Consider the following 57671-nt stretch of genomic DNA (forward strand, 5'->3'; position numbering starts at 1 on the left):
CATGGTATCATCAAAAAGAGCTCTTGCTTACTGCAAGGGCTCTTTTTGATATAGTAATTTCAAACAAGAAAATAGTGGGAGGACTTATGAAAAATAAAATAGAAACGCCAAAGATTCCCCTGGAGCTTGAAGACTTATCGTTAGCCATAGAAGCATGGGAGAGTAAAGAAGAAATCAAGCATGGGCGATTCAGTAATATCTCGATTGAGTATCAGAGTGCCAGCAGGGTGTCTTTCGATAAAGTGGTCTTTGAGAACGTGATCTTCAGCCAGTCCTCTCTTCCAGAGATCGAGCTTACTGATGTGATTTTTGATAAATGTGATTTGTCCAATATGGATTTTAACGGTTCTTTTCTTCATCGGACAGAATTTAGAAACTGTAAATTGCTTGGTACTAATTTTGCAAATAGCAGGCTCCAAAATGTAAGCTTTCAAGGTTGTGTAGCGGACCTTTCTTTATTTCGATTCTCCAAGTTCAAACAGGTGAAATACACGGAATGTTCTCTGGTGAGTGGCGATTTCTTTCAAGCTACACCTCAAAAACTGGAGTTTTCAGAATGCAATATAGACCAAGCTCTTATGTCAGGTGTTAAGCTTAAGGGAGTGGACCTTAGTGATTGTAGCTTTGAAAGGTTACAAGTGGATATTGAGGACCTGGATGGATGCATCATCTCAGATGCTCAGGCAGCCTCATTCGTTGGTTTATTAGGCTTAATTGTAAAGTAGCTGTGCCCTGCTTGACTCGTATTGAGAGATGGAGTTCATTATTTCTTCTGCCGCATGTTTGATTATGTGCTTAAACTTTGTTTAAATGAAGAGATCAACGAATGAACAATTTCATGCTTTCAATGATAAAAGGAGGCGTATAATGAAAAGGGCTCTGGTTATTGGAGGAAATGGGACCTTAGGCAAGGCTGTTGTTGCGAAGCTTAAAGAATACTCCGTTGAGGTCATTACAGCCGGCAGGCAATCCGGAGATTATCAGGTGGATATGACTTCGACAGAGAGTATTACAGCCCTCTTTGAAACGGTAACTAATATTGATTACGTTATTGTTGCTGCAGGTCAGACCCATTATGCGAAATTGGAAGAACTGACACCTGAGAACAACATGATTAGCGTACAGGGCAAATTACTCGGTCAGGTGAATATCGTATTGATTGGGCAGCACTACATCAACGATAAGGGGAGTTTTACGCTGGTCAGTGGCATTATACAGGACCATCCCATTCTGAAAGGTGCATCCAGTGCTATGGTTAATGGTGCTATTGATTCGTTTGCCAAAGCAGCAGCCTATGAGTTGCCCCGAGGGATACGTCTGAATTCGGTTAGTCCTAACCTATTTGTTGAATCAGCGGAGAAATATAAAGGTGTGTTTATCGGATTTAATCCGGTCCCTGTGGAGCGGGTCGCCAATACCTTTATTCAGAGTGCGCTTGGGATCGAAACAGCCCAGACCTTCAAAATATACTAACTATAACGAATAGTACAATATAAAGGAGATCAGCAGAATGGTTCTGTTGATCTCCTTTTGTTTTGGTTGAAATGGAATTTAGGCGGCGACTAGTATCTTTCTAAGATGAGCTGAGTTTTCAGGCCATCGGCAGGAATGAGCCAATTTTTGTTCTGGAGCACTTGCATCAGTTGGGTACGCAGACCGGAAACAGCTGTAGCATCTGTTGTTTTGAAAGAGATCTCGACCACATTCTCTACACCGGTGCCTGCTGCGTTACGAATCGGCCATACTTCAAGGGTGAGTTCTTGTCCATTCCATGTGCCTTCAAAACGTTGGAACGTTACCGGGCCGTAGGCACGGGATGCCGTGAGTTGTTGTTTACCCCAGTTGGAGGAGGACCAATTTTTTAATTTGCCAGGCAGCTTGTCCAATAACATGCTCAAAGCTTCCTGCTGTGATGGAAGTTGTACGCCTGCAGCTTGGGTATCCACTTTTTTAGTGTTGGAGAAGCTCAATGTTTGTTTACCATATCCCCAGTCAATTTCAGCCTCATAGTTATCATCTGACGCATCAAATCCCTCTTGGTTAGCCAGAGTCAGCGCCGCATTAACATCACCATTGATGACAGGATAGCGCTTTTTATACGTCAGCTCATAATTGTTCTTGTCATCTTTCTTCCGAAAACGAACATCCCATCCCGCTTGATTCAGATTCAGGGAATTGGTATCGAAATACTCTGCGCTAATGTTTCTTGCTGTGGAGCTCAAGCCAAGTGTCTGAATGACTTCACTGCGTGGTGTCCCATCTGTGTTCAATACTAGCTCCGGCTTAGCCAGGAACTTCACTTCATAAGCAGGAACAGCATTGGCTGCAGCAGAAGCTTGTGGTGCTTCCAGAAACGTCAGTCCACTTCCCAATGTCACGATGCTTAGCATGAATGAGGCGGTTACCTTTTTCCATTTTTTCAAAACCAATCACTCCCTAGGCTGGATTAACGTACAGACTCACTTTATCGCCTGAGTATATGAAAGCGATTAAATGGAAGCGCTCATTGCGTTAACCCTGCATAGATTTGATGAATGCCAAGCGAGAGTTTATATGGGACAGGGGGGATCATGAACTGAAAACAGAGAAGCTGTGACTCATATCCCGCAAAACTTCTTTGAAGCGATCGACTTGAACGGAAGGATGACGATCTTTATTGTGGACGGTGTAAATATGCCGCGGAGCTTGCTCCCCCGGAATAGGGAGGGCCTTGATCAGCCCGTGCTGCTCTTCCCACTTTACTGCCATTCGTGACATGAATGAGATATGACCGCCGAGTAAAACCAACTGCTTAATTGCCTCCAGAGAATCCATCTCAACGGTGCTTCGCAAACGAATATCATGTTGCTCCAGCCATTGGTTGGTTAAACGGCGGGTACTGGATTCATCCCCATGCAGCGCAAAAGGAACCTGTGCCATATGTTCAGGTTTCAGCACATCCCTCTGAGCCAAGGCATGCTGGGGAGAGCAGATTAATACCAGATCATCCTCACATAGTGTTTCTGCTTGAAGTACCGGACCCACAAAAGGCTCTGAGGAGATCACCCCCAGATCAATCTGGTGACGGATCAGCATTTCACGGATAACGGGTGAAGGCTTGACTGATAACATCATTCGAATACCGGGGAATTCCTGAGAAAATGTATTCAAAATAGGCGGCAACAGATACGTTGCAGGTACATAGCTCGCTCCAATGTGCAGGGTGCCCCGATAGAGGCTGTCATATTCCTGTACTACCCGGCGCGCCTCCTGGGTCAGGGCATTGATTTTGACGGAATAATGTAAAAGGGCTTGTCCAGCCTCGGTGAGAAATGTCTTTCCACTGCGAGATTCAAATAATCGCACCCCCATCTCTTCCTCCAAAGACTTCATATGAAAGGTAACAGTAGGCTGCTTGATGCCGAGAAGTTCGGCCACGCTGGTCATATGATGATGCTTATCAATAAGTTCAACAATTTGCAGTTTAATCAGGTTCAACGAATCCAACACTCCTCTCAGGTAACTTTGAATCACCTTATATAGATTTAATCTATGAACATCAACAGAATTCATCTAAAAAGTTAATTCCAATTTTACATTTCTAACATACAACTCGCGAAAGCGGACGTTAGACTGAGAACAGTACAAGAAGACAGGCAGGGATGCTTATGAAAATGGAAATTAGGGGAATTCAAAAATCATTCAATCGCACTCCTGCGCTGCTGCCCACAGATTTAACGCTTCAGCATGGACAGTTTACGACGCTGCTCGGCCCATCCGGCTGCGGTAAAACAACGTTGCTGCGCATGCTGGCAGGGCTGGAGCAGCCGGATGCGGGGGAAATCGTCGCGGATGGCAAGAGTTTCTACTCGGCGACGAAGCGAATAGATGTACCGACACATAAGCGTAATCTGGGCATGGTGTTTCAGGATTTTGCATTATGGCCGCATATGACAGTATACGAAAATGTGGCGTTCGGTCTGAAAGCCGGAAAGCAGAAGTTGGATCTGCGCCAAAAGGTGACCGAAGCACTTGGCATGGTACGCCTGCAAGGCATGGAGAATCGTTATCCTCATCAGCTGTCGGGAGGACAGCAGCAGCGGGTTGCTTTTGCCAGAGCGGTAGCAGTAAGACCGGGGATTATCCTGTTCGATGAGCCACTAAGTGCACTCGATGCTGTGCTGCGGGAAGAGATGCGGATTGAGATGATGTCATTGGTACGGGACATGGGACTGACAGCATTGTACGTCACCCATGATCAGGTTGAGGCGATGTCGATGTCGGATGAGATTGTGGTGATGGAGAAGGGGCGGATATTGCAAAAGGGAACCCCGGAAACGATCTACGCATCACCAAGCGATCCCTTTGTTGCTTCGTTTATCGGAAAGTCTAACTGGCTTACGCCTAATCAGTCCATGGTGAGACCGGAACATGTCTCCTGGAGCAAAACAGGTCATGATGATCTGTGTTATCAAGCGGTGGTGCTCAGCGTCAGTTATGTAGGAGAGCGTTATGAAATTCGGATGCAAATGGAGGGGCTGGGTGTATGGACAGCCTATTTGGATCGAAGAGTACGCGTAGGGGAGAAGGTTCAGCTCTATGTAGCCCCGGAGCGGATCTGCCGAATGAACGGGCATGAGACGCCGAATGTGAAACCGAGAGAATTCATAGCAGCAGCCAACTAACCATATGAGTACATGATCTGGGGAACGGGATATGGCCATGAGTGAAAAATTGAACGGTATCATTAACAGAATCATGAACAGGATTATGGAGTAATGGATCGCCTTGGAGGCAACATTGGTCTGTTCAACCAAGGAAAGGTACACGTTATCGGAAGTAGCGAGAATAGTGACCATAGCGGGATGGCTTAACTGGCAGGAGCGTTTGGGAAAAGCAGTCACAAATATAATCAGAAACCAAGGGAGATGGAATGAGATGTTGGGTATGAAAACACGGAAAAGAAGCGCAATGCTTTTATTGTCAGCGGTAATGAGTATCAGTTTGTTCGGATGTAGTACAGGTAATTCAACAACCGGGAATGCCGGTCAAGCTGCAGGGGAAGGCAGTACGGCGACTGCATCGGCGGAAACGACAAAACCAACCGGCGGTAAGCTGGTATTGTACAGTGCAGGACCTCAGAAGCTGGCGGATAACATCATCAGCGGATTTACAGCCAAGACAGGCATTGAAGTGGAGATGTTCCAGGGCACGACAGGCAAAATTCTCGCACGCATGGAAGCGGAAAAATCCAACCCGGTAGCGGACGTTGTTATCCTGGCCTCCCTGCCTTCGGCACAAGCACTGAAAGCGGATGGACTGACACTCCCGTATCCTGACGCCGAGAATGCAGACAAGCTGAACAAGGATTGGTCGGATGCCGAAGGCAACTATTTTAGCTCCAGTGCTTCGGCACTCGGCATTGTCTACAATACGAAGCTGGTGTCCACGCCACCAACCAGTTGGGCTGAGCTTGCAACACCTGCCTGGAAAGATGTTGTGAACATTCCTGATCCTACACTGTCCGGTTCCGCACTGGACTTCATTACAGGATACCTGAGTGTAAATGGAGATAAGGGTTGGGACTTGCTGGACAGTTACAAAGCGAATGGTGTAGCGATGGCAGGAGCGAATCAGGAAGCACTTGATCCGGTCATTACCGGGGCGAAGAGCATCGTAGCAGCTGGTGTGGACTACATGGCGTATTCCTCCAAAGCCAAAGGTGAACCGCTGGACATCGTATATCCAGAGGAAGGGACTGTAATCAGTCCAAGACCGGCAGCGATTCTGAAATCCAGCCAGAATGTGGAGAATGCCAAGACGTTTATCGACTACCTGTTGTCCGATGAGGCACAGAAGCTCGTTGCAGATGCTTATCTGATTCCGGGACGTGAAGACATCGAGGCGACTAACCGGGCGAATCTGAAGGATATCCCGCAGCTTAAAGTGGATTGGAACTGGATGAGTGAACACGGAGATGAGACAGCGGCACGTTTCTCCGAGACTTTTAAATAAGCCAGTGTTATGACGAGCAAATCGAGCAGCTAGAGTGAAGAGAAGATTGTCTTGTGGAAGTCATGTGAGGTGAAAATCGTAGTGAAACCTGTTGGAGTAGACAACAACCGTATTTTTCGGAGAGTGGGCGTGATTCTGGCCCTCTTTCTGCTGACGATAAGCATTGGTGTACCGCTCTTGCTGATTTTCTGGCAAAGCGTATATCCGGATGGGCAATGGGATTGGATGGCTCCGATTCGGACCATTACCGGCCATCATTTATCCGGGGTGCTGCTGAATTCCGTCTGGCTGGGGATCTGCGTGGTAGCTGTAACAACGCTGCTGGCATTGCCACTGGCCTGGATGATGGCGAAGACCCGCATGGGTCAGCATCGCTGGGTGGACGTGATCCTGATGATTCCGTTCATGACCCCGCCGTATATCGGCTCCATGGGATGGATCCTGTTTATGCAAAAAGGGGGATACCTGCAGCAATGGGTGCCCTCCGCTGCGAGCTGGAGTGAGTTGTTCTTCAGCTTCTGGGGCATGGTGCTCATTATGAGCCTGCATCTGTTCCCCTTCCTGTATCTGTTGCTTCGGGATGCCATCATTCGCATTGGAGGCAATCTGGAAGAAGCGGGAGCGGTGCACGGAGCACGTGCAGGATACCGGTTCAGACGCATTATTTTACCACTGCTGCTATCTTCCTACGGTATGGGGATTATGCTTGTTTTTGTCAAAACGATTGCAGAGTTCGGAACGCCAGCAACCTTCGGACGCAAGATTGGCTATTATGTCATGACCTCTGAGATTCACAAGTATATCTCCAGTTGGCCGATTGACTTTGGCAAGGCAACCTCGCTCGCATCGGTGCTGCTGTCGGTCTGTCTGGTGATGTGGTACATGCAGTCTGCCATGAGTCGAAAGTTCACGTACCGTCTGGTAGGGGGCAAGGGGCAGAGATCCAAACGATACTCCCTACGCGGCGGGGCGGGTTGGTTGTGTGGGCTATATCTCGCGTTGCTGCTGATTCTGTCGGTGGGCATTCCGTATTTCTCCATTATTGCAGCATCGACCATGAAGCTGCGAGGCGCAGGATTGTCCTTCGACAATCTGACGCTGGATCATTACCGGGAATTGCTGTCCTGGGGATCAGTCAGTATGAAAGCAATCGGGAACAGTCTGGGGCTGTCACTGGCAGCTTCGACGGTTGCGGTTATGATCGGTACAGGTTTGGCACTGACGATTGGTAAATCGTCTTCCTTGATGCAGCGTGTCATTGACCTGTTCAGTCTGCTGCCGAATACGGTGCCTGGCATTGTCATGGTGGTGGGTCTCATCCTGTTCTGGAATTCACCATGGATGCCGTTCACCCTGTACAACTCGTACGGAATGGTTGTTCTGACGTATGTGGTGCTCTTCTTGCCGTACACGGTACAGTATGTCAAATCAAGCTTCACCCAGATAGACGGAACGTTGTTCCAGGCGGGTCAGGTCTTTGGCGGAAGACCGCTGTATATTCTGCGGCGCATTCTTCTACCATTGATCATTCCCGGCATGCTGGCAGGGTGGATGATGACATTCACTATTGCCACCCGGGAACTGGTAGGATCACTGTTGATTTTGCCTCCATCGATGCAGACATCGGCTACCTATATTTTTGCTCAATTTGAACAAGGTCAGGTGTCATTGGGAATGGCGATGGCCGTGGTTACTGTCGGTATGACGGTACTGATGCTGCTCGGCATTGAAGTTCTGAATTCGAAGAGAAAGTGGAATGCATCATGATCAAACTGAAGGTATGGGGCGGCGCAGGGGAACACGGGCGCTCTGCCTATCTCCTGAAAGGGAGCCGGGTTCAACTTTTACTGGATTGTGGCGTGAAAAAAGAAGGAGCCGGCGAGTATCCGTTGATTGAACCGGAAATCGTCAAAGAGCTGGATGTGGTGCTGTTGTCTCACGCTCATGAAGATCATTCTGTCGCTATTCCGTTGCTCTATAGGATGGGGTATCAGGGTGAAGTATGGACGACGCGGGAAACCAGGGAGCAATTGGACACCTACTTCAGAGCTTGGCGAAGAAATATGGAGCGGGCAGGACACGCCCTCCCATACGAAGAAGGTGATGAACAACTGATTCGCTACCGATTTTTGGAGGACGAAGCCGAGGGTGGAATCTGGTTTGAAATAGTTCCTGGCGTCTCGGTGGTGTGGGGGCGCAGTGGACACCTTGCAGGTTCAGTATGGTTCGGACTCGAAATGGAGGATAAGCGGATATTTTATTCCGGTGATTATACCTCCGAATCCATGCTTTTGCAGGAGGATTGTCCATCGGATGCGCTCTGGCAGGCAAGGTTACCACGTAACAGGCGGGGGCTCAATGCTCCAGTCAGTCAACGTTGGAAAACGGATATACGAACCGCCGTGAATGGTGGACATGTCGTTGCAGAAGAGCCGTCCGCGTCGCAGACTCTTCCCGTTGCTGCATCCGAAGGGGTGTTACGTTCCCACGTATCAGCAGGGAGAATTGTGGAGCAAGGGGATGCTTATGCTGTATCCAAGGGAGTAGAAGTGAATAAAGCATCTTCATCTGGTCTGCTGGATTTGGCGATTATGGATGCTGCATATGGAACAGATCGCGATACGCAGGCCAACAAACTGGAGCAGCTGGAACAGGCCATTCATAAGACGATTGCTCGGGGTGGAAAGGTGCTGATGCCTATGCCTTCGGTGGGTCGTGGTCAGGAAATCATGCTGTGGGCACAGCAGCAGTTCCCTGACGTTCCGATTGTCGTGGAACAAGGGTTGGTGGACGGACTGAAGCAGCTTTTGCGTGCTCCATATTGGCTAAAGGAAGAGGAAGAACACATACCGGGTTCTGTGAAGGAAGCGATTGGGCTTTTTCTGAGGGGTCATGGATGGGAGATGCCTGTGACAAAGGAAGAGCGAGAGCGGCTACTGCATCAACATGCGGCCTCTTTGTGGTTCATTCCGGACGGGATGATGCAGTCCTCTCTTGCTCGCTGGTACTACAGCCAATTTGCGGACGATGGAAATAATCTGTTACTGCTCACGGGGCATGTCTCTGCTGGCACCTATGCATACAGGCTATTGCAGAGCCCTGCAAAACACGGGGCGTGCGAGGTACGGAAAATTCGATATAAGGTGCATCAGGGTTGGAAGGATGTCGAGAGAATGCTGCATCAGGTTCCTGCGAGGCATACGGTGCTTGTGCATGCGGACCAGACCGAGACCGATAAACTGAGAGAAGGCTTGCTCAGCGGAAAAATGGTCTCGGGGAAAGGAATTTTGCATTCGCTATCTCCTGGAGATGAGCTGTATCTGTAAATTGGATTTTATAAGGGTTGGATCTATGTAGGGCGTCCCTGTGGACGTCTTTTTGAATGTTAGTTTTTATAAAAAAAGCATGATGAGAAGTTAGGCTTCTCATCATGCAGGAGAGATGATTCAAGGAGAGAGTTATCCGGAATTGATCTGATGTCTTTTATAATTAGATTAGGGCTCGCGCTGAATAGGATGCTCCAACTCTGAATGGCCCATCAGGCTATCCAGGGCTTCACCGTCCACCAGTATATCGATACTTTTTACTTCATCGTATTGAAACATCGTCTGGGTCAGTGCATCCAATGCAAGCAGCTCCCCACTGGTTCCCAATTTGGCTTCATCTGGGATATGAACATCCAAAGTGACTTTGCCCTCGCCGTACTGTAGGGAGAGCAATTCGACTTTTTTCCAGAGGGATACGAGCTCTGCATCGGTATTGTTCTGTAAAGCTTCAAATGTTTTTTGGTATTTCTCAGAATCGTCCGTGTATTCAATTTCCTGCTCTTTTTTCTGAAGTTCCAGCACCTGGGCGTCTGCGAAATACACATCAACCGCTTGTATGTTCATTGTGCCCAGGTCCACCTTTGTTTCGGATGGGTTTGGTGACTGTCCCCCCTGAACAGCAGGTTCGGCCGATCCGGATTCACTGACGGGCTTCTGAGCACAACCCATGCCAATAATCATTAAGAAGGATAAGACGAGTGCACATCCCAATTTCGTTTTCAATGGATCACATCCTCCAGCATATTTACTTTATGGTTTATCATTTAATTGATACCGAGATATTCCTTAATCCCATCGGCTATCGCTTGAGCCGCTTTCATCTGAACGACATCGGACGACATCAGTTCTTCATCCATAACATTACTCAGGAATCCCACTTCCAAAAGTACTGCAGCCATGGTCGTATCTCTGATCACTTCCAAGTTTCCGTTTTTTACACCACGGTCTTTGAGCCCCATGGCTTTAACCAATCGCTGATGAATGATATTGGCTAATTCCTTGCTGCTGCTGCGTTGATAGTAGAACGTTTCTGTACCTGTCGCCTGGGGTGAGGACTCCACATTATTGCCATGGATAGATACAAATACATCCGCGTTTAATTGATTGGCGAGCTTAACACGCTCCGGGCGAGTGGGATAAGTATCACCGTCACGAGTCATCACCAATTCAATATCCGGCTCATTGAGAAGCAGTGCTTGTACTTTGAGAGCCAATGCCAGATTATATTCTTTCTCGGGTTTGTTGGTGATGCTGGTTGTGCCTGGATCTTTACCCCCATGGCCTGGGTCGATGACAACAACCTTGCGTCCTGAATCTCCTCCAGGGGTGACAGGAACAGGTAGGACGTTGTCGCCCACAACATTCAGATCAATAATCAGTTTATCGGCAATCACGTTCTGGCTGTATTGCACATTCTTCACATGATTCAATTCAACGACGATTCGGACTTGACCAGGGTCTTGTTTAAATAGAGAATATCTAACTTCCTTTACATTGGGGTATGCGTCCATGTCCAATTTGCCATTCATGTTTTGATTCAAAGGTTGTGATAGATCACCAAACACTGCTCCGGGCAGATCCACAACCAGACGATCGGGATTCTTCAAAGTCGTCATCACTGGTTTGGATTCGCCATCCATAGATACGACGAGCTGATTGTTGGCAAATTGGATATCGGTAACCTTGGCTAACGAAGTTGGGTTGCCGTTCCCTGAATTGTTGTCAGGTTCGCTATTAGGCTCCTTGTTGGTGTTCGTTAAGTATACGACTTTCTCCTTGTTGTCCCATTTCACTGTAAGCCCCATTTGCTCACTGACAAATCGAATGGGCACCACCAGGGTTTTATTCAAAATAAGTGGGGCCGTGTTCAGGGTAACTTGCTTGTCAGCAACCATGGCTTGCTTTTGATCAACGGTTAAAGAAATCGTCTGGTCATCTTGCTGGATTTTTACATTGCGTGCTTGTTGGTTCCAATCCACTTTGAATTTCAAATTCTCGGCAACAACACGAATCGGAATCATGACGTTCTTATTCACGATGGTCACCTGAACGTCACTTGGGAGGATTAATTCCTCGCCGTCCAAGAAGATTTTCGATGTGCTTGCAGCGGCATTCCCCTGATGAGGGAGTAGAACTAGAAAGAACAGACTCAAAAACAGGAGTAAAATCGTTTTCTTCATTATGCACCTCTACTATTTAAATCATTATTGTATGGGGGATTTATCCAGCTTGAACCATTCGGAAAACTCACTACGGCTTATTTTCTGAACAGGCTTCACCTTGTTACTCTCTATGCTATACCTGTAAAGTATCATTTGATCAGACGGATACTCACTGATGTAATCCAGTATTTTTCCGTTTTTTTGCCACAGAATCAGATTGGTACTAATATAATTGGTTGCCCTTGGCAGGTATTTAAAGCTCTCTTTCTGAACATTGTAGATGGCTAGTGAGCTCTTGGAGGGATCGCCGTAAGAGAAGGCTATCTGATCTTCGTTGGGAGCCCAGTTATAGGCGGCAATGGTTTCTATGTTTTTCTTGCCTGCTTTGTTCAATCGGTCATTTAATTCCGTCACTTCACCTGTTTGAAGGTTAAGCAGCATCAGAGTTTTTCCTGCGCTGCGTTCTGCGTGTATAGCAAGCCATGTATTGGAGTTGGATGCAACAACACTTGTGATATCGAGCCAATTGTCCTCCAAATCACCCGTTTCAATCGTATGTTTCTGGCTCCCCTTGGTGACGACAATGGATTGAATTACGTTTTGTTCAAATGAGGGCTTACCTTCCAACTTTACTGTAGTAGCGGTTAAAGTAATTTTTCCTCCTTTCCAGATGATTTTGTTGGTACTGTTGTTCTTTTTAAACGGTTTGACGCTTGAATAGATGGAAGGAGTTACAGAAGTCGCATTAACGGAATGTTGTGAAATTCGTTCTGGTGTAGCTGGTTTGGCACCAACAATAGATGACGATGTAGTCGTCAATCCCCCCAGTAATAGCACAGTTGAAAACCAAATAGCAGCGTTGTTCATCCTTGTATCTCCTTCCGCTTATGACGGTTTATAACCCTCAATATGCACATTCCAAAATATACCTTCATTATATAAACGGCAAAATTGTAAAAATGTTTCTTTTTTGATCGTTATTTATCTATTTATATTCAACTGAAAAATATTTACACTGGTCACTACGCGGTCAGAACAACCTTCCGATCGCTGTTATCCCCGGATTTTTTCGATTCCTTTAATCTAAATATTCATATCACAAAAAACATCTTGTAAGCATTTCAGTTTTGACAAAGATTAGCTATGTTTGGAAGAGTGTAATTAAATTTCATAAAATATTTGACTTGTGAAATTTTATATCATATACTGGGTGAAATTATGGCAGGATGACGTGTTCATCGGGTCTGGCGGGAGGTTGTGAATGGATGGATACAGGCAGCTATCCGATGTGGGAGCAATATCGCTTGAAACGGGAGCATTACATCATTGGACTAATGTCAGGCACGTCCCTCGACGGGACGGATGCGGCATTGGTGCGTATTTTGACAGATGACAGTGGGGCATTGCAAAAGATCGATCTGGTTGACTTTGTCTGCGTACCTTACTCCAATGAATTGAGAGACGTGCTGATTCGACTATGTTCACCGGAGACGGCACGCGTGGATGAGCTGACGACTGCACATTTTGGCGTATCGGAGTGGTATGCTCACAGTGTCAGAGAACTTATTCGATCCTCAGGAATCTCATCCGGGCAGGTGGATGCAATCAGCATGCACGGACAGACCGTATGGCACGCTCCTGTAGCTTCGGCTTTTCCAGGGCCAACAGGAGAGAGTCTTCCAGTGGTGTCCACGTTGCAGATTGGCGAATGCGCCGTTGTACGTGAACGAACAGGCCTGCCCGTGATCGGCAATTTGCGGGCACGGGATATGGCGGCTGGCGGTGAGGGCGCGCCCCTTACCCCTTATGCTGATGCGTTGATGTTTCGCAGTCCGGAGGAAGGACGACTGGTGCAAAATATCGGCGGTATTGGCAACGTTACGGTGCTGCCATCAGCGTCTTCTAATGAAGGCATTTCGGCTTTTGATACGGGTCCTGGCAATATGGTGATGGACGCGATCGTACGCCAGGCGACAGGTGGGCGGCAGCACTATGATCCGGATGGAAGCATCGCCGCACAGGGAAAGTTCAATCCGGATCTGGTGGATCTATATTTGGATGATGATTATTTCAAAAGACTGCCTCCCAAGAGCACCGGACGTGAAGTGTACGGTGCGGCATATGCAGCACGCTTGATGGAGATGGCTGCTGCACGTTCTTTATCTCTGGAGGATACGCTGGCTACCGCCACCTGTCTGACCGCGGAGACAATCGTGCGGGCCGTAAAGGATTTTATCCTGCCCAAGGTACACATATCGGCCATGCTCGCCTGCGGTGGTGGCACTTCCAATGCCACGTTAATGGAGATGATCCGTCAGAGACTCCCGGAAGGCATCCGTCTGGAGCGAACAGCAGACTATGGTATACCGGATGATGCCCGCGAAGCGATTGGGTTTGCACTCCTTGGCCATGAGGCACTCATGGGCAGAACCAACACGCTTCCGGCAGTAACCGGCGCGAAACACGCCGTCATATCGGGCAACCTGACACTGTAGTGCAGCAAGGCTTTTGAATGAGTTGGCTATGCAACGGCGTTTAATCAATTAGACTCTATTGGAATTATAGGATAAAATGCTTGTACATGAAGGCAGTACGGAAAGGAGGAGCGGATGGAAGGCATGAAAGGTGGACTTGTACGTTTACGCGCATTAATGGATGACTTGACTCCGTCGGAACGAAAGATCGGAGCTTACATTCTCGATCATCCCCAAGAGACGGTTCAGTCCTCGGTGGCACAGCTGTCTGAACGGAGCGGTGGCAGCCCAGCTGCCATTATCCGTCTCTGCAAATCACTGGGTGTAACGGGTTTTCAGGAGCTGAAGCTGAAGATTGCCGGAGATTTGCAGACAGGTGAGCAGTACCAATATACGGAGATTCGTCCCCATGACTCCATGGAGAGCATTATTCAGCATGTGTCCGCAAACAATATTCAGTCGGTGAAGGATACCGTTCATATTTTGGACCCGCGTCTGGTGGAACAGGCAGTGGACGTGCTTCATCGGGCGAACCGGATCTTTTTCTATGGGGTGGGGGCCTCCAATCTGATTGCGCTGGATGCACACTACAAGTTCATGCGAATCAATCGCACAAGCCTTTCGTTCGCCGATCCGCATATGCAGATTTCTTCCGCAACGACGCTTCGCGAAGATGATGCGGTGGTATGTATCTCGTATTCAGGGGAGACTTCGAACGTGATCTCCTGTCTGAAGCATGCTCGTGAAGGCGGTGCTGCGACGATTAGCATTACCAAGTGGGGGAGCAATACGCTCAGCAGTCTGGCGGATGTGCCCCTGATGATTACTTCCACCGAAAGCGATATCCGGAGCGGAGCAACTTCGTCACGGATTGCACAGCTGAATGTGATCGACATTTTGTATCTGGCGATTGCCAGCCGAGACTACAACCAGTCGGTGGAATATTTGGAGAAGAGCCGGCAGGCTATTCTGAAGCATAAGTGAAGTAGAACCATATCAATCCCTTTCTGTTTATTCAGGAGGGGATTTTTTGACGGACTATATCCGCTTTTAGTATAAAAAAATAAGAACGAGCCCAGACCTAATGTCGGGCTCGTTCAACTTCAAGGCTTTGCTGTCCTGCATAAACTCAGGAAGGACCCACAATAGCGCTGCGGACAAATCCGTCCGCCAGGTCCAGTCTGCGCTGAGCTTCTACGGCGTCCACACCTGCCATCAGCATGACGATCGCCGTTTTTACATGACCGTCTGCACCGGCAAAAGCCTGCTCAATGTCCGCTTCGTTCGCTCCGGTTGCCAAATGGATCATGCGTTTGGCCCGATGGACAAGCTTTTCGTTCGAAGGGTTCAGATCGACCATGAAATTACGGTAAACCTTGCCCAGACGAATCATGGCGGTCGTGGTGAGCATGTTTAGAATCATTTTCTGGGCGCTGCCTGCCTTCATACGTGTTGAACCCATGACAACCTCCGGGCCAACAACAGCCTCGATGCTCACATCAGCCAAAAGGGTCATCGGCGTACCTGCGTTGTTACTCAGGCTGATCACAGCAGCTCCGATCTCCTTGGCGTGTCTCATCGCACCCAGCACATATGGGGTTCGCCCACTGGCTGCAATGCCAACCACAACATCGTTTTCGTCTAATCCGTGTTCATCCAGGTCCGCGGCTCCCAATTCCTCACTATCTTCAGCACCTTCAACAGGGTCCTTCACTGCCCGGAATCCTCCTGCAATAATACCCTGCACCATGGAGGGAGGGGTTCCGTAGGTAGGCGGACATTCCGAAGCATCAAGTATTCCCAATCGTCCACTGGTGCCTGCACCTACATAGAACAGCCTGCCACCAGACTGAAAGGCCTCCAAGATCCGGTCCGCCGCTTGGGCAATGACCGGAATTAGCGGCTGAATGAGCTTCGCGATCCGTTGATCTTCCTTATTGATCAGTTCCATAATTTCTGCCGAAGGCAGTTCATCTATATGATCCGTTAGTGGATTGGGTTGTTCTGTTAGTAATGAGTTCAGCATGTGATTCATCTGTATGGCCTCCTTCTCTCTTTTAAAATGATTCATTCAGGGAACTGCGTCTTCTCGCCAGTTGTGCTGCACCAACCGCTGGAGCGGGGGCGTCTTCACGATACACAAAATCCAACTCTCCATAATATCCCGACAACTTCTGAATAAATGTATTTCGGAAAAGCGCAGCGTATCGAAACAATGATCCGGACAGGACAACCTGAGTGGCTGCAAATTCGGGATGACGGGCAATCAGCGCCTTGGCGGTATCCGCCAATTGTGCGGCTTCATCGATAATCAGTGCCCGGGCGGCCTCATCCCCGGATTCCGCTGCTTCTATAGCAAGGCGGGCGATGGATGCTGTCTCGGTTTTGCCCCAATCCGTCTGATACACCCGTGCCTTTAGCTCCGATATATCCCGAAGGTTCAGGTTCTTTAGAAGAAGCGAGGTTAAACGGGTTGGAGGCAGAACACCATCATAGCTCTGCATAACCACCTGGAGTGCACGCTGTCCAATACGATAGCCGCTCCCCTCATCTCCGAGCAGATGACCCCAGCCTCCGGCACGGTATCGTTCTCCTTCCAGCGTAAATCCGTACACGATGGACCCAGTCCCAGAGATGCATAGTACACCGTGAATATGTCCGAGAGAGGCCATCAGGGCGATCTCTCCTTCGGATACAACCCAGACTGGACAGCTTTCTGATTCCTGTCGGTTTCGGCTCTTCATATAGTTAGTTACGGCGTCGGCTATAAGCTGCCGTTCTTGGATCGTATCTACACCTGACATTCCGAGGCATATACCCTCACAATTTGTCGAAAAATCACTTCCTAGATTAAATAGCTGTTCCAGCACTCGTTGCAGTTCGGAAAGGGCTTGTTCCGGTGGTACGCTGTGAGGATTCGTGGGACCGCCGCTGACCCGGGCGAGAATCTCGCCAGATTCAGAAATGACTGCTGCATCAGTATTGGAACCGCCTCCATCTACGCCTACATATACTCGCAAAGTGGCTCACCTCGCTTGCTTGAGTTTTCTTTTTACATAGTATAGAGGCATAAAATGAAAAAGTAAAATTAAATTTTATAATAAAAAAAATATTGTTGAATTTTTATTTCATAGCTCATATAATGAACTCAATCTACAATTTTGGAAGGAATTAAGACTATTAATGTTAACTAAGTTGACGTTAATCTTGCATTTAAGAGATTAATCCTGCGTATGTTCAGGTCTAATCCATAGGGGAGGTGCATTTTCCTTACTGCCACGCTCAATAGGCCAGTTATGCCGTTTAAGGATGGATGATTTCAAAAGGGGTAGCATCGTTAGGCAATGCAATAATCGGGAGACGACACGCGAAGGAGATGAAGGGATGAAAAAGAAGGGTCTGGTATGGGCAATGTTGTTGATGATGGTCTGGGTTACTGCCTGCGGGAATAGCGGGGGTGCTGCTTCAGATGATCCGAATGCGGAAGATACGGTGACCGTATGGACTTATCCAGTACATGGGACATATGAAGATGAACTGAAGGATCTGATCGTTGATTTCAATAAAGAACACCCGAACATTACCGTGAAGACGGAAATGCTCTCCTGGGCGGAAGGGCCCAAAAAATTCGATGTCGCTCTGAACGCGGGCAATCCGCCGGATCTTTACTTTCATAGTGTAGACGGCACATATGTGAATACGGGATTGGCGCTTGAGCTGGACAGCTACCTGACACCCGAGATCAAGGATGACTATCTGCCAGGTACGCTTGAATTAGGCCAGATTCAGGGGAAACAGTACGGACTGCCGTTGTATCAATTCCAATGGGCATGGGGTGGCAACAAACGCATTTTGGAGGAAGCCGGCATTGACTGGAAATCCATTCAGCAAAATGGATGGACCTGGTCCGAATTCAACGCTGCCGCAGCCAAGCTGACCCAAACGCTGGATGGCGGGGCGAAACAATATGCACTGGTTACCGACGGAACCTCGCTTGATTTCATTGAGATGCTGTCCCGAAACAACGGCATGATTGACGTTCTCGACAAAGCTGGCACATTCCAATGGAATGATGGCCGCATTCTGGATACTCTCTCTTTTATCAAAAACCTGATGGATCAAGGGTATATGCCGAAGGAAACGGCTGCTCTTGCTCCAGCCAAACGGACGGATATGTTCTACGCGGGTGAAACGGCGATCATCTCCAAAGCGATTCCTTATTATGATGTGATGATTCAGAACCGCAACAAGGATATTGATGATGGCAAGGTGCAAGGGGAGAAAATTGATTTTGTCCTGCTGCCTGTACCGCATAATGACGATCAGCCTGCGGCAACAACGATGGGTGGCGAAGGGTATGTAGCCTTCAAACAGAAGAAGGACAAAGGTGAGCAGCATGCCAAAAATACGTTCCTGGTCATGGAGGCACTCAGTGGTGCCAAAGCAGGGAACTCGGCCAATGAACTGGCGCTCCCATTCGTAAGACAATCCCAGGTAGATCTGTTTAAAGGAAAAGAACTTGGTCAACCGGATAATCAGGCTGCTGCGAAAGTCATGGCAGAGAATATCGCCATGCCGGTTGTGTTGGAACTGGATATCGACAAAGCATCACAGCAAAAACAATTCAAGGAACAAGTTGTGAAGCCTAACATTCAGGCGCTGTTCTCGGGCGAGAAGACACCGGAGCAAATCGCAGAAGACTTCAAGAACAAAGGCCAGCAGATGTTTGGACAATAACTCGGACCATAAAACATAACGCAAAACCACACTGATTTAGGAGAGGAGGATTCGCCATGCAGACCGCCCTTGCGCCAAAACCGTCTGTGCCCCGGACTTCCCGGGCTGCCCGGTTTTGGCGAGACTACGGGTGGGCGTATTTGTTTATTTTGGCGCCTGTCCTGCTGTTTCTCATTTTCACACTGTATCCTGTTCTGACGGCTCTAGTGATGAGCTTCCAGAAATACAACATTATGAATTCGACGTGGGTTGGATTGGATAACTACGAGCGTTTGGTGAAAGATGAGACGTTCTGGAAGTCGATTAAAAATACAATCATCTTCACCGTGGGAACGGTACCGGTCAATATTCTCATTACATTTGTACTGTCCTACTTCATCTTCCAGATGAAAAGCAAGTGGCAGACGTTCTTCAAAGCAACATTGTACCTGCCTGCGGTAGCATCCGGGGTAACCATCTCCATCGTATGGCTGGCGATCTTTGACCCGACAGATTCAGGGCTGCTGAATCGCTTCCTCGGTCTGTTCGGCCTTGATCCGGTGATCTGGCTGGGCCAGTCGGGAACGGCACTCTTTTCACTCATTCTGATGAACTGGCTCGGATCGCACGGAGCGGGCATTATTCTGTATCTGGCAGCCATGGGCGGTATTCCGAAATCGCTGTACGAAGCGGCGGATATTGACCATGCCAGCGGCTGGACCCAGTTCAGCAAGATTACATGGCCGCTCCTCAAACCGACGACGCTGTATCTGCTCGTGACGGGTGTAATCACGTCTTTCCAGGTGTTCATCTCGGTATATCTGATGACACAGGGTGGTCCGAACTTTGCGACAACTACAATCGCTTACCTGATCTACGAGACGGCATTCAAGTTCTATGAGTTCGGATTGGCTTCTGCACAGTCATTTGTATTGGCGATTATTATCATTGTTATCTCCGTCATCCAGTTCAAATATTTCTCCAGCGATATTGAGTATTAAGGACTATTAGAGCATGTTGCATTAAGCATCCGGGGGTGAATGAAATCCATGAAATCAACACAGAAAAAGACACTGCTTGTCGTTGCATCCATTCTGCTGGTGGTCTGGGCACTGGTGACGGTCATTCCGATGTACTGGATGCTGGTCGGTTCGGTGCAGGATAGTGCTATGTCGGCTTCCTTCAAACCGCAGATGATCCCGGAGCAGCTGTCGTTATCACCATATGAGCGCTTTTTTGCCAAAACCGATGCCTGGCGCTGGCTGTACAACTCGCTGCTTATCTCGGTCATTCTGACTGTGACGAATGTGTTCTTCGCCTCCCTGGCGGGATATGCGTTCGCCAAACTGAAATTCCCGGGAAGCCAGGCGGTATTCTGGACCCTGCTGGGGACGATGATGATTCCGGCACAGGTGACGCTGATTCCCCTGTACATTCTGATGGTCAACGTGTTTGACCTAGGGGATACGTACACGGCCATTATTCTGCCTGCTGCCGTCAGTGTAGGGAACATATTCCTGATGAAACAGTTCATGTCAACCCTGCCCACATCACTGATTCATGCTGCACGTATTGATGCATGCAGCGAGTTCGGCATCTTCTGGAAAGTGATCCTGCCGATGGCGAAGCCAGGGATCGCGGTGCTGGCGATTTTCACGTTTGTCGCTTCGTGGAATGAATTTTTCTGGCCATTCCTGATCACGAATTCCAACGAGATGCGTACCGTGCAGGTGGGGCTGGCCTCGTTCGTATTTGCCGAATCAACGGACTTCGGCGCCATGATGGCAGGGGCAACGATTGGTGCGCTGCCGATGATCATTCTGTTTTTCTCGCTGCAACGTTATTTCCTACAGGGTATTACGATCGGTGCGGTAAAAGGTTAACTGTTAGTTCAGGACAAGCGACAACGTAAAGGGGGATCTACCTATGGCACGCGTGGAGTTTCGCCAAGTGCGCAAAGAATTCAAAGACGATCATAAAGGAACGTTCACGGCTGTGGCCGGCTCGGACTTTGTTATAGAAGATAAGGAATTCGTGGTTTTTGTGGGTCCTTCGGGCTGTGGCAAGACGACGTCACTGCGGATGATTGCGGGACTGGAAAAACAGACGAGCGGTGATATTGTCATCGGGGAACGGGTCGTGAACGACCTGCATCCGAAGGATCGCGATATCGCGATGGTATTTCAGGATTATGCACTTTATCCGCATATGACCATCCGTGAGAATCTGTCCTTTGGTCTGAAAAATCTCAAGAAGCCCAAATCCTATATTGATGAACAGGTACAGAATGCTGCCTCCATTCTGGGGCTGGAGGCGATGTTGGAGCGCAAACCGCGCGAGCTGTCCGGTGGTCAGCGCCAGCGTGTGGCGGTAGGGCGTGCGATCGTTCGTGATCCGCAGGTATTTCTGTTCGACGAGCCGCTCTCCAATCTGGATGCGAAGCTGCGGGTACAGATGCGGGTGGAATTGGGCGAGCTGCATAAGCGGCTCGGTGCCACAATTGTATACGTCACGCATGATCAGGTGGAGGCCATGACACTTGGGGAGCGCATCGTGGTTATGAATCATGGAGATATTCAGCAGGTGGCTTCACCGAAAGAATTGTATGCGAGTCCACGTAATATGTTTGTTGCCGGATTTATCGGTTCTCCGGCGATGAACTTCATTGATGCCCGAATTGAAGGCACGCAGGTTGTCGTGGACGATGCATCATTCACCTTACCAGAGGATGTACTCGCTCGTCTTCAAAGCCATCAAGGCAAGCCGGTGATTATGGGTCTGCGTCCAGAGCATATTTTTGGTGACGATGTCGCTCCGAATATCCCGACAGACCATATGCTGCAGGCGCGGGTTCAAGTTGTGGAGCATCTGGGCTCCGAGAATCTGGTGTATTTCCATTCGGGTGCCCGTACTGTTACGGCCAAGGTTCACCCGGAAACACATGCTTATGTAGGAATGGACAAAAATTTTGTACTGGACCTGCGTAAGGCGCATTTTTTTGACCCGGAGACGGAGCTGGCGATTGGACGGGAATAAGAAACGAGCTGGATGAGGAAGGAACTGCAAGAAAGGGAGTGTGGAGATGCGTAAGCTGAGTGAAGTGTTGGTCAAGTCGGGGGCAGAAATCTATCGGGATATTATTCCGGTGGCCCTGTACAGTGTTATCAGCTCTATCGTGTTGGTGCCTATTCTGATGTTTGCTCCGCTGCCAATCGCAGTGCTGCTGCTGGCCGTGATGTATATGCCAATCCTGTTCGGTGTCAGTTATGCCGTGCATCACAGGCTGGAACGCAAGGAACGCCGCAATGGGTATAAGGATATCTGGAACGGGACGATGAAGGGGTTCATCCCGGGAGGAGCAGTAGGTGTGCTTTTCGCCGTGCTTGGCTTCATTCTCTGGTCAACCTGGTGGTATTACGGCGGACAGGGCGGAATTACAGGTACAGCGGTGAGCATGTTCCAAACGTTCTTTGTCCTTATGGCACTGATGTCACAGTTCTATACCTGGCAGCTTGTTCTGCAAAAGAACATGGGCATCATTCAGGCGATGGGGGAAAGTGTGAAGCTATTCTTCCGCCATCCGGGGTACACGATGGGGGCCTGTTTTCAGGCGCTGTGTCTGATGGCATTGCTAATGCTGACGGTTGTTGGCTTCGGAGCGCTGTTCGCGGGCATGTTTGCCATCTATCAGCATAAGGTCGCCCTTAATGTGCTGGAACCGGAAGAGGAACCTGTCCCATCCGGCGGCAATGACCACCAACATACGGGGTGGATAAGCCAGGGGAATGTGTGATGGGCGCAAGAACTGGAGTTGATCTCTTGTCGGCAGGTCTCTCCCACCTCTGGTTAAAGGATACATGTATTGGCCTGATGACGAACCCCACAGGTATTACGGCTGATTTTGTCTCTACGGTGGATGTTTGTGCCGGATTGGCGGATACGAAGCTTACTGCGCTTTATGCGTGTGAGCATGGGCTGGATGGTGAGCTTCAGGCTGGTGTCCGATTCGGGGACAAGCTGCATCCGCGTCTGGGCATCCCTGTGTTCAGCCTTTATGGGGAACACAAGAAGCCTACGCCTGCGATGCTGGCTGAGGTGGATACGGTGCTGTTTGATATCCAGGATGTGGGCATCCGTTATTACACGTATGCATCAACCTTGTTCCACATGATGAAAGGCTGCGCCGAAACAGGCAAGCGCCTGCTGGTGCTGGACCGTCCCAATCCGCTGGGCGGGGATGTAGTGGAAGGGGGTGTGCTGAGCGAAGGATATGAATCACTCGTTGGCGCTTGGCGTGTTCCTGTCCGCACCGGACTGACGATTGGTGAATTGGCCCTGTTGGTCAACAGTGAGGTGGACGTACCCTGTGAGGTGGATGTAATTGCAATGGAAGGATGGCAGCGCACGATGGAGTTTACCGATTGCGAGCTTCCCTGGATGCTGCCCTCTCCCAACATGCCTACCTTGGACAGTGTACGGGTATATGCGGGTACTTGCCTGTTCGAAGGCACGAATATATCGGAAGGTAGAGGTACGACCCGTCCATTTGAGTGGATTGGAGCACCGTGGGTAGACGGTGAGCGTCTGGCAGAACGCTTTCGGGAACACGAACTGGAGGGAGTGCATGTACATCCGGTGTACATGTCGCCAACCTTCTCCAAACATGCGGGTGAGCTCTGCGGAGGTGTGAGGATTTTCGTGACAGACCGCAGGGCATTCCGGGCGGTAGATACAGGTCTGGTGCTTTTGCATGAACTGGTATCACTCTATCCGGAGCAATTTCGCTGGTTGGAGCCGCCGCAGCCGGGTTCCCGTTATTTTATTGATCTATTGACCGGAGGCAGGAAAGTTAGGGATGTCATTCATGACCGTGAAGAATTAGTACGCTTGATGGAAGCATGGAATGTACAGGCAGAGGAATGGAAGGAACGGCGGAAGCCGTTTTTGCTATACCCATAAAGAGTGAAATTCATCAATAGAATGTCGCCGTAATGTACGGATGATGTTTGTCATGGGGAGGAGGCATGGAATGAGTGGGCCAAAGGAGATATACCCGTTGAAGCTGAAACAGATGACCCTGCGTGAAAAAATTGGACAAATGCTGCTTTGCGGCTTTCATGGCACCGAGGCTGCCGGTGATGTGGATGCTTTTCTGCGAAAGTATCCCATTGGCGGCGTAATCTATTTTGCGCGCAACATCGAGTCACCGGAGCAGGTAGAGCGGCTCTCGTCGGGACTGCAACGGATTGCTGTCGAGAGTGGTCATGTGCCGCTCTGGGTATCCATTGATCAGGAGGGCGGCATGGTAGCCCGGATTACCGAAGGGATTGCCCTGATGCCGGGACAGATGGCGATTGCCGCAGCAGGTTCCATCGAGGATGCATACCAGGCAGCCTATATCAGTGGGGTGGAGCTGAGATCCATGGGCATTAACATGAACTTTGCTCCGGTCCTGGATGTAAACAACAACGCCGCCAATCCGGTAATCGGGGTGCGTTCATTTGGGGAATCACCGCAGTCCGTGGCAGCATATGGGGCCAGGAGCATTGCAGGAGTACAAGATGCTGGCATGTCAGCGACAGCCAAACATTTCCCGGGACATGGGGATACGGACACCGATTCGCATCTGGATCTCCCGGTCATCACCCATGATCGGGAACGGGTAGAGCAGGTGGAATTGATTCCGTTCCGGGCTGCCATAGCGGCAGGTGTCGATGCGATAATGTCGGCACATATTTATTTTCCGGCTCTGGAACCGGAGCGTCTGCCTGTAACACTGTCGCAAGCCGTGTTAAGCGGATTGCTTCGTCAGGAACTGGGTTATGAAGGCATGATCGTGACAGATTGTATGGAGATGGACGCGATTGCTGTCAATTATGGCACTGTCGATGCAGCGGTAATGGCAGTAGAAGCCGGCGCAGATCTGGTGTTGATCAGCCATACAGCTCATCTTCAGGCAGGGGCCTATGAAGCGCTGCTGGCAGCCGTGCAGAGCGGACGAATCAGCGAGGCCCGCATTGATGAATCGGTAACTCGGCTGCTAAAGTACAAGGCCAAACGAGGCCTGCTGAGGCAAGAAATGAACGCAGGTGATCATGAAGTGCGTGGTGGGGTATCAACCCGACTTTCCTCTGAGGCGTCAACTGATCCAGCTCCATTCAAGCGTTCAGAGCGTAACCATCCGTTACACCAAGAGGTGGCTCGACGAATCAGTGAGAACAGCATCACATGGGTGCGGGATCAGCTGAATATGCTGCCTTTGAAACTGGAACGTACGCTGGTCATTACGGTTGCCACATCTGTGACGACGATCGCCGACGAACAGCTGACTCAGGTGGTTACCCTGGGTTCGGCTTTGACACATTGCGGTCTGGATGTTGTGGATATAACGGTCACCCCAGAGGAAGTTGCCATACGTTCTGCCCGTCTGCTCCAGGCTGCGGAAGAGGATGACATTCGCCAGATTGTGGTGGGGACGTATAATGCAGGCAGTGCCTCCGGTGATCCGCAGTGCAGGTTGATCGGCTGGCTGCAGCAATTGGGCAAGCCTCTGGCTGTTGTCGCTTTGCGAAGTCCCTATGATCTGCTGGCAATCCCGGATGTGCAGGTCTATGTGGCTGCGTACGAGAGCAGACCGCTTGCCATGGAGAGCACCGCTCGGGCGCTGATGGGGCATATTCCTTTTGCCGGGAAGCTTCCTGTGTCCATTAAAAAAGCCAACCTGTATTCCGGTTGACCTAATCATACATAAAGGCTGTTCCATAAGTCATGAGCATGACTTATGGAACAGCCTTTTCGCTGTATAGCGAATCAGGTGGTTAGTGCAGATTCAGAGCCTTAGCTGTCTTTTCTTCGACCTCATCCATAAGTGAAGTCATGTCCATACCTGCATGGTTACCGAGCAATATAATTGTAATATCGTCGGATAGATTGCGTGAAAAGGCTGTAGCAAAACCGCCGCCGCTTCCATTATGGAAGACGGTGCGATTTTCATTTTTTTCCTTGAGAATCCATGCATAGCCATAGTTTTTATCCGAATATGGCTTGTACATCTGTTCAATCGTATCCTGACTCAGAATCTGATCGCCGTACAGTGCACGATCCCATTTCAGCATATCGTCCACGGTAGAGTAGATCGTTCCTGAACCCGATTGTGAAACATAATAAGGGGCAGTTACCCACCTGTTATCGTTTGCAACGAATCCGCTAATCGTATGGACCTTGCGGGAGGCTTCACCGGAATTGTTCATGCCCAGTGGCTCCAAAATAGTCTGCTGTACATAATCTGCATAACTCATGCCGGATACTTGTTCAATGACATAAGCGAGCAGGACATAACCGCTGTTGCTGTAAAGATAGGCACTGCCGGGTTCAAATTTTAATGTTTTGTGCCGGATCTCCTCCACGGTTTCTTCCAATGGAGTCCCTTCACCCCGTCCAAATGCAGAGGGGAGACCTGAAGTTTGGGATAACAGCATATGCAGGGTAATCTTGTCACCCTTCGGTATACCGGAAATGTAGTTGGAGATAGGGTCATGGACATCCAGCTTTCCTTTTTCCGCCAAACTAAGAATAGAGGCTGCAGTAAAGGATTTGCTTAGTGAAGCAATCCTGGTCTTCTGATCCGGACGATTCAGCGTCTGTTCATCTGCAAGTCCATAGCCTTGGCGAAGAAGGACTTCACCTTTGCGAGCGATCAGTGCCATACCTGGATAATGTATTTCACGCAAGTAGCCATCTACACTGGCGACTTCATTGTTGAGGAGGCTTACTTTATCCGTTTCAATATCAACGCTCATCTGTCCTGAAGCCATACGTTGCACCTTGATGTCGGCCTTCAGTGCGTTCGCTACGAGTCTTACCGGTACCATCAACGTACCATTCACCGTTCTGGAACTCACACCGGAGTTCAGGCGGACATGGTTGACCTTAATGGATTCGCTGCCAGCCTGATGAACAAGCTTGTCCCGTCCATAGGTGATGGTTGCCGTTTTGGTAGGGGCATTCCACTTCAGAGTACCCTTAACGGAATCAACAACATCTCGAAGCGGTACAAACGTAGTTCCTTTGATGACCAACGGTTGGTTCTTCCATGATTGTTGTTTACCATCAACTTTAACATGAACGGTCTGTTCCAGCGTTGCAGCGGATGCTGCCGCACCAAATTGGCCCAGAACGGGACCAGCAACCAGAATGAGTGCAAATAAAATACGGAAAATGGATGAATAGATAGAGATAACAGGTTGTTTCAGATGGGAATTGCGTAAGATTCAAATCCTCTCCTTCCAATCGTTTCATGGATAACCAGCTTATGAGCATTGTAAACGATCTCGCAGAGAGGGTCAAAACGGGGAAAGAGCCTCATTTTTTATTATCCTAACAGAAATAATAAAATTTCGAATGAATTTAGTATCCATACATAATATTTTCACCGGGTCTGTCCGATAAAAAGATGGGTGAAGATGATGATGGGGGATAGTTATAATGAAGAAAAGGATTCGTAATTGGTTTACATTAACTGTAAAAAAACGCCTGATCGCTGTGTTGCTCCTGTTCCTGATTGTACCGAGCATTAGTGTGGGGTGGTTATCTTATCAAAAAGCAGCAGATCAGGTCAGGGAAGAAATCATTCGTTCTGCCCAGGCGAAAACGGAAATGCTAAGTCTGCAAATTACTCAAATGCTGGATATGGAGAAGGATAACGCAGCGCAGTTTGCCGCGGGTATTACTTCAGCAGATATTATCAATAAATCACCAGCGGTTCAAAGACAGATGGATCGTATGTCCAAGGCACACCAAGAATTAGGTGTATTAACCGCGGGTGCTGAAGATGGCAGCTGGATGAAGTCACCTGATCCCGGACAGCAGATCTATGATCCGCGGGAACGCAGCTGGTATACCATGGGCATGTCAGAAGATGAACCGACTATCTCGGACACGTTCCAATCGGTAACTACGGGGGAATGGGTTGTGACTGCGGCCGCCAAACTGTCCGATGGCAAAGGGGTGTTTGGTGCCAATGTCAGTCTCAACCATTTGAAGGAATCCGTTGATAAGATACATATTGGTGAAAAGGGAAAAATGTATATGCTGGATAATGGCGGGAAGTTCCTGTTCCATTACAAGATCGAATCGGGTGTACAGTCCGATGAAAGCTATATTAATGAGATGTACACAAAAGACACAGGAACCGTAAAGTACACCTATGATGGACAGGAATTAGAAGCTGTATATTATACAAATCCTGCGACTGGTTGGAAAATTGTTGGTGAGATGGTTCCTTCCGAGGCAGCTGATGCGGTCAGACCGATCATGATACGAGCCTTCACTTTGGTAGGGACTTCACTGATCGTTGGTATTGTTCTGCTCATATTCATTATTCGCAGCATCCACCGTCCGTTGTTGCAGTTAACGCAGGCAGCATCCAAAGTAAGTGCTGGGGATCTGACTGTACGGGTGGGACTACAGCGTCGGGACGAGTTCGGGCAACTCGGAGAAAGCTTTGATACCATGACTTCCTCGCTCCGTAACGTTCTTGGAGAAGTGCATGATACGTCGAGCCAATTGGCTGCATCCTCTGAGGAACTGATGGCAAGTTCGGAACAGACATCCAAGGCGACCGAGCAGGTGGCTGAACTGATGCAGGATGCAGCGGCAGGGACGACTAAACAAAACGATAGCCTTGCTGCAACTGGCCAACTTGTAGGTGAGATGTCGATCGGAATCAAGGAAATCTCATCAAGTGCCGAAGACACGGCTCGTATCGCTGTTGAAGCCTCTACCAAGTCTGAAGCGGGCATGGTTACGGTGGAAGAGGCAGTGACTCATATTCAGCAGGTGAATGATGATAGTGAGGCGATGGTTGCGGTCATTCAGGATCTTCGAGCCAAAAATGAAGAGATTCTAGACATCGTGGCCGAGATTACGGCTATTGCCAAACAGACCAATATCCTTGCCTTGAATGCTTCCATTGAAGCATCAAGAGCGGGTGAACAGGGTCGTGGGTTTGCCGTCGTTGCCAATGAAGTGAAGTCGCTGGCTAACAATTCGGGCAGCGCCGCTGAACGAATTAATGAACTGATGCGCGAAATGCAAGAGAAAACAAATGCAGTGCAGTCTACCTTTGCCCGTACAGGGGAGGGAATGATCAAGGGCTCGCAAATGATTACGGAAGCTGGCGAGGCATTCAGAGATATTCGCAACGCTGTACAGTTGGTTGCAGCACAGGCAGGCGAAGTGTCGGCCGCATCCCGTCAGATTGATGGGGGCATGGGTCATGTAACCAAAGCGGTCAATGACACGATTGTTCTATCGGATCAGATTGCCTCAGGAACCGAAGATGGTTCAGCCGCTGCACAGGAGCAGCTCGCTACGATGGAAGAGGTTGCAGCTTCTTCGGCGGCATTGTCCCGTATGGCTGAAGATCTGCAAAACATGATTGAGCGATTCAAGTTATAACCGATGTGCTAACGAACCTGCTGCGCCTTAATCGACGAAATAACGTCTCTGGGATTCGCTAAGATCTCAGTCCTGGGTAAATCGGAGCGAGCAACGTGTGCCGGGTTCATTAGCGTAAAAATAATACTAAAACAAGGGTTGTCCTACGTCATGCTCATGACTTCGGGACAACCCTTTTGGTATTGGAGCGCTCTCGATTCATTTTTATCGATAACATATATAGTCTACTTCAACTTGACAAAAAACAAACAAAACAATATTATATCTATAAATATACAAACAAAAAAACAAATGATTAACGAATAATATATAAAGGGATCATGAATTGTTATCAATGTAAACATCTTTAAATCCTATAAATCCTTTAAAACCATAAAAACCATTAAACCTATTAAATCGAATCCAAGGAGCCAATTCAATGAAATCATCGGAATCGTTGTTGCAAACCGCCTCACTTGAAGAGATCAAGTGCGGATATGTGAAGGAAGAACCTGCATTCATATGTGTCTGCTGTGGCTATAGAACCGAAGCGGGCATTATATACCCGGAAGAAGGCGTACTTTACGAAGCAGAACGTTATATGCGTGTTCATATCGAGAAGACTCACGGATCAGTGTTCGAATATTTGCTGGAGCTGGAGAAAAGTATTACCGGATTGTCCGATGTTCAGCGGGGCATGCTGGGTCAATTTTACGAAGGGAAGAAGGACACCGAGGTGCAGAAGGCGCTCGGAATCGGGAGTGCTTCCACCATCCGCAATCATCGCTTTGTGCTGAAGGAGAAAGAGCGGCAGGCCAAAATTTTTCTGGCACTGATGGAACTGCTCAAGAGCAAGGATACTCATGCGCCTGCAGAGCTGGTGCTGCCTGTGACAAGACATGTGCAGACCATCAACCGGGATCAATTCGAAATAACGGAACAGGATCGGGAGAAGGTGCTGCGCAAATATTTCCCCGAGGGTACAGAGGGACCGTTGACGACTTTTCATATACAGCAAAAACATAAATGGATCGTGCTGACCGAGATAGCCAAACGATTTGAACCCGGACAACAATATACCGAGAAACAGGTCAATGAGCTGTTGAAACAGGTTTATGGCGATTATGTGGAGCTTCGCAGGTATATGATCGACTTTGGCTTGATGAGGCGCGAGGAAGATGGGAGCCAATATTGGCTGGAAAACGCTGGTGATCAGGATGATAAAGGAAAGAAGCAAAGACGTAAAGGAACAGGTTCAGAGTCAGGAGCAGAGAAAGGGGAGCATGAAAAAATGAATCGTCGCAAAGAATTGCAGGAGCAGGCCAAGGAGATCAAAACGGAGGCGGGAGTCTATCAGATCCGCAATGAACGCAACGGGAAAGTGTTTCTTGATAGCACACTGAATCTGAAAACCCTTAATGGTCAGAAGTTTATGCTGCAAATGGGCAGCCACCTCAATCGTCAATTGCAAGCGGAATGGAATGAATATGGGGAAGATGCCTTTGTCATCGAAGTGCTGGAGAAGCTGAAAAAAGAAGACAGCCCGTACTTCGATTCCAAGGACGCATTAGCCAAATTGGTAGACCGCTGGTTCGATCAGCTGGAGCCGTATGGCGACCAAGGCTACCATGGAGATAAAAATGAATCGGATCAATAAGCGTAACTTTATACTGAAAAAACTCCCTTTGCCCTGGTCGGGCAAAGGGAGTTTTGCTTGGGTCCTGTTTATAGCTTGAACTGCTCCACCAGTTTCTGCAGCTTATGGGCCAGATGGGCGAGTGAATCGGCAGATGATGAAATCTCCTGCATGGAAGCAACCTGTTCCTCGGTGACAGCAGAGATATTCTCCGTCCCATCGGCATTGGTTTCCGAGATGATATGAATCTGCTCAATCGATTGAACCACTTCTGCCGTGCTGGCAGACATTTGCTGTGAAGCGGCTGCGATGTTCTCAAGCTGAGAGTTAACGACTCCGACGGCCTGACTAATCTGGGTAAAAGCTTCATCTGCAAACTGAACGGCACGAATGCCGTTGCTTACATCCCTTTTTCCAGCCTGTGCATCTTGATTTGCCCGTAATATCTCCTGTTGAATCGCTCCAACCATCTCCACAATTTTCTGTCCGGATAAACTGGATTGTTCTGCAAGCTTACGAACTTCACTGGCCACCACGGAAAATCCGCGTCCGTGCTCACCCGCTCGTGCCGCTTCAATGGATGCGTTGAGAGCAAGCAGATTCGTTTGGGCGGCGATATCTGTAATGACAGATACCATCTCTCCAATGGATGCAGAGTGTTGCCCGAGTCGCTCAGCGGTCTCTACGGTACGTTGTACAAATTGACTCACGGAGTCCATCTCGGATACGGCTGTCTGCATGGTGTGAGTCCCTTGGTCCGCCAACTCGCTTGCTTGCATGGCCGCTTCGGATACTTGCTGTGTGCTGTTCGTTACCTGTCCAACACCTCCAGCCAATTCGTTCATCTGCTGCGACGTGTACTTCAGACTTGTAGCTTGTTTCTCAATACCTGCTGCCGATTCTTCTGTGATCAAGGCAACCTGTTCTGTTGCTTTTGTCGTCTCGGACGAGTTGATAGCCAGTTGTGCGGAAGATGCGGTTAACTCGTCTGCTGTATGACGCACGTCTTGGATGACGCTGCGCAAGGATTGGCTCATTTTATTAAAGCTGGTACTGAGTTTTCCGAATTCGTCCTGTCCGGTCACCGTAACTTCAATGGCGAGATTACCATCGCTTATTTCATTCGATGCAGTCACCAGACGATTCAGTGGTCGGGTAATGGACTGCACAATCCAGAAAATAATGATGGAGCTTACGACAATAGCAATAGCTATAACGATAAGAGTGGTATACAGAATAGGACGGACGGATTCGGTCACTTCATTGTTATCAATGACACCTACCACGGTCCAGCCCGTTGTTTCATTTGTTGCAAAGAAGGCATGTTCCTGGGTGCCATGTAGCGAATAATCTAAACTTCCATTTTTCTGTTCAAAAATGGTTTTATAGGGTTCCATCGTCCCTTCAGTTCCCGGTTTTTCGGTAGGGTGCACGATGATTTTATTGGCGTTATCGATGATATAGATATAGCCTTTTTTTCCGATTTTGGTTGTATTAACCGTCTGGGACAGGCTTTCAAGCGACAGGCTCACAGAGACAACGCCATGACCATCGGCTGAAGTCTGGGCTACCGAAGCAACAACTTTGCCGGTATTGCTTGATATGTAAGGCGTGATTACAGTGGGGGTGTTTTTGTTCTGAGTGGCAGCCTGATACCAAGGGCGCTCGCGTGGGTCATATCCAGCCTTGTTCACCGCGGTTACAGGGGAATTGATATAGACGCCTTGGTCGGTACCGATGGAGGCCAGTTCGACGTCAGTATGTGTTTCCTTGTAGGCATCAAGCAGGGTACGAATCGTCTCTGTTTCATCCCCCTGTTTCGGTCCGACGTTGCCAGCATCCAGCTGACTCGCCAGAAAATCAACATTTTTACGCGTGGCTCCAATGATCTGATCAATGGTTTGATTCAATACATTTACACTGCTGCTCGCATTTTCGTACATTTTGTCCTCGACCTTGCCCTCAGCTGTTTTGAACGAGATTATTCCCAGACTGATTGTCGGAATGAGCAATACAATGGCAAAGGACAAAATCAGTTTTTCTCTCATCTGTAATGTTCTTGCAGTCACGCGGTTACGCATCTTCTTCATACACATTCCCCCTCGATAGATCCCATCCCTCGTCTGATGGACAAGTCATTCTGGAAACAGATAGTTCATTCCATCCTTTCCAGATGTTTCTGGTGCTATCGTATGACAAAATTCGAGTTTATTCAACATGAATTATGGGTTTTATGAAAATATTTTTGGAGATACATAGGTATTTTGGATTATATCTGTTCTGTGAAAGGAAATCTGTCTCTCCACGGATATCTCATCTTGTGGTATATTTCTGAATTAATGTAACGATCACGTATGTTCATGGGCAAGTTGTATTCATACGAGAATGAATTTGGTTCCGCCACAAGCGGAGTGTACTGGAGAGGGGATGCACCGAATTGGATAAATCCATATCACTGACATCCGGACCCGCGGGCACGGAAGAGGTGCAGGATGAAGCTGCATTTATGCAAGGGGTCAAGGACTGTATTCCAACACTGCTTGGGTATCTAAGTATTGGTTTTGCAGCGGGTGTCATTGAAATGACGGCAGGCCTAAGTTTGGCGGAAACGGCTTTGCTTAGTCTGATTCTATACGCTGGATCAGCCCAGTTTATTGCTGCTGGCATGCTGGCATCGAATGGGTCAGCGACGGCCATTATTTTCACCATATTTTTCGTGAATCTTCGTCATCTGCTGCTTAGTGCAGCCGTATCACCGTACTTTCGTCATCTGACACCACTTAAAAATATGTGGATCGGCTCTCTGCTTACCGATGAGTCCTTTGGGGTAGCGATGACGCGAGCGATTGGCCGTAAAACGCTAAGTGAGCGCTGGATGCACGGGCTGAACATTACAGCATATCTGAACTGGTTTGTGGCGAATATGGCGGGGGCTTACTTTGGACGCTGGATAACCAATCCCGAGCGGCTTGGGCTTGATTTTGCCCTGCCTGCAATGTTTATTGGTCTGGTTGTACTTCAGCTGATGCAGCGCAAAAATAAAAAATTACACATCAATGTGGCGATTATCGCCGTTGTCTGTGTAATCTTCGCCAGCATGGCTTCGCTTGGCAGCATGAGTGTCATTGTGGCTGCGGTCATTGCGGCAACGATGGGAGTAGTGATGGAACGATGGAAGTAAGATGGGATGTATTCTGGATTATTATGGGTTCGGCCATGTTAACATTCATCCCGCGCGTATTACCGCTCATGCTGTTCAGTAAGATACAGATTCCGATGTGGCTGTTACGCTGGCTTGAATATGTACCTGTGGCAGTCATGGCGGCGCTGATCGGTCAGGAACTGTTTATGGCGGACAACCAGTTGGTTCCGATTACGCATAATGCGGCCCTGTGGGCTTCACTGCCTACGATTGCAGTGGCCATCTGGACCCGCAGTTTGCTTGGGACCGTACTTGTGGGAATGGTTGCGATGATGATTTTGCGGTACCTGATGGGTTAAATATGGGGGCCTTTATTGGATCAGGTAAATCCTTTGCTCTAACGGTTAATAATGTCTATAAGATCGTGGTAAATAGAGCGAAGGGAGTTAGATCCATGAGCAAATCGAAGCATAGAATATTGATTACGGGAGCAGCGGGAGTCATTGGTCGCAGCCTGCTGGAGGGACTGAGGGAAAAGGGCAAGTATGACATTGTGGCTGCCGATCTTCATGATGATCCTCAATCAGGCATTGTAGCGATGGATGTGACCGACGGAGAACGACTGAAAGAGCTGATGCAGGGGGTTCAGACGGTGCTGCACATTGCATGGGCGAAGGATGAAGAAGATTTTCTGGGCAAAGTTCTGCCAATCAACGTAACAGGAGCCTACCATGTGTATGAAGCTGCGCGGCTACATGGTGTACAGCGGGTTATTTTTGCGAGTTCTAATCATGCGACAGGGTTTTATCCAACCGGAGAGGATATCGAAGTGGATGATCCGTATCGGCCCGACAGTTTCTATGGACTCAGCAAATGTTATATCGAGCTGCTTGGACGGTATTACGTGGATAAATATGGCCTGTCGTCATTCAACATTCGAATAGGCAACTTCTCGGGTGATGCACATCCGCATTCGGAGCGCTCCGCACACATTTGGATCTCACCGAGAGATATGGTACAGCTTGCCGAATGCTGCATTGAGGCAGATTCAAGCCTGAAATATGTTAATCTGTATGGAACTTCAGCCAATACGGATAATTATTATGATATTGGATATCTGGAACAGAAGATTGGATACCGCCCGGAGGATGATGCAGCAGAGCTATGGGCGGAAGCGAAACGTAAGGGAGCACCGGATAAGCAGGACGAGACGGAATATCAGGGCGGAGGATATGTCGCGAAGGAACCGAAATCCTGAAATCTTAAGATCCTTGAAAAATGCGGAGAGTTAACTGAAACGTTTCGTTCTGAAAACGCTATTTTCTATTGCGTCCGAAAGGGATAAAATGGAGACTGAAAGATAGAGGTTTTCATTTTACATACAGGAAGGAACGGTTTTGATTATGAGTAAAACACATTCATCCGTTATACTTTTTCAGGGAGATTCCATTACAGACGGGGGAAGATCGCGCAATGATGATCCGAATCATGTTCTCGGGCATGGCTATGCGTATCTGATCTCAAGCAAACTGGGTGTGGAACTGGCAGCCAAGCAGCCAACGTTCTATAACAGAGGAATTAGCGGGGATCGCGCTTCCGATCTGTATGCACGCTGGAACGAGGATACCTATAGTCTGAAGCCGGATCTGATCAGCATTCTGATCGGTGTGAATGATGCCTGGCGCACGATCAATGGTGAACCCAGTGGGGTGACGGACCGTCTTGGACGCGCATATCGTCATTTGCTGGAGGAGACGCGCGAGGTGATGCCGAAAGCCGGGCTGGTTTTAATGGAGCCGTTCATTCTTAAAACCGGTGCTACAGTGGAGCGTTGGGATGCTTGGCAGGAACGTATCGGGCAGTATCAGCACCTTGTAGGGGAACTTGCCACAGAATTCGGTGCGGTACTGGTTCCATTGCAGGATGTGTTTAATCAGGCCACTGAAAAGGCAGAGGCATCCTATTGGTTGTGGGATGGTGTGCATCCAACGGCGGCAGGTCATGAGCTTATCGCGCGTCAGTGGTTGTCTGTTGTACAGGGAAGTTCGCTTAAAATCCAATAAAATGCAGCATGGGGTCTGTACAGATCCTGTGCTCTTTTTTACATAACGAAAATACAAATAAATAATTTAAAGAAAAATGACATATTTTGAATATATATGTTTTATTCCCAAATGAGAGGGTGATTAAAAAGCGTAGCACACTATACTCAATACCCGATAAGGAGTGAATTCAAAATGGCACAGAATAACCAAAACGGAAAAATGAGCCGTGAAGAAGCAGGACGTAAGGGTGGAGAAGCAACCTCCAAGAATCATGATCAGGAGTTCTACCAAGAGATTGGCAGCAAGGGCGGAGAGGCAACTGCGAAGAACCATGACAAAGATTTTTATCAGGAGATTGGCAGTAAGGGTGGGGAAGCAACTTCGAAATCCCACGACCGTGAGTTCTATCAAGAGATTGGACGAGAGGGCGGAAGCGCCCGGGGCAATAATGATGGAAACGATGATCAAGATGGCAAAATGAGCCGTGAAGAGGCAGGACGCAAGGGCGGACAAGCCCGGTCCCGTAATCGCAATAACTAATTGAATGATATATAAGCATCATATAGTTCAAACGAAGAAGGCCAGATCTCACCTGTGGAAAAGGGTGAGTCTGGCCTTGTCGTTTTTTTCACGGTTGTGCACGAAAAGGTTAGGCAATATGTGGTTCAAGTGCTTGACGATAACTGAACAGGGATTCATCAATGATGGTACGCAAGAAAACAGGGTCCATATCAAAAAGCAGGGATTCTGCGTAACGCCAGGCATTTTCTTCAATACGCAGCCGAATCTCGGCTTGTTCTGAAGCTGTAAGTGGTCCATCCAGAAGGTTAGACAAATCCACCAATTCCACATCCTCGGCATGTCCCAGTTCATGAGCCAGAATGACATAAATATAGGCCTTTAATGGAGCCAGCGAGCCGAACAGCATTCGGCATTGCTCCATAATTTCTTTTTTATATAGATACACGGTGTGGCTTCCCATGTGATATTTACCACCGACGAGACGACTGTCCGGAAAATGGGGCTCAACCTGGACGAATGCACGGCTATCAGAGCGATGCAGCAGTTCAGTTACAGCCTGATTAAATAATTCAGTATTCAGTATGGTTCACCTGTCCTCATAATGGAATAAAATACATAGGCAATGAGTACCGACAACCCTATTACGAGAAAAATGTCTGAAAAGTTTCATTTATTTTCATTATTTATTTTTTTATACAACATTCATCCGAACTCCCTTCATTTTTACTAAACGATGGGCTAAAATGAAATCGGTTACAAAAATAGGGAGGAATTCTCATGACCGTTCACCCTGGATGGAATTGGACGACGGATCATATCTTGATGGTTCTGAGACATGGAGCTTCTAATGGTCTGGAGTATATCTATCGTTGGAAAGACAGATTGGCTAACACGTTGAATGATCCCGACTATGCCTCCTTCTGGTCAGATCTGAAAGTATATGAGCAGACAGCGAGTGCGGAGAACCTGCCTGAGTTATCTTTTTCCCTGTATCGCCAATTCAGGGAGACAGGTGAACGCCAAGCGTATGAGCTGGCCTATTTCGAGCGGCGCGGGAGGCTCGCTGCATTGGGGCTACTTGCTGCGGCATCGCCATCAGTCGAGCGTCTGCAATTGCTGGAAGACCTGATCTGGAGTGTCTGCAGCGAGCACACCTGGTGTCTGGCCGCACATGTACCTGAAGGGAAAGAAGAGGACGCAAGAGAACACATCGACCTGTTCGCTGCAGAAACAGCACAAACGTTAGCAGAGATGATCATCATGTTGAGTGATGTTTTGGATGAACGTGTGGTTCGGGTAGTGAGGGCTGAGATCGAGTGCAGGATATTCAACCCGTTGTATCGGAAGCAGCGGATATTTGGTTGGGAGAACGCAGAGCACAATTGGTCAGCGGTGTGCAGCAGCAGCTGCGGGATTGCGGCTCTCCTTCTGTTGGAAGATGAACATATCAGGGCCAAAGCCGTGCAGCAGACCATTCATTCCATGAATGCTTTCTTGAAGGGTTACGGGATGGATGGGGGATGTGCTGAAGGTATAGGCTACTGGGTTTACGGGTTCGGTTTTTATACCTATTTAGCAGAGATGCTGAGAATATTCAGTGCAGGAGAACTGGATATGCTATCCGATCCCAAAACGAGAGCGATCGCTGCTTTTCCCGGAAATATTCACTTGTCAGACGGGGTGTTTGTGAATTTTTCGGACAGTCGCGAGCGGGAGACCATTCCGCCCGGCTTACTTTCTCTATTGTCGGAGCGGCAGCAGATTCAATTCAATGTGGAGCTGTGTATACCCCTTCTGACAGAGGACCCCTGCCGCAGGTGGGCTCATGCTCTGCGCAATGTGCTCTGGAGTAATCCAGCTATATATAGGAGGGAGGGTGAATCAGAGCTGCCGCCAGCCCCAGTTTATCTGGACGACCTGTCATGGGGTGTAGCCCGAGGAATACTGGCAGCGGGAGAACAAAAGGAAATGATTGCAGCTTTTGCCGTAAAGGGTGGTCATAACGCAGAGCCCCATAATCATCATGATCTGGGACACTTTATTATTCATGGCGGCGGAGAAAATATTCTCTGTGACCCGGGTTCAGGCGAGTATACTCAGGCCTATTTCGCACCCGGGCGGGAAAGCATTTTCCAAATTGGCCCTCAGGGGCATAGCGTTCCGGTCATTGAAGGAACGGTTCAACATTCCGGGCGGCAGGCAGAAGCCAGGGTACTGTATACCAAGCAATCGACGCCGCAAGGGATAGAGATCGCATTTGATTTGACGTCGGCATACCCAGAGGCACCAACACTGGCGAGGTATATCAGGCGTTTGAGCTGGAACGGCCCCTCTGGAACCACCGAAGCGGAGCTTCTCCTTGAAGACCAGTATCAGTGGCAGCAGCCTTCTGGTACGCGCAACAGAGAGCATTTGATTGAAAAGCCGCCGTCAGTCATTGAGTATTTTATGAGTCGAATTCATCCTGTCATGCAGGAAGAAAGGGTCCAGTGGGCAGGGAACAAGGCGGTAGTAACGATGCAATATGATGCTGACCTCTGGGATGCACAGGTGGAAGAGGTAGAGACTGTGGATCACGATCACCAGCGCCAAATATTTTATCGCTTGGCACTATCCTTGCGGCAAATGGCTAATGAAGAGGGGATTTCCCGGGATCACTCCGTACAAGAGACGTGGTGCAGATTGAAATTCTTCATCCATCCAAAGTAAGGACCCATTGGCCGGACTGCAGTCACTTCGGACGTATTATACGCAGCAGCCGGGTTTGTTAACGGTCACGTATGAGTTTGAGGGAGAGATTGAAGCCGCCGGAGCTGTGATACCGCTGATGTACAGCGATGGTGAGGAACAGGCTGTCATCACGGTCTCCAGTGATCATGTTCGCTGTGAATTTTGTGGAGCTTACGTCGAATCAACCGTGCTTGATGAAGAAGCGGAGATTCAACTTCAAGACCATACTGTGGCTTCTCGAAATGGAGTATTAAAGGAAGCTCGAATGATCGTGAGCGGCAGTCAGCGGATTACGTTTACAGTTCGTATGGGCAGGATTTGAAAAAGAGGAGGCAATGCTCGTGAATACATCAATATCGGTAACATGGGTTGAAGAAGCATGGCGGCAGGGAGCGGCCAAAATCATTCGCAATGCGCAGCGCATCAAGGATACCTTTCCGCACACTTCTTCGCAGGGCATGTATGATCAGAATGATCCCGAATGGTGGACAGCAGGCTTCTGGCCGGGATTGTTATGGCTTGTCTATGGGGAAGCTCCCGAAAGTGAAGCAGTGGCTCCGTTATACCGTTTTGCTGAAAGTTGTGAGCGGCAATTGGAAGGGTGTCTGCGTGATCCCGAATCGGTCGATCACGATCTCGGGTTCATCTGGCTGCTTAGCGGTGTAGCCAACTACCGCCAGACCGGCAGCGCAGATGGTCGGCGGCGGGGATTGCTCGCCGCCAATCTGCTCGCTGCCCGCTTCAACGTGCGCGGTCAGTTCATCCGCGCCTGGAACTTCAGCTCGCGAGCAATGGATACGCGCGGCGTAGCTATCATTGACAGCATGATGAACCTGCCGCTGCTCTACTGGGCATCCGAGCAGAGCGGGGACCCTCGCTTCCGCTGCCTGGCGGAAGCGCATGCGGACACCGTGGCGCGCGAATTCGTCCGCGCTGACGGGTCCATCTGCCACGTGGTGGAGTTCGATCCACTCACGGGGCAGAAGCTGCGGGAGCATGGCGGGCAAGGCCATGCTCCAGGTTCCGCCTGGGCGCGGGGCACCGCCTGGGCGCTGCACGGGTTCGCGCTGTCTTTCCGGTACACGGGCGAAGCCCGTTATCTGGAGACAGCGGAGCGGGCGGCCGATATCTTCCTCGCCATGCTTGGCGAAGAGATCGTGCCGGTGTGGGATTTCCGCGCACCTGCCGAGCATCAGGTGGCGTGGGACTCGTCCGCTTCGGCGATTGCCGCAAGCGGCCTGTTGGAGCTGGCGAAGCTGTCGCCGCGCGGGGAAGAATATGCAGCCGCGGCGGAGCGTATCCTCCGCGGATTGCATGAGAACTACAGCTCCGGCGAGACCGCAGCGGAGGAAGGACTGATCATGCAGGGTACTGTGCATTATCCAGAGGGTCGTGGCTTGAATGTGCCGATTATCTATGGCGATTATTTCTATATGGAGGCGCTGGCGAAGCTGCGTGGTCGTCCGGGTTTATTTTAAGCGGAAGGGGAACAGGAACTTCATACACCGAACCGTATGTATGCGCGGGCATGAGTATGCAATTCGCCTTCGCTTTATAACTGTCCGAGTGTGCCTGCCTCCATGTTGGAATTCACATTCCTTTGTTGGAGGCGGAGCACACTTCAGAATAAAGGTTACAGACCGTTAGACTAGATACTGTTTATTTTCCGACCGAAGGAGTACGCCTCAGGATGACAAAATCAGCCGAAGATTGATCCGGATACCGCTGCGGAATAATCTCTTGTACTTTGAAATCGGGATAATCGAACAAATAATGGAACAAGTTTCGGTCCTGGATCGTACGGATCCCCGGATTATCGTTTGCTTTCAATCGAGTATATAGTACGACCCACTCTGCCGAAGCGTGCAGGATGTCGTAGAGCGTACTGCGAAAATCGGTTTCATCCGTAATATGGTACAGCACATCGAGACATACGGTGAGATCGGCTTGCAGGAAACCACGGTTAATCCATAGGCCCGGTGTATATAACATGAAACTTTTGGAGGAATCATTGGCAAACTTGGACGCACAGAGCCGCACCGAGGATGCCGCCACATCGACGCCCAGATACTCGCTATAGTTCATATACTGCAACTGATTGCCATCCCCGCAACCAAACTCAATGACACTGGTAATGTTCTCGCGTTGAATCAGCCCGTTGACTACCTCTGCCTTAAATTCAGCAAGTACGCCATACGAACCTCTACCTGATGTTTCACCCGATCGATACGTTTGCTCCCAATATTCTTTGTAATCAAAAGGCTGACTCATTTGTTTCCCCCGATCATAGGAAATGCAATTCAGAATAGCTGTTATACATAGATTATGCGGAATAACGGCGGGTATGAATCCATTAAAATCAGACAGATAACGGAATGAATTTCCACTAATTTTCCTGAAAATGACCTGAAAGTCTAAACATCTGGAAAGAACTTGCCGACATTAAATCTAAGGAACAAAATGAAACGAATCGGAGGGAAATGATGTTAAAGCCAAGATTGACCAAGTACATGGTGATGATGCTGGTATTGGTGCTGAGTATTTCCAACGTAGGCTTGGCCGCTGCGGCAGATAAAGAACTGTCCAAAATTGTAGTTTCCAAAAATGAGTTGTCGCTCGAAGTGGGTGATTCCAGTTCGGTCACGGTGACAGGAGTATATACCGATAATACATCGGCAAACGTAACCATCAGTTCTTCCTGGAGTAGCAGTGATACTTCGATAGCGACTGTATATAATGGTGCCATTACTGCCAAAAAGGAAGGCACGGCAACCATTACAACTTCGTATCTGACTCAGAGTCAGACGGTTCAGGTGAATGTAACCAAAAAGGTCAAAGCCCTGTCCAAAAACGTGCAGTCGTTGGACTTGCGCACAGGAGATAGCAAAGACATTATTTTGACGGCAACCTACAGTGATAACACGACCAATGCCGAAGCCTCCAAAGTTGCCGAGTGGTCATCCGATGACGAGAAAGTGGCAACGGTTGTGAATGGTAAAGTTACGGGACAGAGTGCCGGTACGGCCGTTATCACAGGTAAAGTAGGCAGTCAAAGTGTGACTGTGGATGTGAACGTTGAGGTTGTTAAACGTGTGGATGTGGACAAGAAAACAGTCAATCTGTTATTGAACAAAAGCGAAAGTGTAACATTGACAGCCACCTATCCAGACGGCACAACCAAAGATGTAACGGATCTGGCGGAGTGGACGTCAAGTAACGAAAAAGTAGCAGATGTGATAAAAGGTGAGATCACAGGATACTCGGCAGGTTCTGCCAAGATCACAGCCAAATATGGAACGAAGTCTGTATCCGTAGATGTGGACGTCGATCTGACAAGCAAACTGAGTGTGGAAAAACAGAGCATTTTCTTCCGCTTGAGCGGGCCCACTAAAACAGCAGATGTAGTATTGACCGCCTCTTACCCGAATAGCGCTGATGTGAATGTCACGGATCAAGCGACATGGACATCCAGCAATGAGAAGGTTGCGACAGTCTTCAAGGGACAAGTTACTGCGATTGGTGCAGGTTCAACAACAATCAAGGCAACGTATAGCGGCAAAACCGTGGAAATAGCTGTCGATGTAGATACAGCAAGATACCTGGATATTGCCGGTATCGAAGATAAACTGGCCATGAGTGTTACGGGTGATAACAAAACCAAGAAACTGGTAACTAATGCTGAATATATTGACGGAAGCAAAGAAGACGTAACCTCCAAAGCAACATGGACTTCAAGCAACGCAGATATCGTTTATGTATCAAACGGAGAACTGATCGCATACAAGTCAGGAACAGCGACCATCACTGCCGCATACGGCGGTAAAACCGTTAAATTTACAGTGAATGTAGACGTGGCGGACAAGTATGAATTGGATAAGAAAAAAGCCTCGGTAGCTGTTAAAGGTACTTTGTCTGTGAAAGTGCTGGCTGTCTACGGTGAGACGTCCAAAGACGTATCCGAAGACGCAACGTGGAACAGCAGCAGCGACAAAATCGCTGAAGTGGATAGCAAGGGTGTGGTAACGGGTATTGCAACAGGTAAGGTTACCATTACAGCGAAAATCGAAGGCAAAACGTTAACGCTGCCTGTTGAAGTAGGCATGGCGAGCGGACTGGAAGCCGATCTAAACTTTGTGGTGTTATCCGCCAAGGAAACACAGCAAATTGTGCTAACGGCAACCGATGAGGATGGATTAACACAGGATGTATCCTCGGAAGCCACATGGAAATCAAGCAACACACGCGTAGCGGATGTGAAAAAAGGCGTGATCACAGCGAACAGCAGTGGTAAAGCTAACATTACGGCTGAGTATGGTTCCCAAAAAGTGACGATTCAGGTTGAAGTGGACGTCATTTCTCGCATCGAAGCATCCGAACCGGTGCTTTCCCTGAAATCGGGGGATACAGCGGATCTTAAAGTTGTTGCATATCTGAGCGACGGTAGCGAACGTGATGTTACGGATAAAGCTGAATGGAAAACCAATAGTTATAAGGTAGCTCAAGTGACTAAGGGTAAAGTGAAAGCACTCAGTTCAGGTAAAGCGAAAATTACAGCCAAGTACGGCAGCAAATCTGTAACGGTTGCCGTTGAAGTGGATACACTGAAATATTTGCAGACCGATAAGGTGACCCTCACCATGAAGGCTGGGGACAAGGTAACCGTGGTCGCCACGGCAACCTATGCGGATGGCAGTGAAGCGAATGTATCCAAACCGGCGCTCTGGAAATCTTCCCGTATTGCGACAGCATCGGTGAAGGATGGCATCATCCAGGCCAACGGTAAAGGTAAAGCAACGATTACCGTGTCTTATGCAGGTGTAAAAACCAAAGTAACGGTAGTGGTTGAAGCGAAATAATATCTTCAAGTACGAAGGCGAGATTAACAATTCTATGTGCGGTGATGACAGCTTAAATGCTGGCGTCACCGTTTTTTCATAGGGAAATAGATATAAAAACTAATAATACGAAAAAGAAACGCCCTAAAACTTGTACATATATCCGCATTGGATATAAACACATTGTTCTGTGACGTTCCTTCGAATTTGAATAATGAATGATTACATCGTATGAGACAGCACCAGCGCACCGTATGCAAAAGCAATGACAATGAGGATGGCCGGATGCAGTTTGGTTTTGGTCATGACCCAGAGTGAGATGCCAGCGATGATCAGAGTCTGCCATATGCCGATGGAATCGGTGGATACCTGACCGAACTCCCAGGTAAGCAGAATCATGAGTACAGCGATCACGGGCTGTACGAGCAAGGTCATGCCCTTCACCTTGGGGGAAGTACGATGCTTGTTAAGCAAACGGAGCAGCAGGATCAGTGCGGCGGCCGAAGGTACAATTGTGGCGAAACTGGCAATGAATGCGCCAAACCAGCCAGCCACCTGATAGCCTACAAATGCGGCAATTTTGGTCGCGATCGGACCGGGAAGTGCATTGCCGATGGCGAGCACATCACCGAATTGTTCCGTGGTCATCCATTTGTAGTGATTCACTACTTCTTCCTGCATTAGCGGAATGGAGGCAGGGCCGCCTCCGTATCCCAAGATGTTGGCTACAAAAAATCCCCAAAACAATTCCCACCATGTCTGAAGCATCGCTTAGGACACCCCCTTGTCGGAGTCGCCTCTGGATTTGAAGCGCTGGACGACATCCAGATGAAAGACGCCATATCCGAGGAAGACGGCAATGACAATACCGGGGTGAATGTCCAGCAGCTGCAATAGCACAAACGCAAGGACACCAAACAGGAGGGCAAAGGTCGTGCCGAGTCCCTTCCATGCTTTCTTGGCGAACTCGTAAGCCATCATGCCGAGCATAACGAAAATGACCGGGCGTACGGCTGCCACCATGCCTGCTACGACTTTGGATTCGCGCAGTGCGTACATGGAACCCAGGAGTGCAATGATGGCAATGCTCGTCGGCAAAATGTGGGCCAGAACGGACACAATAGCGCCCAGCACACCTTTGGTTTTGTAACCAAGATACGCAGCCATCTTGGTGGCAATAGGACCAGGCAGGGCATTCGCAATGGCCAAAATCTCGCCAAATTCCTCATCGCTGACCCACTTATAACGGGTAACGGCTTCGTAACGGATCAGTGGAATAACCGAAGGGCCGCCCCCATATCCCAACACTCCGGTTCGTACCATTCCGATGACGAGACCGTTGTAATCTTTCCAACTCATGCTGTTTTCCTCCTAGAGTCTCATGCCCATTCGGCTTTTATATCGTTTTAACAACAGTTGTGACTCTACCTTGACGATGCCCGGCATCTTGTAGAGCTTCTCCAGCAGGAACTGCTCCATCTCTTCCATATCTGCAAAAATACCATGCATGTGCAGGGTACTCGGGCCTGTCATATGATAGAGGCTGGTTACTGCGGGTTCTTCGTCCAGTTTCGCTGCCACTTCATCCAGGAATAGCGGTTCTACATCGACATTGAAAAAGGCAGAGACCTGAAGTCCAACTTTGCCCGGATTGATAACTACGGTGAAGCGTTCAATGATTCCCTTTTCGGATAACGCGTTAATGCGGGCCTGAACAGCCACACGGGACAATCCAATCTGTGTCCCCAGATCGGTGTAAGATATCCGGCTGTTCTGGTGAAGAGCGGCAATGATTTTACGATCCATTGCATCCAAATTGTGCATTTGCGGGATTTCTCCTCCCTTGGAGGAGCGTTTCTCTGACATGGTTGACCATCCTTTTCTTTCACTATATAGAATGAAGTAATACGATAAGAGATACATGCAATAGGTATGTGGCATTCATATTCTAATGACGAATCGTAATGGGAGTCAATAGATTTATCGTGAATGTTGAATTTATCTGATTCCAAGCTTTCATTTTGTCAATTACGCCAATCAGATACGAGGAACGAAAAGTGGGCTGCAGACATGAATTGAAAAAAAAGACTATTCACGGAGTACTCCGTGAATAGTCTTTTTGCAGGGAGGCTATAGTCTATAAAGGAGATACCCGACAACCGGGGTGTTCAGTCCCGGTACACGATCAAGTTAATGAACCGCTTTGGGCAGGCAAAGGGTAACGACAGTTCCTTCCCCTGGCTCCGAAGATACGGTTAGAGTACCTCCGGCTCCGCGGGCTCGTTCCTCCATACTGAATAGACCAACACCGTTGCCAGCCGTCGCACCGTTGAACCCTGCGCCATGGTCCTCGATCTTCACAACGGTTGTCTCTTCCGAATCTTCCACCGTCACAAGGGCTTCTGATACATCGGCATACTTGGCCACATTGGTTAACGCTTCCTGAATAATACGGTACATGGCGATCTCCCGATTCATCTCCAGTCGTTTTCGCAGGTTGCATTCCAATTCCACTTCAATTCCATAATGGCGGGTGTAGTTCTCAATATAGGTACGAATGGCGGGGACAACGCCCAGATCATCCAGTACGGATGGTCTGAGCTCCCACGCCATGCCGCGTACATCCTCCATAATGCCCGTAACCTGTTTCCGCAGTGCTTCTAAGCCAGGTTGAGGCTGGTCCGCCAGCAGTCGATCCATCTGAATAACGAGGGAGAAGAGGCTCTGTCCAATGCCGTCATGCAGTTCGCGGGAAATGCGCCGCCGTTCCTCTTCCTGAATATTCATCACCTGGGTCATCATCGTCTGCAACTCGGCTTCAACCTGTTTCAGCTTGGTAACCTCACTCCGTACTGCCAAATACTGATAGGGATCTCCATCGTTATCGAGGAAGGGAACAATGGTGGTATTCACCCAATAATGGCTGCCATCCTTGGCGCGATTACGGATCTCTCCGTTCCAGACTCGTCCGGAAGAGATGGTTTCCCACAGGGTCTTCATAAAGTTCTTGCCGTGATAACCCGAATTAATGATCCGGTGATCCTGTCCAATTAATTCTTCCCGATTATATTGTGAGATTTCGCAGAATTTATCGTTCACATACTGAATCTTTCCTTTGCGGTCCGTGAGGGCGACAATGGACGACTCATCCAGGGCAAACTTCAAATCACTGAGTTGATGCAGAGAACCCTTCAGCCTGCTGCGAAATTCTGTATCTGTAATGTGACCGTCAATATCCTTCAGTAACTGACGCACAGGCTGATCAGCAAATCCGCTAAGTCTGTTTTCGCGTGTGCTACTCAAAGTTCAACAACCCCTTTTTCATCGCAAATTTCACCAATTCGGGCCGGGTGCGCAGGCCAAGCTTCTCCATCAGGTTACTTTTGTGAGATTCGACCGTTTTGACACTGATGACCAGATGTTCAGCAATTTCCTTATTGGCATAACCTTTGGCGATCCAGGACAAGATCTCTTTCTCTCGCTCGGATAACGTGTCATACGGTCCGGCGTTCTCCTGCTTGGCTTTGTCCAGGTATTCACTCATCAGCCGCTTGGTCGCACTTGGGTACAGATAGGCGCTACCCTCTGCTACGGAACGAATAGCGGCGAGCAATTCTTCATGCGGCGCACTTTTGAGAATATATCCGGATGCTCCCGCGTGGATGGCGCGGAACAGATACTCTTCATCGTCATGCATGGTCAGTATCAGAATGGAGACATCCGGCATCAATTTCTTCAATTCAGCAGTAGCTGTCAGACCGTCTTTGCCTGGCGGCATGCTGAAATCCATCAAGACCACATCCGGTTTCAGTTCTTGTGCCTTGGCAATAGCCTCGTCCCCATCCGCTGCGTCTCCAACAATATGTATATCATTCTTACCGTCGAGCAGGGCAATCAGCCCGGAGCGTACGACTACATGGTCGTCGACAACTAATAATTGAATCACATCATTATCCTCCTGTCCGGTTCCACAGTTCTTTCTTTATCATACCAAAAAAGAAAGCCATTCAGAGGGGAATCTCTGAATAGCTCTCTTTTCTCTGTAAAAAGTCCTGCTATTCCCATAAAGAAATAACAGGATTTCTTAGCCTATTGCGGCCAACTATCTTTATCCATAGACTTTTGGCTGCAGCTGTATAGCGACCTGTTCGGTCAGACGGACCATTTCCGGTGAGAACGTGCAGGGTAATCTGCTGCCAAGGAGCAACACGGCTCCAGGAATACTTCCTTGCTGGAACACAGGCACGGCTATGGCACATACCAACCGCTCCGCAAGCATTAACGGGCAACGGCCGGGCGTATGCTCCCCGGTGGACTGTGCATCAGATAGAGCGGTGCGTCCAGTCCGAAGTGCTGTGCCAACCAGATCTTGTCCGGGACGCATCTCCATGCGTTTCACCCGTTCGTTGCTCGCGCCGGAGGTGTACTTCCAGCGCAGCATCGTCCCGGACAGACAGGCCAGTCCGCAAAAATCGCTGGAGGTACTCAGGCGCAGGACGTCGATCATCTCCTGAATGCCAGATGGGAGTTCATCATGCATAAGAGGACACTTCCTTTTTTGAAATCATACCGTACGTTATCGTGTAATCCATATCAATATCGTTAACCTGTGGTAGGGAACATCTTAAAATAAGGGTATTTCGCTGCTGCTTCTATTGTAGCCTCTTTCTTGTGTATTGTAATTCAGGGAAAACCCCTATTTCCGTTCTGCAATTTGCTGATCCTGTTTATAAACAGGCCCTCAGGCCAGGTATGCCGTAGCTTTTTTCGATTAAAGAGTCGTATAGGGATCTGATAAGTGTGACTTATCTCACAGCAAATTCAGGGAGTTTCTCGCTCAGGTTCAGGTAATCCCCCGATAACCCCCAAGCTATATTCGCGGTATGATAGATACATAAGGAACACCGAGGGGGACGATGGTAATGAGTACGATATTCACAGAAAGAACAACCCAGGCGACACAACAAGAACAGACGGAGGCGAGCCAGATGACACGGGAAACAGGTGGAATCCTTTCGTTCGTTACAGCTGAACAGTGGGGGTTGATCGAGGCCAAGATGCAACCGAAACGGGTAAAGTCGGGATACAGTCTCTTTCTGGAAGGTGATGAAGCCGGATATCTGTACTACATTCGCTCGGGAAGAGTGAAGCTGACCAAGTCGACCGAGGATGGCAAAGAAATCATTTTGTCGATTCAGCAAACCGGGGATCTGATCGGAGAGTTTGGCGGCATTGGCGGATTGACTCATAGCTACAGTGCAGAGATGTCAGGCAAAGGGGAGCTGGGGATCATCTCGCTCAGTGATTTGGAAAACGTGCTTAGCAAACACGGTGACCTTGCCTTGAAATTCCTGCAATGGATGGCGCTCGCCCAGCGTATCACCCAGTCGCGTTTCCGTGACCTCTTGCTCTATGGCAAAGCCGGTGCGCTCGCATCGACGCTCATTCGTGCCAGCAACTCGTATGGTAGAGTTACGCCGGATGGCATCGTGCTCGACATGAAGCTGAATCATACCGAGTTGTCGGAAATGATTGGTGCCACGCGGGAGAGTGTAACGCGTATGTTGGGAGCCTGGAAAGAACAAGGGACGCTGGACACCGTGGATGGAAAGCTGATGATTCGTGACCTGGCAGCCTTGCGCTGCATGTGCGGATGTCCTACATTTCCAAGCTGCCCGGTAGAGCTGTGCCGATTGTAAGGAAAGCAAGTTGAATAGAGTTGTACCTTCGATGGCGATTGGGGTCGTAACGGAGAAATCAAAAAAAGGCTGATGTCGATTTACTCGGGGTCAGCTTTTTTTGGCGTGGTTAACATTAATGAAGTAATCTTGTTAAGCTAACGGGGCAGGAAAATCAATAATTGGGAACGAATACATAGTTTGGTTTGTCAAAATTTGATGATTAGTGTGATTTCAACATTCGAGTAATAAAAAGGATCATAAAAAGGAGTAAAGTTTGCCATGATGGATTTACACAGTTTTGTTTCAGATTACATAAAAGATAAGAAACATTTACAGCTTGTTATCGGGATTGTTAGGGAGGGAAATGTTGAATACTATTCATTTGATAATAATAAAAAGAAAAGGTTGATCCCTCCTGAAAATAAGTTGTTTGAAATCGGCTCCATAACCAAAGTTTTTACATCGCTACTTTTATTGGAAATGGAAAAAGAAAAACTGCTTTCCTCGGATGACATGGTTGGTAAGTTCGTGCCAAACGTTAAAAACGATTATTTGAATAAAATTAGCTTGAGAAGCCTTGCTACTCATACCTCTGGATTACCTATATTGGCAACCAACCACAATTTGGCTAAAAAAAGATCGAATCCTTATTCAATGTATACCGAGCAAGATTTAACTGCTTTTTTATCTAATGCTGATTACACAGATAGCATTGGTTCGTTTGGATATTCGAATATCGGTGTGGGTTTACTGGGATACATACTATGTAAGGTATCAGGAAGTACATATGACGAACTGTTAAAAAAATATATTACGAGTCCTTTAAAGATGAATGAGACAGCCGTGATGCTTAATTCAGAACAGAATGGCAGGTTTTTGGATGGACATGCTTCAACTGGAAAAAGAGTCCCTCATTGGGATCTTTCTATACATGAAGGAGCTGGGGGGATTAAGTCATCTGTTAGGGATTTGAGTTTATTTGTCCAAGCCAATCTAAATGATGATCATCCGATAGCCCCTACACTACAAAAAAGTCATCTCCCTATATGGATCGGAAATTCAAACCGTTATTTTGGCTGGGGTGAGGATAAACTTCTAGATAAAGATATCCTCTGGCATAACGGGGGTTCAGCTGGTTTTAATAGTTATCTAGCTTTCAATAAGGAACTCCGTGTAGGAGTTGTATTACTATCCAATTATTCTTTTTTCTCGAATGTTCTTATGGATTATTATGTTGCTCAATTGATCAAATGGATTACTAAAAAAGAGCCTTCTCAAGGAACGATGATAGACTCTATAGGAATAAAAATATTGGAAGAAATCATCCAGAGAGAAACGTCATTAAAGTAACGGGAAAGGAAGCTATGAACCACCTGAACATTAGGTGGTTCTTCTTATATCTAAACATGAGTCGTACAGTGAAAGGTTTTGGGTGTAGGCACGCTTAACCTTCATCCTTCCCGCTTGCATATTCCTTTCCAAGAATCGAATATAGACATGAATCATGATATTCCCCTTTGTAAAACCAATGCTCTCGCATCAGACCTTCACGCTGCATGCCAATCTTCTGCATCACCTTCTCGGAAGCCTTGTTGTTCGGGCGGCATTTTGCATAAATCCGGTGTACGCCAAGTGTATTGAAGCCAAAGCCAAGCATGGCTCGGGCTGCTTCGGCAGCATATCCTTTTCCCTGATAAACGGGATTGAGCACATAACCGATCTCAGCGTTCGTCTTTTCGATGTGAAGGCCAACACCGCCGATCAGGATGCCTTCATCTTTCAAGCATATCGCCAGTTCGAAGCCCTCTCGTGGTTGTGTTTGCTGTGAATTCAGCACAAATTCTACATAAGCTCGCGTATCTTCTTCCGTATTCGGTCCCCATGCCGTATGCTGAGTCACTTCTGTCATGGATGTGTAGCTATGTATACTTTCCCAATCTGTCTCCAGAATATCCCGGATGATGAGTCGTTCGGTCTCCAATTGCATCGCTATCCCCTCCTTATTAAACAAAAATAGCCCAATAACCGATTCGTGTAAAGAATGGGTTATTGGGCTATATAAGTAGGGATGCTATTGTGGTTGTTTATATTCAGCTGCCGGATACGTATAAGCCAGCTTGCGGATGATTTCCTTTTGCCATTTGGTATCGCCCAGATTGGTTGCCAGGTTCAGAAGATCCAAATAATCGTCGAGCTGCAGATCAGCCTTTTGCAGAGTTGTATTCATTCGATGTTCGTTCCCCTTTATCTATAAAATCGTTAAGTCATGTACAGTAAACAGAAGATGAGAGACAAGCTCAAGAATGATAATCATTATCATAGTTATATTATCATTATGCAACGAACAATGGCAAATTGCAATGCCAAGAATCGAATGAATTTAACTTTTTTTCGAAAAAAGGCTCATCCACAATACATAGGGAATGTACACGCCCAGATATGCGGAAGGATAGAGAAACCATCCATTCAGCAGGAAATGATGAATTTCTGTGGTGAATGTCGTCATATGGGTATTTGTAGCGTATACATCGCTTGCAATAACGGTCGCTGCGCTATAAAAGCAGAGCAGGGCAAGCACATGGAACACCCGAATGACGATCCGGGAACGGAGCGCAATAAAAACCATCACAAGTGGAACAATCAGCAGAAGCAGAAGAAATAGAAGCTTCATCGTACAAGTCTCCTTTGGGAACCTTTTGTTAACCAGTATGGGCAAGCGTTGTAAGTTCCAAAAGTTTTTTCAAACATTTTACAAAAAGAAAGAGGAATTCATCATATGAACGATTAAATTAAAGGAGATAACCCATTATCAGGTAACTACGAGGAGGAGAAGGCACGTATGAAGAAAGCGATATGGCCACATTGGATCGGGGCATTCCTGGTCTTTATCCTGATGGCAACGGCATTGCTGGGACCTGGTTCACAAAGTCCGGTACAGGCGGCCGCACCCCTTACGGTATCGCAGGCTATCGCCGCCCAGAGTGGCGGAGGAACAGCAACGGTAGAAGGATATATTGTTGGACATGCTACCGGATCGCTCACAGCCAAGTTTACATCTCCGTATGCCAATGACTTCAACGTCCTGATTGCAGATTCTGCAACAGAGAAGACCAACGCGAAATTGCTTGATGTGCAGATCCCCGCGTCGTACCGTTCACAATACGGACTGGCTTCCAATCCGAATCTCGTGGGGCAGAAGGTGATCGTAACCGGAACGCTTGGTGCCTACAACAGCTATGCCGGTGTTAAAAATCCTACCTCCATTGCACTCTCCTCTGGAACAACCAATCCTAACCCTGATCCAGGCACGACGCTGCCAGATGGTACTGGGAAGAAAGTATTGTTCGACAACACGCATGCTCAGACAGCCGGGGCTGCGGACTGGATCATTGATGGGGCATTTTCGGACTTTGCCAATGGTTTGCGAAACGCAGGCTTTGCCGTGGATCAGCTGGAACGCAGCATCCCGTATACATTCGGTGAGCAAGCGATCACCTTTAATAAATTGAAAGATTATGATGTCTTCGTTATTGGCGAAGCCAACGTACCTTTCAAAGCGACAGAGCAGGCTGCGCTGCTGCAATATGTACAGAATGGTGGCAGTGTCTTCTTCATAGCCGACCATTATAACGCAGACCGAAACAAAAACCGCTGGGACTCCTCTGAAGTATTCAACGGCTATCGCCGGGGTGCATTCCTGAATCCAGCCAAAGGCATGTCTTCGGCAGAAGCCGAATCTCCAGCCATGCATGGCGTGACCAGTTCTGACTGGTTGGCATCCAACTTCGGTATTCGTTTCCGCTACAATGCACTCGGTGACGTTAATGCAACGGATATCGTTGCACCTTCGCAGTCGTTTGGTATTACAACCGGTGTGAGCGCTGTAGCCATGCACGCAGGTTCCACGCTTGCCATTATTGATCCGAACAAAGCCAAAGGTCTGGTGTACGTGCCTAGCGGGGTGTCCAAATGGGGCAACGCGGTTGATCAGGGCGTGTATAATGGCGGTGGACGGGCTGAAGGAGCCTATGCAGCGATCGCCAAGATTGGTGCAGGCAAAGCGGCATTTATCGGCGACTCCTCACCTGTTGAGGATGCCACTCCGAAATATCTGCGTGAAGAGACAGGTGCTTCGAAAAAAACGTATGACGGATTTAAAGAAGTGAACGATGGTGTATTTCTTGTAAATACCGTGAAGTGGCTGGCTGTGAAAGAGAGCTATACAAGTCTGGCACAAGTTTCCGGACTGACATTAGATACACCGACCAGTCTGCTGGCTATTGAAGCCCCGGCTTCATCCACCGAGCCGCAAACCGAACCTTGGGCTGTGCCGGCAACCGGGTACAAATGGTATGATCCTACGACGTTCAAGTCAGGTTCGTACGGAAAAGCACAATAAGATAAGCATAAGGTGAAATATGCGTATCATCGGCCTGTCTGCACCCATTTATTGCAGACAGGCCTTATTTTGCATAAATGCCTGGAGCTGAGGGAAACGTATGGGTAATTATGAATGATGAGCGAAATGCACAGGAAGGGAGGAAGTCATGATGAGTCGGCAAGCAGATTGCGACAGTTCATCCATGAGACAGAAACTCAAAGGGGATCTTCATCGTGTGGCGGACCGAATGAACCTGACGTTATCCCGCTTTGACAATGACAGTGTGTGTCTGCTGAGCCAATTCGCGGAGATTCGGGCCGAGATCAAGCAGATCGAGGTACTTGCTTCCTCCTTTTATCTGGATTGTTACCTGTCTCCCTTTACAGAGAAATTTGCCGAGCTGACTGCCAGTGTCCAGCATTTGTCTGATCGCAGATATGGTGCCCTCATCGTGATCGAACGGGAAGTGCCGCTTGACCAGATGATCCATTCCGGGGTTGCGGTTGATGCCAGAGTCACGCATGCGTTGCTGGAATCACTGTTTATCCCGGGGGCACCATTGCATGACGGGGCTGTACTGGTCCGTGGCAACCAGATTGTATCCGCCGGCAATGTATTGCCCTTGTCGCAGGCGGTTGCACAAGAGCGGAAGATCGGCACACGGCACAGGGCTGCACTGGGATTGAGTGAACTGACGGATGCCGTTGTGCTGGTCGTATCGGAAGAAACGGGTCAGGCTTCATTCGCCGTGGATGGAGAGCTGCATCCCATTAACGTGGTTGAAACCTTGCCATAGAATCATGCGGACCGGCCTGTATACGGATTCCATGCTGGAGTAATTGAACCTTTTTCCCTGTGAAGAGAAAAAGGTCTTTTTGTCACATCCTAGAGGTAATTTAGCACAAACTTGATATTCATGGGTACAATAGAGGATGGAAGATCGACGGAATGATGTGAATCGATTGTAAAAATGGTTGGAGGAGACGATTAACACATGAGTTGGTTTGAAGCAATGGAGCATCATGATTATGAGGAACTGGTACTATGCCAGGATAAAGCTTCTGGACTAAAAGCAGTTATTGCTATTCACGATACAACACTCGGCCCTGCGCTGGGAGGCACACGGATGTGGACCTATGCTTCGGAGGAAGCAGCCATTGAAGATGCATTACGGCTTGCGCGGGGAATGACATATAAACATGCTGTATCCGGGCTGAACCTGGGCGGAGGCAAAGCGGTCATTATCGGTGATCCGCGCCGTGACAAAAGTGAAGCCATGTTCCGGGCTTTCGGTCGATATATCCAGGGACTGAACGGGCGTTATGTGACTGCTGAGGATGTAGGAACAACGGAAGAAGACATGAATCTGATCTATCAGGAGACCGACTATGTCACAGGGATATCGCCAAGCTACGGCTCTTCCGGTAATCCATCCCCGGCAACAGCGTGGGGTGTATATCGAGGAATGAAGGCCGCTGCAAAGGAAGCATTCGGTACGGACTTGCTGGAAGGCAAAACCGTCGCTGTACAGGGTGTAGGTAACGTGGCGATGCGGCTGTGCAAATATCTGTACGAAGAAGGTGCGCATCTCATGGTTACCGATATTCATAAGGATTCCGTGAGGCAGGCTGTAGATCAATTTGGTGCGAAGGCAGTAGACCCGGCAGACATTACTGGAGTGGATTGTGATATTTATGCCCCATGTGCATTGGGCGGTACAATTAATGACGATACGTTGAAACAGCTCAAGGCCAAGGTTGTGGCAGGCTGTGCCAATAACCAGCTGCTGGAGGAGCGTCATGGTGACAAGCTGCATGAGATGGGGATTGTATATGCACCAGACTATGTGATCAATGCAGGTGGTGTAATCAATATCGCGGATGAGCTGAACGGCTACAATGCGGATCGTGCGTGGAGTAAGGTCGGAGAGATCTATAATAATCTGGAGAACATCTTCAATATGTCGCGTACCGAAGGCATTGCCACGTATATTGCCGCAGATCGGCTGGCTGAACGCCGGATTGAACGGATGAAGAATACACGCAGTACGTTTCTGCAAAATGGTCATCACGCGCTGAGTTCCCGAAGACTGCGCGGGTGAATGTTAAGAGTCACATAAAAATGTAAGACAGCTTAGAGACAGGCATTCGTATGAGTGCCTGTTTTTGCTTTTTCGAGTGATTTACAGTTTACTTTAAGGCGATTATCAAGTGGCTCTGCTAATATTAAAATAAAATATAACCAGAGAGGAGAGGAATGGAAGGCATGCTAGTAGTAGCCACCGTTATCGCTGTAATTACAGGAATGATATCGCTGATCCATATTCTGTTTGGTTTAAAGGATTTAGGGGAAGGCATGAGACTGTTGGTCAACATGTCAGAGTTTTTATTTTTTCTCTCCCTGCTGTTTATTTTGGTGAGATATAAGAAAAATAAATCGGATTCATAAAGGCTCAATATAGCTGTAATGGTTCATTAAGATGGCAGTTGAGCCTGTTGTTACTCTATTGAGTTAGTCGTCATGAATTGGATTATTAAACCATAAGTGGTAAGGTGGATATATAAACTTTTTGATTTTACTTGGCTAAAAGGAGGAGTATGATGCGTAAATATTCAGGGTTAGCAGCTGCGATGGTACTCTCGTTCGTATTGATTACAGGTTGCAGTAATTCTCCTGGGGATGAAGGGACGAAAACTGAACCCGGTGTGAATACAACATCCGGGCAGGAAGGTTCATCTGGCAATGGAGGAGGGAGTGTGACCGAGGGGACTACGGAGGTGTCACAGGCTTCGGAGAGTGATGAGAAAGCAATGCTCATAACTGCCAACCAATACAAAAAGGCTGAATTCACAGTGGACGAATATGATGAGGAGCATACAATGACGCGAGAGGCATTGGAGGCCAAAGGAGATGTTCTGAAGCCGTTCCTGACTTCAAAATATTATGTTGCAAAGATGGCTGATCGTAATATTGCCTTGCCCCTTCAGGTAGCGAACAAGGAGAGCGTTACACTGCACCCGGAAGATATGAATTTCAGCGTGAAGGAAAATAGAGGAGACTCGCTCCTGATCACCTACACGTTAAATCTGATCCTCACCGATAAGAACGGCAAGGAAGCGCGGAACATTCCGCTCGAAGGAGACATTACGTTCCTTCAGGAAAATAATCAGTGGCTCGTACAGGACGATACCTACAATATTAAGGAGCTTCAGAATCTGGTGTATAAGTAAGTGCGGGAATAAGGGTGATGAGTAAGAAAATTGCCAACGAATCGTAGACGCGAATTATTGCTTCGCTCTGTATGTATTTCCGTAGGTTTCTACTGGAATAACGTCGTTGTGGTTCTTTAGCCTGTGCATTCCCTGGTAATCCTACCTAATAAGGTGCAACCAGTTCCGTTAGCGCCGTAAAAAACAGAGAGCTGTGGCATTACTATACCAGAAGAGAGATGCGAAAGTTCGCATCTCTCTTTTTTTGCTCCCAGCACTAAATAAGCAATGAGCAGATACAGGAAAGCTAAATTTTATTTCAAAATGTAATGCATTTCTGATTCAGCAGCTTCACAAATCGATCCAGTGCGCTGCTAACAT

54 protein-coding genes (1 of these 54 running past the window's edge) are annotated in these 57671 nt (G+C 48.4%); 33 read left to right on the forward strand and 21 right to left on the reverse strand.

The features are described 5' to 3' along the window. Window positions 1–725 (forward strand): pentapeptide repeat-containing protein (locus PPA03S_RS09915; RefSeq protein ID WP_369691085.1); only part of this gene is annotated, 725 nt, incomplete at its 5' end. A gap of 142 nt (window positions 726–867) precedes the next feature. Then, window positions 868–1473 carry a short chain dehydrogenase gene (locus PPA03S_RS09920; RefSeq protein ID WP_062322321.1) on the forward strand — a complete coding sequence of 202 codons (606 nt, stop codon included), beginning with the start codon at window positions 868–870 and terminating at the stop codon, window positions 1471–1473. An 89-nt stretch (window positions 1474–1562) separates the two neighbouring features. On the opposite strand, the gene PPA03S_RS09925 is transcribed toward PPA03S_RS09920, so the two are convergent. Both PPA03S_RS09925 and PPA03S_RS09930 read right to left on the reverse strand, forming a co-directional pair. Next, window positions 1563–2423, reverse strand: a complete 861-nt coding sequence (locus PPA03S_RS09925; RefSeq protein ID WP_157284054.1) for a CYTH domain-containing protein — start codon at window positions 2421–2423, stop codon at window positions 1563–1565. 145 nt (window positions 2424–2568) lie between these two features. Further along, a complete protein-coding gene (locus PPA03S_RS09930; RefSeq protein WP_082704079.1) occupies window positions 2569–3477 on the reverse strand; it encodes a LysR family transcriptional regulator in 909 nt (302 codons plus the stop codon). A 170-nt stretch (window positions 3478–3647) separates the two neighbouring features. Here PPA03S_RS09930 and PPA03S_RS09935 point away from each other — a divergent pair, with 170 nt between their 5' ends. The 4 genes from PPA03S_RS09935 (at window position 3648) to PPA03S_RS09950 (ending at window position 9320) form a co-directional block, all read left to right on the forward strand. Further along, window positions 3648–4664 carry an ABC transporter ATP-binding protein gene (locus PPA03S_RS09935; RefSeq protein WP_062322759.1) on the forward strand — a complete coding sequence of 339 codons (1017 nt, stop codon included), beginning with the start codon at window positions 3648–3650 and terminating at the stop codon, window positions 4662–4664. 253 nt (window positions 4665–4917) lie between these two features. Beyond that, entirely contained in the window at window positions 4918–5994 is a 1077-nt protein-coding gene (locus tag PPA03S_RS09940; protein ID WP_062322323.1) for an ABC transporter substrate-binding protein, read from the forward strand. A gap of 81 nt (window positions 5995–6075) precedes the next feature. Continuing rightward, entirely contained in the window at window positions 6076–7761 is a 1686-nt protein-coding gene (locus PPA03S_RS09945; protein ID WP_062322761.1) for an ABC transporter permease, read from the forward strand. Then, the gene (locus PPA03S_RS09950) at window positions 7758–9320 is read left to right on the forward strand and encodes an MBL fold metallo-hydrolase (RefSeq protein ID WP_062322324.1); all 1563 of its coding nucleotides are present in this window, start codon (window positions 7758–7760) and stop codon (window positions 9318–9320) included. Before PPA03S_RS09945 ends, PPA03S_RS09950 begins: the two co-directional genes overlap by 4 nt. Window positions 9321–9488: 168 nt before the next feature. Here PPA03S_RS09950 and PPA03S_RS09955 read toward each other — a convergent pair whose 3' ends face one another. From PPA03S_RS09955 to PPA03S_RS09965, 3 genes are read right to left on the reverse strand one after another with little or no spacing between them, the layout of a single operon-like run. Continuing rightward, a complete protein-coding gene (locus PPA03S_RS09955) occupies window positions 9489–10043 on the reverse strand; it encodes a GerMN domain-containing protein (protein ID WP_062322326.1) in 555 nt (184 codons plus the stop codon). 41 nt (window positions 10044–10084) lie between these two features. Further along, on the reverse strand, window positions 10085–11500 hold the full coding sequence (locus tag PPA03S_RS09960; RefSeq protein WP_062322328.1) for an N-acetylmuramoyl-L-alanine amidase family protein: 1416 nt from the start codon (window positions 11498–11500) through the stop codon (window positions 10085–10087). A gap of 24 nt (window positions 11501–11524) precedes the next feature. Next, window positions 11525–12349 (reverse strand): hypothetical protein, encoded by an 825-nt coding sequence (locus PPA03S_RS09965; RefSeq protein ID WP_062322330.1) that lies wholly within the window; start codon window positions 12347–12349, stop codon window positions 11525–11527. Window positions 12350–12747: 398 nt separating this feature from the next. On the opposite strand from PPA03S_RS09965, the gene PPA03S_RS09970 reads away from it, so the two are divergent. Beyond that, window positions 12748–13977 carry an anhydro-N-acetylmuramic acid kinase gene (locus PPA03S_RS09970; protein WP_062322332.1) on the forward strand — a complete coding sequence of 410 codons (1230 nt, stop codon included), beginning with the start codon at window positions 12748–12750 and terminating at the stop codon, window positions 13975–13977. Between the two features lie 123 nt (window positions 13978–14100). Further along, entirely contained in the window at window positions 14101–14940 is an 840-nt protein-coding gene (locus tag PPA03S_RS09975) for a MurR/RpiR family transcriptional regulator (RefSeq protein WP_062322763.1), read from the forward strand. Window positions 14941–15085: 145 nt separating this feature from the next. Here PPA03S_RS09975 and murQ read toward each other — a convergent pair whose 3' ends face one another. Then, window positions 15086–15991 carry an N-acetylmuramic acid 6-phosphate etherase gene (murQ, locus tag PPA03S_RS09980; protein ID WP_062322334.1) on the reverse strand — a complete coding sequence of 302 codons (906 nt, stop codon included), beginning with the start codon at window positions 15989–15991 and terminating at the stop codon, window positions 15086–15088. 22 nt (window positions 15992–16013) lie between these two features. Beyond that, window positions 16014–16976: an N-acetylglucosamine kinase gene (locus tag PPA03S_RS09985; RefSeq protein WP_062322336.1), complete on the reverse strand. Its 963-nt coding sequence runs from the start codon at window positions 16974–16976 to the stop codon at window positions 16014–16016. Between the two features lie 364 nt (window positions 16977–17340). On the opposite strand from PPA03S_RS09985, the gene PPA03S_RS09990 reads away from it, so the two are divergent. From PPA03S_RS09990 to nagZ, 7 genes are all read left to right on the forward strand, one after another. Further along, a complete protein-coding gene (locus tag PPA03S_RS09990) occupies window positions 17341–18693 on the forward strand; it encodes an ABC transporter substrate-binding protein (protein WP_062322338.1) in 1353 nt (450 codons plus the stop codon). 56 nt (window positions 18694–18749) lie between these two features. Further along, entirely contained in the window at window positions 18750–19673 is a 924-nt protein-coding gene (locus tag PPA03S_RS09995; RefSeq protein WP_062322340.1) for a carbohydrate ABC transporter permease, read from the forward strand. 48 nt (window positions 19674–19721) lie between these two features. Next, complete coding sequence (locus PPA03S_RS10000) at window positions 19722–20555, forward strand: carbohydrate ABC transporter permease (RefSeq protein ID WP_062322342.1); 834 nt, start codon at window positions 19722–19724, stop codon at window positions 20553–20555. A gap of 43 nt (window positions 20556–20598) precedes the next feature. Beyond that, window positions 20599–21708, forward strand: coding sequence for an ABC transporter ATP-binding protein (locus PPA03S_RS10005; RefSeq protein ID WP_062322343.1), 1110 nt, complete (start codon window positions 20599–20601; stop codon window positions 21706–21708). A gap of 46 nt (window positions 21709–21754) precedes the next feature. After that, the gene (locus PPA03S_RS10010) at window positions 21755–22465 is read left to right on the forward strand and encodes a hypothetical protein (protein WP_062322345.1); all 711 of its coding nucleotides are present in this window, start codon (window positions 21755–21757) and stop codon (window positions 22463–22465) included. Continuing rightward, window positions 22465–23631, forward strand: a complete 1167-nt coding sequence (locus tag PPA03S_RS10015; RefSeq protein WP_062322347.1) for a DUF1343 domain-containing protein — start codon at window positions 22465–22467, stop codon at window positions 23629–23631. The genes PPA03S_RS10010 and PPA03S_RS10015 overlap by 1 nt, the downstream gene beginning before the upstream one ends. Window positions 23632–23701: 70 nt before the next feature. Next, on the forward strand, window positions 23702–25408 hold the full coding sequence (gene nagZ, locus PPA03S_RS10020; protein ID WP_062322349.1) for a beta-N-acetylhexosaminidase: 1707 nt from the start codon (window positions 23702–23704) through the stop codon (window positions 25406–25408). A gap of 82 nt (window positions 25409–25490) precedes the next feature. Here the strand turns inward: nagZ and PPA03S_RS10025 are convergent, their stop codons facing one another. Then, a complete protein-coding gene (locus PPA03S_RS10025) occupies window positions 25491–26942 on the reverse strand; it encodes a serine hydrolase domain-containing protein (protein ID WP_411835344.1) in 1452 nt (483 codons plus the stop codon). A 214-nt stretch (window positions 26943–27156) separates the two neighbouring features. Here PPA03S_RS10025 and PPA03S_RS10030 point away from each other — a divergent pair, with 214 nt between their 5' ends. Beyond that, a complete protein-coding gene (locus PPA03S_RS10030; protein ID WP_062322352.1) occupies window positions 27157–29130 on the forward strand; it encodes a methyl-accepting chemotaxis protein in 1974 nt (657 codons plus the stop codon). A gap of 418 nt (window positions 29131–29548) precedes the next feature. Next, window positions 29549–30766, forward strand: coding sequence for a DUF2087 domain-containing protein (locus PPA03S_RS10035; RefSeq protein WP_062322354.1), 1218 nt, complete (start codon window positions 29549–29551; stop codon window positions 30764–30766). A 68-nt stretch (window positions 30767–30834) separates the two neighbouring features. Here the strand turns inward: PPA03S_RS10035 and PPA03S_RS10040 are convergent, their stop codons facing one another. Beyond that, window positions 30835–32835, reverse strand: a complete 2001-nt coding sequence (locus PPA03S_RS10040; protein ID WP_062322356.1) for a methyl-accepting chemotaxis protein — start codon at window positions 32833–32835, stop codon at window positions 30835–30837. Window positions 32836–33251: 416 nt separating this feature from the next. Between PPA03S_RS10040 and PPA03S_RS10045 the strand changes: the two genes are divergently transcribed. From PPA03S_RS10045 to PPA03S_RS10065, 5 genes are all read left to right on the forward strand, one after another. Beyond that, the gene (locus PPA03S_RS10045; protein ID WP_053780112.1) at window positions 33252–33926 is read left to right on the forward strand and encodes an AzlC family ABC transporter permease; all 675 of its coding nucleotides are present in this window, start codon (window positions 33252–33254) and stop codon (window positions 33924–33926) included. Next, window positions 33917–34246 (forward strand): AzlD domain-containing protein, encoded by a 330-nt coding sequence (locus PPA03S_RS10050; protein ID WP_062322359.1) that lies wholly within the window; start codon window positions 33917–33919, stop codon window positions 34244–34246. Before PPA03S_RS10045 ends, PPA03S_RS10050 begins: the two co-directional genes overlap by 10 nt. Before the next feature lie 95 nt (window positions 34247–34341). Beyond that, a complete protein-coding gene (locus PPA03S_RS10055; RefSeq protein ID WP_062322361.1) occupies window positions 34342–35145 on the forward strand; it encodes an NAD-dependent epimerase/dehydratase family protein in 804 nt (267 codons plus the stop codon). A 145-nt stretch (window positions 35146–35290) separates the two neighbouring features. Further along, the gene (locus PPA03S_RS10060; RefSeq protein ID WP_062322765.1) at window positions 35291–35950 is read left to right on the forward strand and encodes an SGNH/GDSL hydrolase family protein; all 660 of its coding nucleotides are present in this window, start codon (window positions 35291–35293) and stop codon (window positions 35948–35950) included. 174 nt (window positions 35951–36124) lie between these two features. Next, window positions 36125–36472 (forward strand): KGG domain-containing protein, encoded by a 348-nt coding sequence (locus PPA03S_RS10065; protein WP_062322363.1) that lies wholly within the window; start codon window positions 36125–36127, stop codon window positions 36470–36472. A 109-nt stretch (window positions 36473–36581) separates the two neighbouring features. Here the strand turns inward: PPA03S_RS10065 and PPA03S_RS10070 are convergent, their stop codons facing one another. Continuing rightward, a complete protein-coding gene (locus PPA03S_RS10070) occupies window positions 36582–36914 on the reverse strand; it encodes a hypothetical protein (protein ID WP_245683564.1) in 333 nt (110 codons plus the stop codon). Between the two features lie 317 nt (window positions 36915–37231). Between PPA03S_RS10070 and PPA03S_RS10075 the strand changes: the two genes are divergently transcribed. Genes PPA03S_RS10075 through PPA03S_RS10085 form a run of 3 tightly spaced genes read left to right on the forward strand, consistent with a single transcriptional unit; the run spans window position 37232 to window position 40662 of the window. After that, window positions 37232–39163: a heparinase II/III domain-containing protein gene (locus tag PPA03S_RS10075; protein WP_062322366.1), complete on the forward strand. Its 1932-nt coding sequence runs from the start codon at window positions 37232–37234 to the stop codon at window positions 39161–39163. A 7-nt stretch (window positions 39164–39170) separates the two neighbouring features. Further along, window positions 39171–39506, forward strand: coding sequence for a hypothetical protein (locus PPA03S_RS10080; RefSeq protein WP_062322368.1), 336 nt, complete (start codon window positions 39171–39173; stop codon window positions 39504–39506). 13 nt (window positions 39507–39519) lie between these two features. Beyond that, window positions 39520–40662 (forward strand): glycoside hydrolase family 88 protein, encoded by a 1143-nt coding sequence (locus PPA03S_RS10085; protein WP_062322370.1) that lies wholly within the window; start codon window positions 39520–39522, stop codon window positions 40660–40662. A 181-nt stretch (window positions 40663–40843) separates the two neighbouring features. Here the strand turns inward: PPA03S_RS10085 and PPA03S_RS10090 are convergent, their stop codons facing one another. After that, window positions 40844–41455 (reverse strand): class I SAM-dependent methyltransferase, encoded by a 612-nt coding sequence (locus PPA03S_RS10090; protein WP_062322372.1) that lies wholly within the window; start codon window positions 41453–41455, stop codon window positions 40844–40846. Between the two features lie 239 nt (window positions 41456–41694). Between PPA03S_RS10090 and PPA03S_RS10095 the strand changes: the two genes are divergently transcribed. Then, a complete protein-coding gene (locus PPA03S_RS10095; protein WP_245683565.1) occupies window positions 41695–44040 on the forward strand; it encodes an Ig-like domain-containing protein in 2346 nt (781 codons plus the stop codon). A 201-nt stretch (window positions 44041–44241) separates the two neighbouring features. Here PPA03S_RS10095 and chrA read toward each other — a convergent pair whose 3' ends face one another. The 6 genes from chrA to PPA03S_RS10125 form a co-directional block, all read right to left on the reverse strand. After that, entirely contained in the window at window positions 44242–44787 is a 546-nt protein-coding gene (gene chrA / locus PPA03S_RS10100; protein WP_062322378.1) for a chromate efflux transporter ChrA, read from the reverse strand. Window positions 44788–44790: 3 nt separating this feature from the next. Continuing rightward, complete coding sequence (gene chrB / locus PPA03S_RS10105; protein ID WP_062322380.1) at window positions 44791–45378, reverse strand: chromate efflux transporter ChrB; 588 nt, start codon at window positions 45376–45378, stop codon at window positions 44791–44793. Between the two features lie 12 nt (window positions 45379–45390). Beyond that, window positions 45391–45885 carry a chromate efflux transcriptional regulator ChrS gene (gene chrS / locus PPA03S_RS10110; RefSeq protein WP_062322382.1) on the reverse strand — a complete coding sequence of 165 codons (495 nt, stop codon included), beginning with the start codon at window positions 45883–45885 and terminating at the stop codon, window positions 45391–45393. Between the two features lie 324 nt (window positions 45886–46209). After that, the gene (locus PPA03S_RS10115; protein ID WP_062322384.1) at window positions 46210–47322 is read right to left on the reverse strand and encodes a PAS domain-containing sensor histidine kinase; all 1113 of its coding nucleotides are present in this window, start codon (window positions 47320–47322) and stop codon (window positions 46210–46212) included. Further along, window positions 47315–47965 (reverse strand): response regulator, encoded by a 651-nt coding sequence (locus PPA03S_RS10120; RefSeq protein ID WP_053780067.1) that lies wholly within the window; start codon window positions 47963–47965, stop codon window positions 47315–47317. The genes PPA03S_RS10115 and PPA03S_RS10120 overlap by 8 nt, the downstream gene beginning before the upstream one ends. A gap of 162 nt (window positions 47966–48127) precedes the next feature. Continuing rightward, a complete protein-coding gene (locus PPA03S_RS10125; RefSeq protein ID WP_062322386.1) occupies window positions 48128–48559 on the reverse strand; it encodes a GAF domain-containing protein in 432 nt (143 codons plus the stop codon). 382 nt (window positions 48560–48941) lie between these two features. On the opposite strand from PPA03S_RS10125, the gene PPA03S_RS10130 reads away from it, so the two are divergent. Together PPA03S_RS10130 and PPA03S_RS10135 are read left to right on the forward strand one after the other, a co-directional pair. Beyond that, window positions 48942–49718: a Crp/Fnr family transcriptional regulator gene (locus PPA03S_RS10130; RefSeq protein ID WP_245683566.1), complete on the forward strand. Its 777-nt coding sequence runs from the start codon at window positions 48942–48944 to the stop codon at window positions 49716–49718. Between the two features lie 261 nt (window positions 49719–49979). Beyond that, window positions 49980–51050 carry a serine hydrolase domain-containing protein gene (locus PPA03S_RS10135; protein ID WP_062322388.1) on the forward strand — a complete coding sequence of 357 codons (1071 nt, stop codon included), beginning with the start codon at window positions 49980–49982 and terminating at the stop codon, window positions 51048–51050. Between the two features lie 94 nt (window positions 51051–51144). Here the strand turns inward: PPA03S_RS10135 and PPA03S_RS10140 are convergent, their stop codons facing one another. The 3 genes from PPA03S_RS10140 to PPA03S_RS10145 form a co-directional block, all read right to left on the reverse strand. After that, window positions 51145–51687 (reverse strand): GNAT family N-acetyltransferase, encoded by a 543-nt coding sequence (locus tag PPA03S_RS10140; RefSeq protein ID WP_062322390.1) that lies wholly within the window; start codon window positions 51685–51687, stop codon window positions 51145–51147. Window positions 51688–51771: 84 nt separating this feature from the next. Then, the gene (locus tag PPA03S_RS33250; protein ID WP_167666007.1) at window positions 51772–51927 is read right to left on the reverse strand and encodes a hypothetical protein; all 156 of its coding nucleotides are present in this window, start codon (window positions 51925–51927) and stop codon (window positions 51772–51774) included. A 153-nt stretch (window positions 51928–52080) separates the two neighbouring features. Further along, window positions 52081–52371 (reverse strand): hypothetical protein, encoded by a 291-nt coding sequence (locus PPA03S_RS10145; RefSeq protein WP_062322392.1) that lies wholly within the window; start codon window positions 52369–52371, stop codon window positions 52081–52083. 222 nt (window positions 52372–52593) lie between these two features. On the opposite strand from PPA03S_RS10145, the gene PPA03S_RS10150 reads away from it, so the two are divergent. The 5 genes from PPA03S_RS10150 to PPA03S_RS10170 all read left to right on the forward strand — a co-directional run bounded on the left by PPA03S_RS10150 (window position 52594) and on the right by PPA03S_RS10170 (window position 57311). After that, complete coding sequence (locus PPA03S_RS10150) at window positions 52594–54099, forward strand: DUF6359 domain-containing protein (protein ID WP_245683574.1); 1506 nt, start codon at window positions 52594–52596, stop codon at window positions 54097–54099. Between the two features lie 148 nt (window positions 54100–54247). Continuing rightward, on the forward strand, window positions 54248–54877 hold the full coding sequence (gene cdaS / locus PPA03S_RS10155) for a sporulation-specific diadenylate cyclase CdaS (RefSeq protein ID WP_062322395.1): 630 nt from the start codon (window positions 54248–54250) through the stop codon (window positions 54875–54877). A 198-nt stretch (window positions 54878–55075) separates the two neighbouring features. Continuing rightward, window positions 55076–56182 (forward strand): Leu/Phe/Val dehydrogenase, encoded by a 1107-nt coding sequence (locus PPA03S_RS10160; protein ID WP_062322397.1) that lies wholly within the window; start codon window positions 55076–55078, stop codon window positions 56180–56182. 155 nt (window positions 56183–56337) lie between these two features. Continuing rightward, window positions 56338–56529: a hypothetical protein gene (locus tag PPA03S_RS10165; RefSeq protein ID WP_062322399.1), complete on the forward strand. Its 192-nt coding sequence runs from the start codon at window positions 56338–56340 to the stop codon at window positions 56527–56529. Between the two features lie 149 nt (window positions 56530–56678). Then, complete coding sequence (locus tag PPA03S_RS10170) at window positions 56679–57311, forward strand: hypothetical protein (protein WP_157284057.1); 633 nt, start codon at window positions 56679–56681, stop codon at window positions 57309–57311. A gap of 298 nt (window positions 57312–57609) precedes the next feature. On the opposite strand, the gene PPA03S_RS10175 is transcribed toward PPA03S_RS10170, so the two are convergent. Beyond that, window positions 57610–57671: the 3' portion of a LysR family transcriptional regulator gene (locus PPA03S_RS10175; RefSeq protein WP_062322409.1), read on the reverse strand. 802 nt of this gene lie beyond the right edge of the window; the window shows 62 of its 864 coding nt (coding positions 803–864); its start codon lies beyond the right edge, outside the window — the gene reads right to left on this strand; the stop codon is at window positions 57610–57612.

The organism is Paenibacillus pabuli NBRC 13638, from assembly GCF_001514495.1.
Classification (GTDB): domain Bacteria; phylum Bacillota; class Bacilli; order Paenibacillales; family Paenibacillaceae; genus Paenibacillus; species Paenibacillus pabuli.

Bases quoted from the DNA above. Each gene is read 5' to 3' on its own strand.
- PPA03S_RS10170 (WP_157284057.1), top strand. From the start codon at position 56,679: ATGATGCGTAAATATTCAGGGTTAGCAGCTGCGATGGTACTCTCGTTC.
- PPA03S_RS09965 (WP_062322330.1), bottom strand. From the start codon at position 12,349: ATGAACAACGCTGCTATTTGGTTTTCAACTGTGCTATTACTGGGGGGA.
- PPA03S_RS10035 (WP_062322354.1), top strand. From the start codon at position 29,549: ATGAAATCATCGGAATCGTTGTTGCAAACCGCCTCACTTGAAGAGATC.
- PPA03S_RS09990 (WP_062322338.1), top strand. From the start codon at position 17,341: ATGAAAAAGAAGGGTCTGGTATGGGCAATGTTGTTGATGATGGTCTGG.
- PPA03S_RS10055 (WP_062322361.1), top strand. From the start codon at position 34,342: ATGAGCAAATCGAAGCATAGAATATTGATTACGGGAGCAGCGGGAGTC.
- PPA03S_RS09940 (WP_062322323.1), top strand. From the start codon at position 4,918: ATGTTGGGTATGAAAACACGGAAAAGAAGCGCAATGCTTTTATTGTCA.
- PPA03S_RS10150 (WP_245683574.1), top strand. From the start codon at position 52,594: ATGGCAACGGCATTGCTGGGACCTGGTTCACAAAGTCCGGTACAGGCG.
- chrS (WP_062322382.1), bottom strand. From the start codon at position 45,885: ATGTCAGAGAAACGCTCCTCCAAGGGAGGAGAAATCCCGCAAATGCAC.
- PPA03S_RS09975 (WP_062322763.1), top strand. From the start codon at position 14,101: ATGAAAGGTGGACTTGTACGTTTACGCGCATTAATGGATGACTTGACT.
- PPA03S_RS10075 (WP_062322366.1), top strand. From the start codon at position 37,232: ATGACCGTTCACCCTGGATGGAATTGGACGACGGATCATATCTTGATG.
- PPA03S_RS10015 (WP_062322347.1), top strand. From the start codon at position 22,465: ATGGGCGCAAGAACTGGAGTTGATCTCTTGTCGGCAGGTCTCTCCCAC.
- PPA03S_RS33250 (WP_167666007.1), bottom strand. From the start codon at position 51,927: ATGAATACAACTCTGCAAAAGGCTGATCTGCAGCTCGACGATTATTTG.
- PPA03S_RS10040 (WP_062322356.1), bottom strand. From the start codon at position 32,835: ATGAAGAAGATGCGTAACCGCGTGACTGCAAGAACATTACAGATGAGA.
- murQ (WP_062322334.1), bottom strand. From the start codon at position 15,991: ATGAATCACATGCTGAACTCATTACTAACAGAACAACCCAATCCACTA.
- PPA03S_RS10095 (WP_245683565.1), top strand. From the start codon at position 41,695: ATGGTGATGATGCTGGTATTGGTGCTGAGTATTTCCAACGTAGGCTTG.
- PPA03S_RS10045 (WP_053780112.1), top strand. From the start codon at position 33,252: ATGCAAGGGGTCAAGGACTGTATTCCAACACTGCTTGGGTATCTAAGT.
- PPA03S_RS10085 (WP_062322370.1), top strand. From the start codon at position 39,520: ATGCTCGTGAATACATCAATATCGGTAACATGGGTTGAAGAAGCATGG.
- PPA03S_RS09920 (WP_062322321.1), top strand. From the start codon at position 868: ATGAAAAGGGCTCTGGTTATTGGAGGAAATGGGACCTTAGGCAAGGCT.
- PPA03S_RS10090 (WP_062322372.1), bottom strand. From the start codon at position 41,455: ATGAGTCAGCCTTTTGATTACAAAGAATATTGGGAGCAAACGTATCGA.
- PPA03S_RS10005 (WP_062322343.1), top strand. From the start codon at position 20,599: ATGGCACGCGTGGAGTTTCGCCAAGTGCGCAAAGAATTCAAAGACGAT.
- PPA03S_RS10050 (WP_062322359.1), top strand. From the start codon at position 33,917: ATGGAAGTAAGATGGGATGTATTCTGGATTATTATGGGTTCGGCCATG.
- PPA03S_RS09995 (WP_062322340.1), top strand. From the start codon at position 18,750: ATGCAGACCGCCCTTGCGCCAAAACCGTCTGTGCCCCGGACTTCCCGG.
- PPA03S_RS10160 (WP_062322397.1), top strand. From the start codon at position 55,076: ATGAGTTGGTTTGAAGCAATGGAGCATCATGATTATGAGGAACTGGTA.
- PPA03S_RS09960 (WP_062322328.1), bottom strand. From the start codon at position 11,500: ATGAAGAAAACGATTTTACTCCTGTTTTTGAGTCTGTTCTTTCTAGTT.
- PPA03S_RS09970 (WP_062322332.1), top strand. From the start codon at position 12,748: ATGGATACAGGCAGCTATCCGATGTGGGAGCAATATCGCTTGAAACGG.
- PPA03S_RS10145 (WP_062322392.1), bottom strand. From the start codon at position 52,371: ATGAAGCTTCTATTTCTTCTGCTTCTGCTGATTGTTCCACTTGTGATG.
- PPA03S_RS10125 (WP_062322386.1), bottom strand. From the start codon at position 48,559: ATGCATGATGAACTCCCATCTGGCATTCAGGAGATGATCGACGTCCTG.
- PPA03S_RS10070 (WP_245683564.1), bottom strand. From the start codon at position 36,914: ATGGGAAGCCACACCGTGTATCTATATAAAAAAGAAATTATGGAGCAA.
- PPA03S_RS10135 (WP_062322388.1), top strand. From the start codon at position 49,980: ATGATGGATTTACACAGTTTTGTTTCAGATTACATAAAAGATAAGAAA.
- PPA03S_RS10030 (WP_062322352.1), top strand. From the start codon at position 27,157: ATGAAGAAAAGGATTCGTAATTGGTTTACATTAACTGTAAAAAAACGC.
- chrA (WP_062322378.1), bottom strand. From the start codon at position 44,787: ATGCTTCAGACATGGTGGGAATTGTTTTGGGGATTTTTTGTAGCCAAC.
- PPA03S_RS10140 (WP_062322390.1), bottom strand. From the start codon at position 51,687: ATGCAATTGGAGACCGAACGACTCATCATCCGGGATATTCTGGAGACA.
- PPA03S_RS09950 (WP_062322324.1), top strand. From the start codon at position 7,758: ATGATCAAACTGAAGGTATGGGGCGGCGCAGGGGAACACGGGCGCTCT.
- PPA03S_RS10000 (WP_062322342.1), top strand. From the start codon at position 19,722: ATGAAATCAACACAGAAAAAGACACTGCTTGTCGTTGCATCCATTCTG.
- PPA03S_RS10010 (WP_062322345.1), top strand. From the start codon at position 21,755: ATGCGTAAGCTGAGTGAAGTGTTGGTCAAGTCGGGGGCAGAAATCTAT.
- PPA03S_RS10165 (WP_062322399.1), top strand. From the start codon at position 56,338: ATGGAAGGCATGCTAGTAGTAGCCACCGTTATCGCTGTAATTACAGGA.
- PPA03S_RS10130 (WP_245683566.1), top strand. From the start codon at position 48,942: ATGAGTACGATATTCACAGAAAGAACAACCCAGGCGACACAACAAGAA.
- chrB (WP_062322380.1), bottom strand. From the start codon at position 45,378: ATGAGTTGGAAAGATTACAACGGTCTCGTCATCGGAATGGTACGAACC.
- PPA03S_RS09935 (WP_062322759.1), top strand. From the start codon at position 3,648: ATGAAAATGGAAATTAGGGGAATTCAAAAATCATTCAATCGCACTCCT.
- cdaS (WP_062322395.1), top strand. From the start codon at position 54,248: ATGATGAGTCGGCAAGCAGATTGCGACAGTTCATCCATGAGACAGAAA.
- nagZ (WP_062322349.1), top strand. From the start codon at position 23,702: ATGAGTGGGCCAAAGGAGATATACCCGTTGAAGCTGAAACAGATGACC.
- PPA03S_RS10065 (WP_062322363.1), top strand. From the start codon at position 36,125: ATGGCACAGAATAACCAAAACGGAAAAATGAGCCGTGAAGAAGCAGGA.
- PPA03S_RS10060 (WP_062322765.1), top strand. From the start codon at position 35,291: ATGAGTAAAACACATTCATCCGTTATACTTTTTCAGGGAGATTCCATT.